The sequence below is a fragment of the Mesorhizobium sp. genome, from assembly GCF_004962245.1.
Taxonomy (GTDB): domain Bacteria; phylum Pseudomonadota; class Alphaproteobacteria; order Rhizobiales; family Rhizobiaceae; genus Mesorhizobium.
This window is the reverse complement of sequence record NZ_SUHQ01000028.1, coordinates 55397-106470: the sequence shown is the minus strand read 5'-3', so window position 1 is coordinate 106470 and position 51074 is coordinate 55397. Positions and strand designations below refer to the sequence as shown.

Genomic DNA, 51074 nt, shown 5'->3' with positions numbered 1-51074 from the left:
AAACCACCCATCAGCCGCCTCGGCTTCGATCGGGACAACCTGCTGAGGCACCACATCTAGCTAGGGCTTCCTTCACTCATCGGGCTGCGCCATGATTTTGCGCAGCGTGTCGGCAATGAGACTGGCCGGCGTGTCGAAGTCCAGGCCTCGGACGAATTTGCCCTGAGGATCCATAATGTAGATGTAAGTACTATGGTCGACGACGTAGTCTTCGGCGCCCGCTTCAGTTTTGTGGCGCGCGCTATAGGCGCCATATCCCTGGGCAACCGCGGCGATCTGTTGCGGACTGCCGGTGAGTCCGACGATCCTTGGATCGATCGCTCCGGTGTATTTCCCCATCACTTCAGGCGTGTCGCGTTCAGGATCGACGGTGATGAAGATCGGTTGCAGTTTGGCGGCGTCGGGGCCGAGTTCCTCAATCGCCACGGCGATTTCGGACAGTGTCGCCGGACAGACGTCGGGACAAGAAGTATAGCCGAAGAAAACCAGCAGCCATTTGCCGCGATAAGTCTCATCGGTGACCGTCGTTCCGTCCGGCGCCGTGAGCGTGAATGAGCCGCCGACCGTCACAGGCGTGTCAGCCCGCGCCAGCAGGGGGCAGATCGACAGGGCCGCTGCGAATATGATGGAGAAGAGGGTATGCGGACCGTAGGCCCAGGGGCGGAGGAGTCCATGCCGTCGCTTCATCAAGTACCTCCGGCACCTCAAGAATGACGTTCCAGGTTCCCGAGTACGACGTTTCGATCGTAGCAACTTCGGCTGGCACTGATCTTATCTTATTTTGTTGCTGACTGACTAGGCTGGACGTGGTAACTTCCTCCGCTAAATATTTCCTCATAGGTGGCCCCTCACGAAGGAGGCGGCTTCGATGAAGATTGTTGAGCTGATCAGCGGGCTAGCGGCGATCACTTTCGTTGCGACGCTGTCAGCGCCTGCGCAAGCCTACGAAGCGGGTCCGGTCACGGGAGGCGGAACGATCGAGGGTACGATCGTCTACCGCGGCGACGTGCCGACAACAAAGATCATCCCCACCAAGGATGTCGAGGTGTGCGGGGGTACCCGCGAGGAGCCGCTGATCGAGGTCGGAAGCGATCAGGCCGTGCTGAACGCGGCAGTCTACCTGGTCGACGTGGCCAAGGGAAAGGCCTGGCCGGAGCCCGGCAAGCCGCCGGAGATCGACAACATCAAATGCCGTTTTGAGCCCGCGGTTCAGGTGATCCCGGCCGGTTCGCTGGAGGTCGTCAACGGCGACCCAGTGCTCCACAACACCCATGGCTACTATGGCAAGCGCACCGCCTTCAACCTGGCGCTGCCCAACAAGGGACAGCGCATACCCGTCGAACTGAAGCGCGCCGGCACTGTCCGCATCGACTGCGACGCGCACGGCTGGATGGAAGGCTGGGTCTACGTGGTGGACAATCCCTACTACGCGATCACCGGCGCCGATGGCAAGTTCAGCATCCCCGATGTGCCACCTGGCAACTACACGCTCGTGGCGATCCACCCCTTCACCGGCCCCATCGAACAGCCCGTAACAGTAGCGGAGAATCAGCCTACCAGCCTGACGATTGAACTGAAAAAATAAGAAAATGGGCGACCCACTGACCCAACAGGGTCGCGTTCCTATGAAAAGACCGACGCTTTAAGAAACGGTCTGCACTGAGGAGGAACCCTGATGTCTGACGAGCTTGACCGCATTCGGCGCGAAATGCATGCGGTGCTGCAGCAGCCTGGTGTACGCCCCGACGACTCGCTCCAAATCACCCGTCGCACCTTCATTCACAGATCGCTGCTGTTCGGCGCCGCTTCCGTCGGCCAGACCTTCGCGTGGTGGCCGTTGCTCAACACGATCGACGTCGCTCACGCCGCCGAAGCGCCCTTCAAATTTGCCTGGATTTCGGACACCCATCTCTACGAGAAATCCCTCAACACGCGCTTCGTCGACAAGGTAGTGCGCGCCGTGCAAGAGGTCCAGGCCATGGATCCGCCGGCCGACTTCCTGATCTTCGGCGGCGACCTGGCCCAGCTCGGAAAGATCGAGGAACTCGAGCTTGGCGTCGATCTCCTCAAGGATCTGACGATCAAGAAATACTACATCCCGGGCGAGCACGACTGGTATCTGGATATGGGCAAGAAGTGGGGCGAGCTGTTCGGCCAGCCCAACTGGACCTTCGACCACAAGGGCGTGCGCTTCATCGGGCTCGATACGGTCAGCCGGGGACCGGACTACTGGACAGTGAAGAAGATGACGCCAGAGGAGCGCATGGGCCATATGGCGACCCTCGACGGCACGGTCGCCGGCGCGTGGGCCGGCGTCGGCCGCGACCAGCTCGACTGGATGCAGAAGATACTCGCCGACTGGGATAAGTCCAAACCGATCGTCATCTTCAGCCATAATCCGCTCTACGAGTATTACCCGCCCTGGAACTTCTGGGTGCGCGACTGGCGCGAAGTGAATGAGGTGCTGAAACCTTATACCAAGGTCACCAACATCCACGGTCACGTCCACCAGGTGCTCTACAACGAGATCGGCAGCATGCGCTCGATCGGCATGCTGGCGACCTCCTGGCCGTGGCCCTATGCCCCGGAAGGCGTGCCCAAGCTGACCAAGCCGATGATCCGGGCCGACCCCGGCGATCACTTCGATGGGGTCGGTTGGGAAACCGTGAACGTCAACGCCGAAGACAAGGTCGACGTCGAGTACATCATGTGGGGCCGCAAGGAGGTGTTCGTTCAGTCAGACCCGGATTCCTCGTTGAGTCAGCCCGAGAAGTTGCGACCGCGAATGGCCGACAATATGTGGCCATACTAAGGGAGGAATGGCTATGACAATCAGAGCGACATTTCTCGGCACGTTGTGCCGTCCGTCCTTCGTCGTAGCGATTGCGGCGGTCGCCATCTTCGTCGGCCCCACCAGTGCCCACAAGGCACCGCACACACCGGAGCAGTTGAAACAATACGAAGACGTGCTCATGGAGGAGGTCAGGAAGGGCGACCTCTTGTTCCACGGCGATGCGGCGACCGCCAAACAGATGGGCGTCGTCCTCTCCACCACGGGAATGGCCTGCGCAATGTGCCATCCCATGGCCTCGGACACCCACCCGCAGTCCTACCCGAAGTTCCAGGTGGAAACGAGCAAATTCGCGACGCTGCGCGACATGATCAACTGGTGCATCGAGAAGCCTAACCAGGGCGAAAAGATCGAGATCGATTCGGAAGCGATGAAGGCCTTGGAAGCATACATCGCCTGGTCGAACTCCGGCTCGGTGTTGGTCCCCGGCAAGCATTAGTTCTTTTCGGCTTGGAGCGGGCTGCATAGCGAAGATTGCGCGGGAAGATATCTGAAACCGGCCGCCGGCATCGGGGGTTCTTGATGCCGGTAACGTTTGGAGTTGAGTCCTGAAGATGCGCGCGGTTCAAGTGCGCGTGATGGGAGAGGCGCGCCGTGGCAGAGACATTGCGTGGCAGATTCGCCGGCATCGACCTTGATGAGCTGGTCGACTGGCCGGTGGTGCGAACTTGGCTTTATTGGGGCATGTTCTGGCTCCTGGTCACACCGTCGATCGGCGTGGCGCTGTCGGGCCTCTTCAATTATCCCGATTATCTCGGCACCACCCTGGGACTGACCTTCGGCAGGTTGCGGCCGGTCCACGTCAACGGCGTCATCTTTGGCGCCTTTTCCTCCCTCTTCATCGGCGAATGCTATTACCTGGTGCCGCGCCTTTGTGGTGTGCGGGTGCCCTGGCCGCGATGGGGCGTACCGCTGGCCTGGCTGTGGAATGTCTCCGTGGCGGCGGCGCTCATCTCGTTGCCGTTCGGCACAAACCACGGCCTCGAAGCGGGCGAGTTCCCGCTCTTCGCGAAAATCCCGATCTTCCTCGTTGTCGCCGCGGCGACCGCACAGTTCCTGATCACCATCGCCCGACGTCTCGAACCACCACTCTATGTCGCACTCTGGTATCTGATCGGGGCTTTCGTCTGGACGACGATGAATCTCGTACTGGGCATCATCCTGCCCTACACGATTTCTGGCATAAACAGCGCGGCCTTCCACGGCCTCTACCTCCACTACATCGTTGGATTGTGGATCACGCCGGCGGGTTACGTGCTGATCTACAATTTTTTGCCGATCAGCGTGGGCAATCCGATCTATGGCCACAAGCTCTCGCTTGTCGGCTTCTGGTCCCTCGCCCTGTTCTATCCCTTTGTCGGCATCCATCATTATCTTTACAGCCCGATCGCCGATTGGGCCGAGACGATCGCGATCGTCACTTCCATGCTGCTGATCATTCCGGTTTGGACGGTGCTGGTGAACTTCTTCGGCACGGTGATGGGCCGCTGGGACGCCTTCGGCAAGAATCTCCCGGCGAAATTCCTCATCATGGGCTCGCTGATGTATCTGGTCGGGTGCTTTCAGGGCTCGACGGAAGCCTTGCGTTCGATCCAGCAGCCGACCCATTTCACCGATTTCGTCATCTCGCACTCGCACCTCACTGTGTTCGGGACGTTCGTGGTCTGGGCAATGGGCGGCCTGGTCTATGTCTGGCCACGGGCCTGTGGGCGCGAGCTTTGGTCGTTTACGATGGGCAATTGGGCATTCTGGCTGATTACCGTCGGTATCTCCACCATGGGCCTGGTGCTGACCGCCGCTGGGCTGCAGCAAGGCTTCCAGTGGATGGCCGGCACCGAGTGGCTCGACACGGTGATCTCGATGCGGCCCTATTGGCTGGTGCGGACTGTTGCCGGCGTCAGCATGGATATCGGGATGACGCTTCTCGTCATCAATATGATGATGACGGCGCTGACCCGGCCCGCCGAAGCGGCGGAAGGTGCGGCATTCGGCGCGGCCCCGGTTCCGGCTGGCGGGGCGGGGCGATGAGTGCGCGGTTTGTTATCCTGGTGGCCGGCATTTTTTGCTTCTTCGCCGCCCTCATCACCCAGGGTTTCCTGCCATTTTTCGAACCCTCGGCGCGAACCAACCGGGTTACTGCCGTGGTCCGCACCGATTTCGGCCAGCTCAAATGGATGATGACCGAGGCCACTGATTACACGCCGCTGCAACAGCTCGGTCGCGACGTGTATCTGCGCGAAGGTTGCTGGTATTGCCATTCCCAGTACGTGCGCCCGGTGACCGGCGAGACACGCCGCTGGGGTCCTGTGACGGAGTCAGGCGAATTCGCCTACGACGTGCCGCATCTGTTCGGCACGCGGCGCATCGGACCCGATCTGATGCGGGTCGGACTTAAGTTCAGCGACGAGTGGCATCTTGCCCATTTCTGGAATCCGCGCATGCTCTCCCCGGATTCGATCATGGCGCCGTATCGGGGACTGTTCGACGAGCCCGAGCAGCCGGTCAAGATCGTCGACGACGGAGCCGGCAATCGTACGCTGGAGAGGACGCCGGTTTCCGAGGGGCTGTTCGACTTCGCGAGCAAGGAGCAGATCAAGCTCACGCCCAATGCCGACGGGCTGCTGTTCGTGCCGATGCAGGCGCGCGGCAAGGCCCCAGTCATTGTGATACCGAACGAGGAGTACAAAGGCGACGCGGTCAAGATCGCCGCAGAGACGAAAGACCTGGAAGCCCTGATCGCTTATATCCAGAAGCTCGGCATGGATCGCGGCAAATGGCGCGATCTTTTTGAACCACAGCAGCTTGAAGTCACCGAAGTGACATTCCCGCGTTCGAGCGAATGGATCGCCCATGGCCGGGAGGTCTATGAGCGGCGATGCCTCGGTTGCCACGGCGTGAATGGCGACGGCAATGGACCTGCCGCCACCTTCCTTCACAAGCAGCGCCCGCGAAGCTTCGCGGCGGCTGTGTTCAAGTTCCGACTGACCAAGGAGCCGCTGCCGACTGACGGTGACCTCTTGCGCACGATCACCCGCGGGGTACGCGGCACGGCGATGCCGGCCTGGTATGAACTGCCTCTCACGGATCGGCTCGCCGTCATCCAGTACATTAAATACGAGTTGGCGGTGGACCGTTCCGATCCGGCCCAGCCTTATGCATTTTTCATCGAAGAGCCACCCGGCCCTCCTCTCTACATCGCAAAGCCGCCCACCGTTTCCCAAGCAATCCTCGAGCGCGGCAAGGAAGTGTGGCAGATCGCGAAATGCTGGGAGTGCCATGGTCAAGGCGGAAAGGGCGATGGCCAGAAGGCTGCCGGGCTGAAGGACGATCTCGGCTTCTCCATCGTGCCTGCGGACCTCACCAGCGGCCAGTTCAAGTCAGGCTCGGCGGTCGAGGATATCTTCCGGACCATGACGACCGGCTTGAGCGGCACGCCCATGCCCTCCTATCGGGACTCGTTGCCCGAGGAGGACCGCTGGGCGCTCTCGTACTACGTCCTCGCACTTTCCGCCTATAAAGACCCGCTCACATTGCAGCCGCTGACGATCAGCGACACGGATCGCGCGGCGCTTAATGATCTGACGCTGGAGGCGGCTTCTCCGGACAAGGCCTATGTTCCGGGCAGGGTGCCGGCGCAGAACACTTCTGAACTCGGCGAAGGTAACGGCGGATCGGTGACCGAGAAACAAAATGCTGCCGAAGGAGGCTGAGTTATGCTCGGATTTGAGGTCACCGGACCCTACGTGAGCGCGTTGCTTATGAGCCTCGGTGCGCTCTGTGTCTTTATTTGGGGCGTGCTTTCAGGCGCCTTCCACGGCGCCGATGAAGCGGCCACCAGATTCTACGAAAGGGAAGCGGAGAATGACAACGCCAAGCACACCGCAAAGTGACGGTCCGTCTCACGGTTCGGACCCCGACCACGAGATGGAGGAGTACGCCGGTGGCACCGTCCAGTCGCGACACGGGTATATCCCGATATGGCTGCTGGTCGTCTACGCGGTTCTTTTCGTCTGGGGTCTCTACTACGCCTACCTTTATTGGGGCGGGGTCGGGCCGGGAAGGATTGGTTAGACAGCACGGTCGCGCACGCCGACGAGTTGAGAGAAGGAGCAGGAGATGCTCATAGCTAAGATCGTAATGGGTTTGGCGATTCTGAATCTTTTCCTGCTGCTCTCCGCGCTCGCCATGAACGTTGCCCTTGTTTATTTCGGCTGACCAGGAGGAGGCGTATGCTTGCAGATACCGTTTTCTCGTTCGCAAATGCAAGTCCGTACCAAACGATCGCCTTGGTCGGCGGCGCGATAGCGCACATCGCCTTCTTCGTGTGGGTGGCTTACCTCGTGCGCCATTAGCGGCGCAGAGCAACACTTCTCGTTGAACGTGCGGCGCGTCGACAGGAGGTCTGCCAATGACCTATTTCCTCGTGATCTTCGCCGCTGGGTTCGCGGGCAGCTTTCACTGCATCGGCATGTGCGGCGGCTTTGCTTGCGCGCTGGGCCGTGATCAGCGCGGGGGAGGCGCAACCGTTGCGCGCCACCTGCTCTACAATACCGGCCGATTGACAACCTACTGCTTCCTCGGCGGGCTCGCGGGCGGGCTCGGTCAAGTCATCTGCACCACGCAAGGTTCGATGGCGCCGCCGCTCTTGAACGGCTCCCTCGACATCGCCCAGCGAATTCTCGCGATTGTCGCTGGCCTGCTCATGATTGCCATGGCATTGCAGTTCTTCGGCTTGCTGCAGGTCTTTCACCGGCTTGCGATCGGATTCGGCGGCAGTACGTTTGCCATGTCTCTACGCAGCCTGCTGACGGCCCGGAGCAGCGCTGCGCCGCTCGCCTTTGGCGTGTTCAACGGCTTCCTGCCATGCCCCCTGGTCTATGCCTTCGCCGCCCAGGCGGCGAGCACCGCCGGAGCGGTTCCCGGCTTTCTCGTCATGGCGTCGTTCGGACTGGGAACCTTTCCGGCGATGTTGATGATGGGCGGCGTCGGCCGGATACTCGGGCCAGCCTGGCGGCGGCGCGGCGTGCGGCTGGCCGGCGGCTTTATTCTTTTGCTCGGCCTCATCACGCTTGGCCGTGGTCTCCTGCCCTCGGACGCGCATATCGGCCATGCCTGGCTGGGAGGACTTCCCGCATGACAGCGCATGGCGATATCCTCTGCAGCCATTGCTCGCTGCCCGTCGGCCCGCGCCCGATGGAGCGCAGGCTCAACGGTGAGGCTTGCGCGTTCTGCTGCTACGGCTGTTGCATCGCCTTTCAGGTGAAGAGCGGCAGACACGAAGAGTGGGAGGCCGCCTGGCTTCTGATCCAGCTCGGCGTGGGCGGCTTTCTCTCCATGAATATCATGATGTTCAGCCTCCTCCTCTATTCGGATGCATTCGCCGGCGTCGATGCGGGCGTGCTGCCGTGGATTCACCTTTTGCTCTGGATCTTCGCGACGCCGGCGGTGGTGATTCTCGGCGGACCCTATCTGCGCGACATGTGGCTCAATGGCATACAGGGACGCGTGACGTCGTCGGCGCTCATCGTGCTTGGCGTCGCTGCCGCCTATCTTTATTCGGCATTTGCCGTGTTCGAGGGCAGCACGCATGTCTATTTCGACACCGCCGTGATGGTGCTGATGCTGTTCACCGTTGGCCGCTATCTCGAGGCCGTTGGCCGCGCCAGGGCGGCGCGCGACCTCGAACCTCTCTTGGCCGCCGAAAGCGAGAACGCAACCGTGGTCGATGGCGCGGCAGAGATCCGCCGTCCGGTGCGGGAGGTGACGGCCGGCACGCTGGTGCGGGTCCGGCCAGGCGAGCGCATTCCGGTCGACGGCGTGGTTGTCGAGGGGGAATCGAACGCCGATGAAGCCGTGATCACCGGGGAAAGCCGGCAAGTGACAAAGGGCGCCGGCTGTACGGTGATTGCCGGCAGTATCAATATCGACGGCCCGCTCCTGATCCAGAGCAGCGGTGACGGAACCGCAACGCGCTGGGCACAGATTTGCCGGTCGGTGCGCGAGGCGCTCAGCCGTCGCAGTCCAACCCAGCGCCTTGCCGATCGCGTCGTTGGCGTGTCCGTGCCGCTTGTCCTCACCCTCGGCGCGCTGACGTTCGTTTACTGGGCGCAGTCGTTGCCGTTCGATCGGGCGTTGCTGATTGGCCTCTCGGTACTGGTGGTTGCCTGTCCGTGCGCCGTCGGCCTCGCCGCTCCAATGGCAACCTCGCTCGGCATCGGCCGGCTGGCGCGACACGGCTGCCTCGTCCGCACCCCCGGCGTGCTCGAGACTCTCGCACATGTGCGGTTACTCGCCTTCGACAAGACCGGCACTTTGACGACGGGCAAAGCGCGTCTCGTCGGCATCGACCGTGACGAGGTCGACAGCGAGAACGTGCTGGCACGCGCCGCCGGTCTGGAGCGCCAGTCCGAGCATGGTTTGGCGCGAGCCATCGCGGCGGCAGCCGCTGCGCGCGGCATCACGCCGCTCGCGACCCGTGATGTCCGGACGGTTCCCGGCCGTGGCATCCGCGGCAGCGCCGAAGGCCGGCCCGTGGCGGCCGGGAGCAGCAGTTTGATGAATGATTTGGGCTGGTCGCTCCCGCCAACGCTGGCCGAGCCTGCGCGGTCGAGGGAGGCGAGCGGTCATTCGGTGGTTTATGTCGGTTGGGGAGAGCGGGTTCATGCTGTGCTGTCGCTTGACGATTCGCCGCTTCCCGAGGCGCAGGCGACGATCACAGCGCTGCGTGAGCGTGGGCTCAACGTGACGCTGTTGACCGGCGACCTGGCGCCGGTTGCTGAGCGGATCGCGGCCATGGTCGGGATCAAGGCGGTGCAAGCGGGTCTTTCGCCGGAAGCCAAACGGGCGGCCCTCGATCGGCTCCGCCACGACTATGATGTGGTGGCGATGGTCGGCGATGGCCTCAACGACGGCCCGGTCCTGGCGGCGGCGGATGTCGGTATCGCCGTCGGTTCCGCCACCGATCTTGCCCGCGAGACCGCGGCGCTCGTGCTGCCTGCGGACGGATTGTGGATGCTGCCCTGGGTCGTCGACGTGGCCCGCGCGGTTCGCAGGACCATCTTGACCAACCTTATGTGGGCTTTCGGTTACAATCTCGTCGCCCTGACTTTCGCAGCATTCGGACTTCTGCAGCCAATCCTTGCAGCGGCGGTCATGGCCGGCTCGAGCATCCTCGTGGTGGTGAATTCGCTGCGGCTGGAGCGGCTTCCCGATCCTGTTCCATCGCTGATCCCCGAGCAACGATCCGGCGCTGAGGCAGAGAGCGCCCGGCGTGACGTGGGCGTTTCAATGCTGGTCGGCCCGGGGATCGAGCGGAGCTGAGCCTCGCCTTCAGCCAAACACATCCTGCGTGAAGGCGTCGTACCAGCCTTCCGCCGCGCGCGCCGCTTTGCGGCGGATATCAGCGCCTTCCTCGACCTTGCTGACGAAGTTGAGGACCCTCTTGAGCTTGCCGTCGACTGGTTGGAAGCTTATGGCGTTGCTGAACGCATCGTCGGGGGCGAGATAGGTGTAGCAGGTGTTGAACAAATGCGCCGGGAAACGCTCTGATCCGGCGAGATCGGCCGCAATGGCGAAGGCGCAGGCTTTGGCCTGGCTGTTGGCGCAGAAGGCGGATTTCGGCATATCCCCACCGATGATCGCGTCGCCGACCAGGTGGATGCCGGGCTGCAGTGCCGATTCGAAGGTGACTGGATCGACCGGACACCAGCCCGACTGGTCGGTGAGCCCGGCCTGCTGCGCCAGGCGCCCGGCCATTTGCGCCGGGACGACATTGGCGACCGCGGCCTTGAATGTTGCGCCCGCGGTGATCACAGATCGGGTCTTCGGATCGACAGCCGTGACCCCGCCGGTAAACTGGGCGGGCAGCCATTCGATCATTCCCGGATAGTGGCGGTTCCAGGCGTCCTGGAACACGTCCTGCGCGTTGAACTTGTCCTTCGCATCGAGGATCAGAATTTTGGCCTTGGGTTTGCTGTTCTGGAAATAGGATGCGACGAGCGAAGCGCGCTCATAGGGGGCGGGTGGACAGCGAAACGGATCCGGCGGAACGACGATGAGGAACAGGCCGCCGTCCTCCATGCTTTCCAGTTGCCGGCGCAGCAGCTTGCTTTGCGGTCCTGCATTCCAGGCGTGCGGCATGATCTCCATCGCCGCATCGTCATAGCCCTCAAGCGCCCGGTCCCTGAATGCGATGCCCGGCGCAACAACGAGACGGTCATAGCTGAGCTTCGAGCCGTTGTTCAGCGCAACGGTATTCGCCGCCGGGTCAATCGCCGCGGCGGACTCATGAATGACGGTGATGCCGTATTGCCTTGCCAGCGCTTCATAACCATGGCCGAGCGATTCGAACGGGCGTAGCCCGGCGAGATAGAGATTGCTGAAAAAGCAGGTCGTGTAGCTCTGCCGCGGTTCGACCAGGGTCACGTCGACGGCCGTGGCGCTGGAGGCGAGATATTTGGCGACCGTTGCGCCGCCGATGCCGCCGCCGATCACGACGACGCGCGCCTTGGCTTGGCCCCGCGCCTTCCGCGGGCTGAGCGCCGTCAACAACCCTGCTCCGGTCAGGCAGCCGAACTCGCGACGCGTCCAGGATTTCATGACGGGTTACTTTCCCTGCGCCGCGACATAGCGCGCGACGCTCGCGATCTCCTCGTCGCTGAGCGAAAGTGCGATAGCGTGCATAATGTGATTTGGACGCTCGCTCGCCCGGTAGGCAAGCAGGGCGCTCTTGAGCCTTTCCTCACCAAGGCCAATGATGCTGGGAATGCCTGTGCCGCCGCCATCGAGGCGATGGCAAGACGCACAGGTCGCGGCGAGTTGAGCGCCCTGATCGGGCTCCGCCGCCGCGCCGGATTGGCTAACGAGCAGCACGAGGCCTGCGGCGATCGCAGGGCGCATGCTGAACACCCGTGAGGTTCGGAGTTTTCCGGTCACGCTCCTGCCCAATTCTTCACATCACAATTCGCGCAGCTCAATTGCGCCGCCGCCTCAACCGACCGTAAGCTGGTGCGACAACGCATAGACGGCACCGCCATCTTCTTCCCAGATGAAATCGAGCCGGCCGCTCTCCGTCGCCAACAGGGAAAATTCAAAGAACGGGTTTGCTGAGATCGCTTCGTGAAGATCAACACTGAACACCACGGAGTTGTTGTAGCGGCAGACAAACTTATTGATGATCCTGCGCGGGATCACATTGCCTTGATCATCATGGCGCAGGCCAGTTTCCATCCCATGGCTGATGATGGTCTTGACCTGAAAAACCTCTCCCTTCGCGGCAGCGCTCGGCACGATCACGCGTGGTGTCGGGGTGGTCACTGTCTTTCTCCGATCTCAGGCACAGCCATCTGTGGCGACACGGACCCAAGTCGTGGTCATCAGCAAATTGCCGTCATTCATTTCGGCGACAGCGACGACATGTTGCGGTTTGGCAAGGCGGATGCGTGTCGACACGCGGGGCAGACTGCGTTGCGGGACGAATCGGAAACTGACCACTTCGACGATCGGGTTTTGCGGCGCGAACACGCGGATTTGCCTCACATGGTCGGCCTCGGTCATCGGGCTTTCGATATCGAGACTCATCGGCACGGTGTAACCGGTCGGGAACTCCGCCGGCATCATCAGGCGAAGGCGATCTGATCTCGTGGCCGTCCGTCCGGTGAGCTGTTTGACGAGATCCAACGCCTCATCGTTCGCACGCGCGCTCCCTGGCGAGAAGAGCGCGGCCCCGGCAAACCCCGCACTTGCGGCGAGCAACACATCGCGGCGCGTCAAGCTCATCGTCCTGGTCTCCAAACCCTGCCACCTCTTTAGGCCACTCCAAGAACACATCGGCGGCGGCAGGCGGCGCACTCGGACACATCAGTGCGGCAGCTTCTACAAAATTTAGCACCAACAACCGCTGGGAGCAATCTCGCGGAAGTGCCCATGGACGCCCTTGAAACCAATGCATTCTGTTCAACAACGATATTCAACGTGCACGATGGAGTTTGCGGCGGGCCGAAGACCAATAGAAGCATTGGAAGTTTCTGCTCGACCGCTTCCGGCGAGAGATATTCTCGCTGCCATCGGCCTGCTCGGCACAAGTGGCGATCAGCGGAACGACCAGTTGTTGCTAACTTCGTCCTGATAGCGGACGGGCCGCTTTCGGCCCAGGGGTGCCAGTCAGCAATGCGCCCGATCTCGGTCGTTTAGGCCGTGGCTGCGTCCGCCAAAAGCGGACATCACCAGTGACCACGCGGGCAACGCCTTCGCACCAAGAGCCGCCGTTCCTGCGCAGCCCGCTTCGAGGATTGGAAGTCACGCAAGCCGTTGAACGGCCATCGGACGTTGGCCAGCCCTCACTCCGTCGCTTGCCGGATCCCGGCGGGCGCCAGTATCCGCTTGATGGTGTCAATCATGATCTCAGGAAGATCAATCTTGCCGACAACGTCGACGATCGGAAGGGCCCTCCCGCCCATAAACTTGGCGAGCCGTGCGTCGCGCAGGAGATAGAACTGCGCGTTGGCCTTGCGATCGAAGTCCGCTTGAGCGACGGCGAACTGCCCTCCTACCCACACAATCTCCCCGCGATAAACGCGCGATCGCCCCCAGGAACGCAGAAGGGTCGACCAAGCTATCCATCAGCGCCTTCACTGCGGCACCGCCCTGTACTCAACTCACCCAGAAGTCGGGCAATGCTTCGGCGAGGCTCGCGACATGTACTGACAGTCGCTCGAGGCTTTCGAGCCTGTCTTCCTTGCCCTGGGTCAGCCACGGATGCAGCGCAGCAAGTCGGGTAGCCGCGAACTCAAACCACGGCTCCGCTTCCGGCTTGTTGAGGAGATCGGCAATCCAGAGCGTAATCGCCGCTGTGAGGTCCGACGACTGCATGAGGTCCGAGGCCTCCGGATGGCCGTCAACGTAGAGGTCGAGTAGTGGACGACTCCCGTTGCTCCCGGCAAAGAGTGTGTGGAACAGCTTGGCGCTCGCCGCGTCGACCTTGGCCTTGTCCATACCTTCGCGACGCCGTGCGATGGCCAGGAGCAGGGCAGCAGTTCGAATATCGGCCGCAAGCCGCGCCGGCGGTCGGCTCTCAAGGAACGCCATCGAGGACATGGACGTCACCGCCTTGTCGATCAACCGGCCGAGCTTCTGGACCTGAGTGGGCTCGAGCGGCTTTGAGGGAGCCGGCGGCTCCTTTGGCTCGGGCGGATCCCCATCCGGGTCCTCGGGCGGATCGTTCGGGTCCTTGGCGTGACGCGTGCTCCCGCCTACCCTGAAGTAGTCGTTCATCAAGGTCCATTCGTCGGTCGTGAAGTAGCCGCCGCCCGACACCGGCGCGCAGCTCCGCCGACCAAACCCGTCCGAGAAGACGTCGTCTAGGTTGTATTCAACCGCCGGACCGGCCGTCTTTCTGCTTCCCTTACCGGTCCAGGGAACCGGGCTGTTGTAGTGCTCGACAACGAGCGTGAAGATGTCGATGAGGCCGTCCGAGCTGATCGGCCCTTCCTTGCCACCAAGCTTCGCCTGAACGTTGAGTTCCGGCCGTCCGATCCGGAGCTCTGCCTCGTGGTCAATCCACATTGGTGCACTGCGAGCCGAGCCCGCAGCGGTGTCGATCTCCACCCATAGACGGGATCCAGGATCAGAGACGTCTACCAAGTATGCGCCCCCTTCGCCAGCGACCGCCACCAACGTGTCCGTGTTCAACACCACCCTGGTCTGGGACGGTACAACGGCTCCGGCGAAGGCGCAGAGAACAGTCATCACGCCACCTTCTCCGTGCCGGCCTTCGTCGTGACGCTCGGCATGCTGTCGATGGCGCGTGGTGCGACGCTGCTCTATTCGAATGGCCGGCCGATCCCAAATTTGAGTCCCGCCTTTCGTTGGCTCGGCCAGGGTTTTGTCGCGGGGATTCCGGTGTCCGTCATCGTCTTCGCGATCGTCTTTATAGCCGCCTGGGTGACGCTGCGCTTCACGGTCTATGGGCGTTGGGTCTATGCGGTCGGCGGCAATGTGAAGAGTGCCAAGACGAGTGGCATCCCGACCCGCACCGTCACCTTCTCGGTCTATCTGCTGATGGGCGCGCTCGCTGGTCTCGCCGGCCTGATCCTGACCGCGCGCACCACCTCGGCGCTACCGCAGGCAGGCCTTGGCTATGAGCTCGACGCGATCGCGGCGGTCGTGATCGGTGGCACGAGCCTCACCGGCGGCATCGGCTCCGTCGTCTACACGCTGATCGGCGCGCTGATCATCGGCGTGATCTCGAACGGCCTCGATCTGATGGGTGTGTCGTCCTACTACCAGCAGATCATCAAGGGCGCGATCATCGTGGTCGCCGTCCTGATCGACCGTTCCAGAAACATGAATCCATGAGGATCCGCACGTAAGCGCGTGCGGCAATGAAGAGCCATGATTAAGGGAGGAACCCAAATGGCACTGAAGACGATTACCCGCCGAACCGGCCTGGCCATGCTGGCCGGTGTCGGTCTCGCATTCATGAACCTCGGTCCGGCCTTCGCGGCGGACCCAGTTCGCATCGCGGCGGTGGTGCAGAGCTTGGACACCGAGTTCAACGTGCTCTGGGCGAACGCCGCCAACAACCATCCGCTCGTCAAGGATGGCAGCGTCAAGCTCACCGTCCTCGACGGCCGCATGGACGCGCTGACGCAGTCGAACCAGTTCGATACGGCGATCAGCGAGAAATATGACGCGATCATCTTCGTGCCAGTCGATATCGATGCCGGTAACGACCCGGTCCAGCGCGCCAAGGATGCCGGTGTGACGGTGATCGGCTCGAATACGCTGATCTCGAATACGTCACTCTACAATGCCTATATCTCGTCAAACGATGTCGAGGCCGGCAAGCTGCTCGCCAAGTCCGTGTTCGACAAGATGGGCGGCAAGGGCAATGTCGTGATCGTCGAGGGCATGATCGGCCAGTCCGCTCAGGTCCAGCGTCTCGAAGGCATCCAGGCGACCTTGAAGGATTATCCCGACATCAAGGTCCTTGAGCAGAAGACCGCCAACTGGTCGCGTGCGGAAGCTTTGACGCTGGTCGAGAACTGGCTCACGGCGCATCCGGGCGAGATCCACGGCGTCATCGGCGAAAATGATGAGGAAGCGATCGGCGCTCTCGAAGCGATCAAGGCTCACGGCCTCGATCCGAAGAAGATCCCGGTTGCCGGCGTCGACGGCGTGACGGATGCGCTTCTCGCGGTCCAGCGCGGCGAGATGATGTCGACACTGCAGGATGCCGACGCGCAGGCGCAAGGCGCGATCGACCTTGCGATTGCCTCGAAGCAGCCCGACTACAAGCCGCAGGCCAAGGTTTGGGACGTCAATGGCGGCGAGCTCGCCTGGGAGGGGCGGCAAGTCGCAGCATTATTCCGTGCCGTGGGTTCCAGTTACTGGCGAGAACGTTGAAGCGCTTCTTTCGATGCGCAAGTCCCAGTAATCCAAAACGCAGTAATTAAAGACAATGCAATCAAAGAGTACGATACAGTTCGTATGTGTAAACTGGAATGGGGAGACGGCCGTGCCGTCTCCCTGTTCATCGGCTGTGAAGCTGATAGTCCTGCTTCAGATTTAATCGAGTCCCAGACTATGGCAACGCCCCAATCCGTCCGCTACCTGAACGAGATCCGAGCGCTCAACGCGCTCTTTCGAAGCGGCGGGATGAGCCGGGCGGATCTTGCGCGCGTGTTCGGGCTCAACCGTTCGACGACCGGCAATATCATCAGCAATCTTATGACCGATAGGCTCGTCATGGAACGGCCCGACGTGCCGCGTGGCGACAACGCGGCGAAGACCGGCCGGCCCGGCATCCATATCGAGATCGATCCCGCCGGTGCGACCTTCCTGGGCGCTGAGATCGGCGTCGATCGTCTCACGGTCGTGGCGATCGACATGGCCGCGCATGAGATCCGGCGCTTATCGACCCCGTTCCCGATTTTCGAGCAGTCGCCCGAGGCGGGCATCGACCGGATCGCCAGCATGATCGGCGAAGTGATCGAATCCTTACCCGAAGCGACGCGCACTCGCGGGCTCTGCGTCACCCTGCCGGCTCTCCTTGATGCCGACGGCAACGTCATTAACGCACTCATCATTGGCTGGCGCGACGTCAAGCTGAAAGCAATGATCGCCGAAAGGCTGAAGCAGCGCTTTTCGAAGCCCGACCTACCGATCTCGATCGAGAACGACGCCAATGCCTTCGCCATTGCCGAGACCTACCGAGACACGACCCATCGCTCCGAGACGGTCGCATTCATGCTGATCGAAAATGGCGCCGGTGGCGGTATCGTCATCGGCGGGCGCCTCTTCCGTGGCTCGACCGGGCTCGCCGCCGAGTTCGGCCAGATTGTCGTCGGCGGTAAGGGCTTCTTCGCCGGGCGTCATAAGCCTGGGCATCTCGAAAGTTATATTGGCAAGGACGCCGTCCTCGCGCGCTATCACGCGAACGGCGCCGACGCTTCAGCCGATCTCGACCATCTGCTTGCGGCGCTCGATCGTGGCGATCCGATCGCCGAGAAAACGGCCGAGGAATGGGGAAGCGCCCTTGCGAGTGGCCTGATCCAGCTCGCGAGCATCCTCAATCCCGGCATGGTCATTCTCGGCGGCACCGTGGCGCCGCTCTATCGCCATGTCGCGTCCGAGGTCGAGGCGGCGATGCGACGCGAATTCCTGGATGGATTTCCTTTGCCGAAGATCGAAATTTCGACGCTCGGTCTCGAAGGGCCGGCGCTCGGCGGCGCGCTCATCATGCATCAGCGCATGTTTTCCATCGACGAGAGCGCGATCTACGCGAGCGAGCAGCCGATCACATTGTTTCAGACCTAGCGGAGCGGCTCGTCGATGGTCGGACAGCCGAAGCGCTGTCTGGATCTCGCGCCAGAAAGGATTATCGGATGATTGAAGGAAAGATCTTGACCATCGGTGAGATCCTGGTCGAGATCATGGCGACCACGCTTGGGCGCGGTTTCCTGGAGCTGCAGCCGCTGATCGGCCCGTTTCCGAGCGGCGCGCCGGCGATCTTCATCGATCAGGTCGGCAAGCTCGGCCATCCAGCCGCGATCGTCTCGGCGGTTGGCGACGATGACTTCGGCGTCTTGAACCTCGAAAGGCTGAAGCGCGACGGCGTCGATATTTCGGCCGTCGCTATCCACCCGGGCGCCGCGACGGGAAGCGCCTTCGTCCGTTACCGGCCTGATGGCGGCCGAGATTTCGTCTTCAACATGCGCGACAGCGCCGCCGGCCGGATCGTCGCTACCCCGGAGGCGCGCGCCGTCCTGGCCGAGGCCGGGCATCTCCATGTCATGGGATCGGGCCTGCCCGTGCCGGCTGTTTTTGCCATGATCCGGGACGCGATCCCGGCGATCAAGGCGCGCGGTGGCACCGTCTCGTTCGATCCCAACATCCGGGTGGAAATGCTCCGCGACCCGGCGGGCAAGGCTGCATTCCAGACAGTGCTTGCGGCCACGGATATCTTCCTCCCGTCCGGCGAGGAATTGTCGCTTTTCTCAGGTGCATCGGACGAGGAAAGCGCGATCGCTGCACTTCTTGAGACCGGTGTGAACGAGATCGTCCTGAAGCGCGGGGCGGCAGGCGCCAGCCATTTCGACCGCAACGGCGCGACTCACATGCCCGGCTTCGTCGTCGAGGAAATCGATCCGACCGGGGCAGGAGACTCGTTTGGCGCGACCTTCCTGGTGGCGAGGCGGCTCGGCAAATCCATCCCCGATGCGCTCCGCTACGCGAATGCCGCCGGAGCGCGCACGGTGACGGTCAAGGGGCCGATGGAGGGCACGTCGAGCTTCGCCGATCTCGACAGCTTCATCGCCGGCGCCATTATCAAAGGAACCGCATGATGACAACTTTTCTGACGGAACTCGCGCCGGCGCGGCGCATCGGGGAGAAGCGCGCAATCACGTCCGTCTGCTCCGCCCACCGCACGGTGATCCGCGCCGCGCTTCGGCAGGGCAAGCGCCTTGGCCAGCCGGTCCTGATCGAGGCCACGTGCAATCAGGTCAATCAGGACGGCGGTTATACCGGTATGACGCCGGCCGATTTCCGTGCCTTCGTCGAAAAGATCGCGGCGGCGGAGGGCTTTCCCGCTGACCGTCTGATCCTCGGCGGCGATCATCTCGGGCCTAATCCCTGGCGGAAACTGCCGGCCGAGGAAGCGCTCGCGAAGGCCGAGGCTATGATGGCGGGATATGTCGCTGCTGGCTTCTCAAAAATCCATCTCGACGCGAGCATGGGCTGCGCCGGCGAACCCGAGGCGCTCGATGACGAGACCACGGCCCATCGGGCAGCACGGCTCGCTGCCGTCGCGGAGCGCGTGGCCAGGGACGCGGGGGTGCCGCCGCCGCTCTACATCATCGGCACGGAGGTGCCGACGCCGGGTGGTGCGGTGCACGCGCTCGACCATCTGACACCGACTTGCGCCGCCGCGGCGCGCGAGACGATCGCGACGCATCGGCGGATCTTTGCTCAGGAGGGCTTGCAGGCGGCTTTCGACCGGGCGATCGGGATCGTCGTGCAGCCGGGCGTCGAGTTCGGCCATGAGAATGTCGTGTGGTACGCGCCGGAGCGCGCTCGCGATCTGGTGGCGGTACTCGATCAGGAGTCGCAATTCATCTTCGAGGCGCATTCGACCGACTACCAGCCGCCGGATCGGCTGGCGAAGCTCGTCTCGGACGGGTTCGCGATCCTGAAAGTCGGGCCTGGGCTCACCTTCGCCCTCAGGCAGGCGCTCTACGGCCTCGATTGCATCGCGGCGGAGCTCGATCCATCCTATGGCGGCCGCGCGCTGGCGATGGCGATGGATTCCCTGATGCTGACCGAACCGGAGTTCTGGCAGAGCTATTATCCCGGATCCGCCGCTGAGCAGCACGTCCTTCTCCATTACAGCTACAGCGACCGCATCCGCTACTACTGGCCGCATGACAAGGCGGAGCGCGCGGTTGGCAAGCTGATGGAGACCCTGGCGAGCAGACCCATTCCCGAGACCCTGATCGCCCAATTCCTGCCGCTTGCCGAAGACGTGGTGCGCAGCGGTGCGCTTCCGCCGACCGCCTCCGCCCTCATCGACTACGGCATCGAACGGGTGCTCAACGATTACGCCCAAGCCTGCCGCTAGAGCTAGGAGCCGAATTCGCGTCTTTCCTTTGCGTATTTGACGAGGGCGAGGAAGCGGTAGAGGCCGTGCATGAACTTGCCGTAGGGCATTGTGATGAAAAGGCTGAAGACGACGCCGAGATGGATGGCGAGAAGTAGGCCCATGGCGGGCGTGGCGCGCAGGACGAGGAGCAGCAGGCCGGTGAGGCTGGTGAGCAGCAGCATGACCAGCAAGGCGATGTCCATGCCGAGCCTTGGTCTGTCCGTGGTACCGATTCAGCAGATACAGGCCCAGTCCCAGCGGGAAGGTGATGTAGCCGTAACGCTGACGCCTGGCGGCCCTCGCTTCGAGTCGGAAGTGCTCGCCGAGTATGGCCTCGGCCTGGTACTGCCTGGCGAGGTGGAACTGCGCCGCACTTATTGGCTCAATATTTCTCTCGAAATGGTCCGCGTGCCCCGCGTCCGCGCCGTGTCCAGCTTTTTGCGCAAGCTGGCCGAAGAGTTCGATTTCTGTTGAACGCGCCTCCGCTAGGCCTTTTTGTCCTGCTTTTTTGCACCCGCTTCGGAGCGCACCCTTCCATTAAGCCTCGCGCAATCTTTGCAGTCTATTCTGCTTGTCGACGGTCGGGGGAAACATGAAGCGCAAGCCGATTCTGCTTTTTGGCTTTCCGGCTCTCATCCTTCTGATTCTCGCAGGGGAGCGAGCAGCGACGTTCCTGCTGGGAACCTATCCGGCCAGCCCCGCCATGTGGTGGATCTGGCTTGAACTGCGCCCTTTGTCGACCATGTTCTGGGAGCAGGTCGACTTCTATCTGGGCGGTTCAATGGTCCTTGATGCCGTCATCGTGACCGCCGCATCGATCGTCTGCTGGATGGCTTGCCGGGCGAGAAAGTCGGCCGCGTTCTTCCTTGCCAACCACGTCGCCCTGCTTTTCGCCGCGCTGATGATCGCGTCCAGCAGTCATTCTGAGACAGCGAGCACGATTGCGGCGTTCACCACGCCCAGCGGCCTTCCGTTTTCGCTGATGCTCGATTTCACATGGCGGAACAGCCTGGTGCTGCTTCTGGGCACCGCAGCCTGCGCCTACTGTCATGTTGCGTTTCTCGGCGAAGCACGACAGCGTTACGAAGCGCTCACCGTACAGCTTATTGCCCTGCAACGGGATCTCTAGGATCCGGGGGGCACGCCGTGGTTTCCACGAAATAGGCCTTCACGTATCCGTCCAGGCTGACTGACGGCAACGGATAGTAGGTGACCGGACACCATTGCCGCTTTCGATCGGCCCCGGTCGGCCGGCATGAGCCCGTGGCCACGATGATGCCGTTGTGATCGGGAGCGATTGCGCCCGCCGCCCTGGAGAGGTGGCTTGGCCGCGATCGGATATAGAGCACGTCCCAAAAATCGACATTGACGACATGGTAGCAGGTCGCAGCCGTCGCGCTCCCGATCGGTGTCAACAAGATGACGGCAGCTCCGAATGCAGCTGAACGCAAAACCGTTCTCTCGATGCCTGTCGCTTCTAGTTGATCTTCTTGTAATGAACCTTGCCGTCAGGCTGCACTATGCGCTGGTAGGAGGAGTTTGGGGCAGGGGGCAGCGCTGCCGCGACCCTCCTTTTGGGTTGACGTGGCACATCGACGACACCGGGTTCGGTCGCTGCTTCGAGATCGGTGGATGCTTCCGCCATGGTGGTCGTGACCACGGAAGGCTCCATCACGTTCGCCATGTCGTCGTCGCTGTCCAGGGGCAGGTTCTGTTCAAGCCGGGCAATGCTGCCTTTGACTTCGTTGAAGCTGCCCTGCAGTTGACTGTCCAGTTTTTCAAACCGGCTTTGAAAGCCGTTGTTGACCGTATCGAGCCGGGCTGCGATCCGTTGCTCGAACGATCCGAGCCGTTCCAGCCGCCCTTCGACAAAGCGCAGATCGCTGATGCCGCGGTAGAGATAGACCGCGGCCGTTATGTTCACCGCCGTGATCAGCAAGGCGCCGGCGGTGATAACGCCGATCAGCCTTGCATTGCTCGGTTTGCCTGCGACAGCTTGCTCTCCAGTGTGGGTCGCCGGCCCAACGTCGATTGCGGGCATGTCCGGATCGCTGATCATCGTCATTGGACCACCACCTTTGCGCCGACAGAGACGCGCTTGAAGAGATCGATCACATCGGTGTTGGTAAGACGGAAACATCCCGATGTTCCGTCGAAGCCGATGCCCTTGGGATCGTTGGTGCCGTGGATGCGGTAGAGCGTGTCGCGCCCGTCCCGCAGCAGATAGAGTGCCCTGGCGCCGAGTGGATTGTAGGGACCGGCGGGCACCATTTCCGGCAGTTCCGGCTGGCGGGCGCGCATTTCCCTGGGTGGGCGCCATTCCGGCCATTCCGTTTTCGCCCCCACCTTGACGATGCCAGTCCAGCCAAAGCCGTCGCGTCCGACGCTGATCTGGTAGCGCAGCGCCTCGCCCTGCCGGGTCACCAGATAGAGCGCCTTCTCGTCCTTGCGGATGATGATCGTGCCGGGCTGTTCCGTGGTTTGGAGAGCAACCGTCTTGCGCAGGCTGGGGCCCATCGCCGGCAGCGGCGGCCGGTCCGACAGCGCGGATCTGGCATGGGCGAAATCCCAGGCCGACATCCCCAACGCCAAGCTCATGATGCAGGCGCCTGCAAGCCTCGGAACGAACCGATATCTACCGGACTGAATCATCGAGCCGCTCTTTGAACATCCGCTTCAGGTCCTTGTTGAAGCGCGCCCGCCCATCCACTTCGGAAGGCAGGATGGCCCGGTTCAGCGCGTCGGTCAGCAGTGCATTGTCCAGGCTGACCGACTTGATGTGCGGCGCCTTGAAGATCTTCTCGAGCTCGCTGCGCGAGAAGTGGTTGCCGAACCATTTGCGCTTGTGCTTGTTGGCGACCAGCGTGATGCTCACCGAATTGCCGCGCAGCTCGCGGATCTTCTTGTAGAGCCGCTTGCCCTGCCGCAGCGAGGCGACGTTGAGCTCGAAGACGATGAAGATCTCGTCGCTCGTCGAAAGCACGGAATCCTGCCAGGGGGTTTCGATATTCGGCAGGTCGATGACGATGTCGTCGAACCGGTAGGCGACGAGGTCCAGCAGCCGGAACACGAAATCGGCGCCCTGCGGCTCGAACGGCAGTTGCGGCCTCTCGAATGAATAGAGCGTCAGGCCGGACGGACGCGAAAGCTTGATGACGTCCATCAGTTCGACGTCGAGCCTTTCCGGCTGGCCGATAATGCCGGCCAGGTCGAACTGGTTGAACAGGTTGAGATAGGCACCGCAATTGGCGCTCTGGAAATCGAGGTCGACGAGGCAGGTCGAAGCCGCACGTTCGGTGGATTTCGACGCCAGGAACTCCGCCGCCGACAGAGCGAGCGTCGTGGCGCCGGCGCCGCCGCTGGCGCTGATGAAAGTGAGGATGCGGCTCTTGGTGCCGTGGTTGCCGGTGTCGTGGAAGGTGACCGCGTTCAGCAGTTCCTTGGCGTCGAGCGGCTTGTGCAGCCAGTCCGAAGCGTTCATGCGAACCAGGATGCGCGTCTGTTCCGAGGTCAATTCGCCGGAGACAGCGATCAGCGGCACGGTCGCCCACAAGGCGCGCGCCTCGACAATGCCGGGCTTACCGAGCAGCTCGCCATTGGCCAGGTCGAGGATGACGATGCCCGGACGCGTGTCGGCGGGCGGGCCTTTGAGAAAGTCGTCTGTCTCCGAAATCCTGACATCGTAGATGGCCAGCGCGTCGAGCCGCGTCGCCACCTCGCGCTTGAACTGCGGATCCGAGGAGAAGAGGGCGACCTGCTTTCGTTTGGTCGGCAGAACCTTGGTGTTGATGGCGTTCATGGGGATGTACTCTTCAGGTCTTCGCCCGTAACCGTGCTCAGCATGGAGGGCATGGCGAGGTTTCCGAATCCGAGCAGGCCACCGAGGAAGAAGAACTGGAAGGTCCGGTTCTGAAGACTGACGGTGATTGTCGGCACCGGTCCGCCCAGCCGGGTCTGGTAGCCCAGGCCGGTGGCGGAATAGGTGATGACGACGTTGTCGCGCCTGAGGCCAGGAAAGAAATGACACATTCCAGGCCGCGTGGTGAGTCGCTGGGCTGGGGTGATTATCGGACAGGCGTCGTCATTGGTGTTTGTCGTATCGCCGCGGAAGACGCGGCTGAAATTGACTGCATTGAATGAGCCGCCATTGGTGCAGGCCCCTGTGCCAGCAGTATAAGTGCAGGCGAATGGTCCGTAGGCCGCAGCAATGACCGGAGCGCCCGGTGTCGTCGTCGGCGCGGCTGTAGCTAGCGCGGTGGCAACCGGATCGGAAATCGAGGCCAGACGTGCACCTAACTGGACGGCCTTGGTGGCGGCGTTCCACTGATAGAGGGCATAGCCGAAATCGACGAAACCGAGGACAAGGGTAAACAGCAGTGTAGATACGATGGCCATCTCCACAATCGTTGCGCCGTCTTCCGATTTTGCGAAACGCCTGATCATGATCAGAACCGGATCAACCGCTCCTCGTGAAAGCCATTTAGTGTCATGGGCCCGATGCCGACCAGCGACAGCATTCCGATGCCACTATAGGCCAACGTCCCTGCTGCCCTGACGATGCAGACCTGTGCGGTGGTAGAGCGATATTGGGTGACACCTGCGACCACGGCGTCATGGCACGAACCTGAGGCGGCAATGGTCACCGTCACATTCGCCTTCTGCCAGCCGGCGATGCGCGCACTCCCTGTCCCCGCGGCGTTGCCGAACACCGCGATGTTGCTGGCGATATCGGCGCAGTCGATCGTCAGCCCGGCCTTGGTGTACATTTGGCTGTTGCAGCGCGCGGCAAAGCGCGCCGCGTCCGACAGGCCGGCCTCCATCAGCAGCTTTTTGTGGATCAGATTGCCGAACTCGAACACGCCCGCCGACAAGACCAGCATCAGTGGCGCGATCAGCGCCATTTCGACGAGAGCCGTGCCGCGCTGTTCGCGTCGAAATCTGTGGAGGTGATGGTACAGCGCTCCGATCATCACCATCACCGGTAAAGCTGAGCTTCGTCGCGGAGGAAATTGTCGAGCGTGCCCTGGCCGGCTCCGCCGGTTACGTCGACCAGTTCGACCATCACCGACGCATCTTCCGACGCCGAGGGAACAGGCTCAGTGAGGAAGAAGCTGCCGAAGGCTTCGACCGGCAGATTGGTGCTATGGCCGGACAGGCCGTTGCCCGCAGCTTCGAGTGCATTGCAGTTCAGGATAGCGCCATAAAGCAACCGGCGATCGACTGTCGTGACAGGCGGCTGGCAAGCTGCGGGCGGCGTTCCGATCTCTCCACCGGTCGACGCGGTGCCCACCAACCCGGCCGATATCTCGTAACGGTAGACCTCATAGCGCGTCGGTTTGGTCGTGTCCCATGACGCTGGATAGGCAGCCGAACCGAAGTTGGTGCTCCAATAGCCGGAGAAGTTCCAATCTCCGTCGCCCATCCTGCCGCCCAGATACGGGGTTGTCGCATCGCGCGGAAGGCCCATCGTTCCGGCTTCGGTGAATGAAAGTTTGTTCATGGAAGGGCATTGATTGGCGCTGCCTGTGGTCTGTATCGCCCCTTTTCGGACATTGGCGGCGGGACCGTACTCTGGGCTGTTGAAGTGGTTGCCGCTGGCTCCAATCCCGAAACGAACGTTGAAGGCGTCTTGCACCGGGCCGGCATTCTGCCCGGTCTTCGTCGTTACGTTCGCGGAATTGTAGCAGCCTATTGGTGTCGACGTTGCGATCGTCTGGGCCAGTGCTTGAGCACCATTTCCCACATTTGGCGGAGGCTCGAGGAAGCCGAAGTTGCCCGGACCGGCCGCGGCCCCGTTTCCGACCTTCCTCAGTTCGATCAGCCGGCGACGCACGGCCGGATCGGAAACGGCCTGCTCAAGCGTATAACCCCCGGCATTGTTTGTCCCGTTCACCATCTCATAGGGGTTGCACATGAAGACCGGTGTAAAATCGCACACACCGGAGGTGAACCCCGCGACGGCGACCGCCCCGACATTGAAGCTGTCGCTGGTGCCGGACGTCACAAATGAGGCAGGAAAGATCGCGGCAAACCCTTGGGGGACGACTGTCACCTGGATGAACCGCGTTTCCGCCTCTCCGACAGCTTGGTTGGCATCTGCAAGATAATTGGCCTGATTGGCGGTTGTAATCTTGGTTCCGTCGTTGGTAGGGATCGCTTTGAGGAAGCACCAGGAAATGTTGCCAGCACTGTTGCAGGGCTGCGTGCCTCCCGGCTGACCGGAGGCCAGAGTGAACCTGCCTGCCGTGGAGAAATTGCTTTCATTGTCTACGAGCGTCGCCATGGCGCGTTCGGCTCGCGCCCAGGAACCGCTCGTCCCGTCCAGTTCGGCGGCCGCCGCAAGCGCAAACGCATCCGCGCCTTTCTGCAAATCATTATGCAGATTGTTGACCCGGCTCATATCGATCGCCAGCAGGGAAAAGCCGATGATTGCCGGCAGCGTGACGCTGACCAGTATCAGCGCTATTCCCCTTTGATCGTGCCAGAACGCGCGAATGATCCGCAGCATGGCCTTACTGTTAGCTCCCCTGACGCCAGGATCCCTCATTTTCCCTGACGCTGACCCGCATTCCTCTGCTCAATCCCCGGTGTTGCCGACATTGACCGTGATGGACGGCGGTGGCGGCGGTGGCGGTGGAAATTTGTAACTCTGGGCAACAGCGGCAGCGCGCGCGCCGTCGCCTTCGATCGCAGTGTTCCTCGACGCGGGATTGAGCGGATCGACCGTCTGCAGAAGCGAGTTGTATTTCTGCGTATCGCCCGCGGCCAGTGTCATCGTGTCGTAGCGGTTGAGATAGTCGGCGCAGCCAGTCAGCGGGCCGGCGCACAAGAGCAGGAGCAAGGTTCTATTTCTTGACATAGAGCATCTTGTCCTTTGATTTCAGGTCCAGCATGTGGCCATAGGGGCCGACGACGCCTTCGCCCAGTTCATATTTGCGAACCATGTCCTTGGTCACTTCCAACTGACCCAGTACGAAGAATTCCGGGTCGTTGGCTGGCCGTGTCTTGTCGAACGGCGTCGCCAGCTGTTCGCCTGGTTTCACCGGCCGCACGATACGCGGCGTCACGATCACAACCAGTTCGGTTTCTTCCTTCTGGTTGCTCGAATTTCGGAACAGCGTCCCGACGATCGGCACCTGGCCGAGCCATGGCACCTGCCTCTGGATCTTGGTGTTCTTGCTGGACAGAAGCCCGCCGACCGCGAAGCTCTGGCCGTCGCGCAGTTCGACGACGGTCGCCAGCTTGCGGTTGGTGAAGATCGGGTCGCCGGCGCTGGTGAAACCGGTCAGGTCGCTCACTTCCGGCGCCAGCCTGATGTTGATCTTGTCGTCGTCGAGCACGACCGGCGTGAACAGCAGATTGACGCCGAACTGCTTGTATTCGATCACGACCTCGTCATCGACAAGGCGGCGGATAGGCACTTCGCCGCCGGCATTGAAGCTGGCAACCTCACCGGAAAGAGTGGTGAGGTTGGGTTCGGCAAGGGTGCGCACCACGCCCTTGGCCTCAAGAGCCTCGATGATCACGTCGACCTTGACGTTGCTGTCGATGACGCGGGCGATCAGCGCCGCGAACGGGTTGGTGTTCGACAGGATGCCGCTCACCAGGTTGCCCGGCCCCAGCACCAGATCGTCTTCGTCGACAGCGGCTATGCCCGTTCCGGTGCGGGTTGTGCCGCTGCCGTTGGTGCTCCTGATTGAGACGCCAAGATCACGGCCGGCATTGCGCTTGGCTTCGAGCACCCGCACTTCCAGGTTTACCTGCTGGCTGTCGTCGACGGTCACGGCGTTTATGATCGCGTCGGGCCCGTATTGCTGGGCAACCTGCATGATCGCCGCCAGTGTGGCGCCGTCCTTGACATGGCCGCCAAGCCTGACCTTGCCGTTGATCGAGCCGATATCGATGCGCGACCTGGGCGCCACCTGCCGGATCGCTTGCGCCATGTCGCTCACGTCGACGCCAACCTCGATCTGGATCACGCCAAGGGAGCGCTTGTCTTCTGAAAAGAGGTTGACGGTGGTGGTGCCGGCGGTCTTGCCGATGACATAGAGCGTCCGGTCCGTCATTGGCTGGGCGTCGGCGATCTTCTCGTCGCCGACGACGATGTCACCCAGAGTGGCGTTCACCTGGACCGTCACCGACTGCGACATGGGCAGGAAAATACGGTGAACGCTGGGGTTCGATACGTCGATCCGGCGGTCGGCTGCATGAGCCGCGGAGCTTAGAGGCAGTAATGCAAAACAGGCCAGTGCGGCTGCCGCCATCAGTCCCCAGAACATACGCATCTACGCTACCCCCCTTATGCCGGCTGATTCGGACGCCCTTATTCTTAAGCTTATCTTAATCGCCGGTATTATTTTTGTCGCGGCACGTCGTATGTTTCGAACTTCACACCCCGATAGACGCTGACTGTCGCTCGAGCCGGCGGCTCCGGCTGCACATATTTGACCACTTCCTTGACGACTTCCCGCATTTCAGGCGCCGGCGCCACGGCCGGCTTTACCTTGCCCAGTTCGTCAAGGCGGCTTCCCACCTTCTCCACTGCCTGGGTCAGCCCGGCGATCTTGTCCTCGGCGCGCTTGCGCTCGGCCGCGGCCTCAGCCTCGGCGGCAGCCTGCCTGGCGAGTTCGGCCTGCTTGGCGGCGACGTCGGCCGGCGTGTCGCCGGTCAGGTCCGAAAGCGTCACACGTTCGGTCGTCTCGCCCTCGCTGGCGGCTGCCTGGCGAAGCGCCAGCGACAACTGGCCGGCGCCGGCGGCCAGTGTAAGCTTCTGCGCGTCCCTGGTGCTGGCCTCGAGCGTCACCGACTTCACCACCGTCGGGCTCTCCTTGCTCTCGTCGGCGACCTGGTCGACGGCGAGCACCTTCATGCTCTGCAGCAGCACGTCGACAAAACTCTTGTCCAGGCCGCCATCGCCGCGCACTGTGCGCGTCAGCAGCACGTCGACACGATCGCCCGGAAAGACAAATCCGGCGACGCCAAGCACGTCATTGACGCGGATGGATACTGCCTTCATGCCTTCGCCGAGCACCGCCGAAAGCGTGGCGCGCTGGCCGGGGCCTGTGATCCTGGTTGCGAGAACCGGCTCGTTGATCCCGATCGTCTGCAGTGCCTGCTTCGTGCCGTCGCCGGCCAAAGCCTCTTTTGTTGTCCTGAAGGCACCGGCCGGAACCGCGCCCGCCGGCCACGCAATTTCGCGCAGCTTGTCTGATGTCAGCGTGTCGCCGAACTTCAGTGCGACGGCAGCCACAACGACCGTATCGCGCTGGACATTATCCCCCTTCGCCATGGCGCTGCGCTGGCTGGCCAGCCAGATATTGGCGAGCACCACCGCCACAACGCCGAACACGCCGGCGAGCACGATCATGATGACAGTATTTACGCGCATTGCCCCAAGCCCCAAGCCTACATTGCGGAAATTCGTCCACTGCGATCGGATTCAGGCCCGGATCTAATGGTCCGGGCCTGAGCATTATCAGTCGATTAGGAACCGACGCCAGTCGCGGCATTGCAGGTGCCAACACTCGTGCCGTCGAGCGCGGTGCACAGACCGGTGAATCGACCCGTGACCCAGCCGCCGATCGCAATGACCGTCAGGACAACGGCGACCGCGATGATGCCGAGAAGGATGGAATATTCGACCATGGCAGCGCCGTTTTCGTCGTCGCGGAACTGCCGGGTCATCGTCATGAGCTTCTTCATGCCAATTTCTCCCTTTGGAGGTTTGAACCCGACGAGACGAGCCAAGGATGAAATCCATACCCAAGCATCCCCCGTCATCTCGATCTAAATCCCGAAGAAAACCAGAGTCAAATGGGTTTAACGGTTCTTTAACTTTCCTATACCTGATTCAGCAAGAATATTCCCGCTCCTTCGCCAATCCAAGACATTGATTCGGCTGATTTTTGTGCCCCTCTTAACCATTCGTTCACAATTTGGCCGTGATATGGCGAAAGTGGGGCCGCATTAGCAATAAGGCATATTGCTTTATATCTAAGGGATTAGATGCGTTCCATGACGCCTTTGTGGCAAAAAAGGCGCTTTCATCGAAAAGCGAGTCACCGTTTTCCGTTAGGACAGTGCCGCTGACCAAATAAACGTCACGTTTTCCGACACTTGATCTTAACTATGTCTGAAGTATTAATCGCATGGGTGCGCGGTCGGCGCTTGTGCCTTCCGTGGTTAACGATTAGTTTCAGCGTGGGGATTAAACGGGGGGCGAAGCGTCATGTTGGGCCGATTCACCAAGGGGCCAGGCGAACCGCGGATCGAGCCAAAGCTTGAGCCGATTGCGGCATTGCCTGTAGCGCCGGCGCTTTCCCCCGCTGCCGACATCGAAGCGCATGGCGACGATTTCCTGACGCTCAAGGTAGAGCTCCACCGCCACCTGATCGACCGGTTCAATCTTGCCGCGCTTGAAACCGCGTCCAAGGATGAAATCCTGAACGAAATCCGGCCGATCGTGCGCGAGTTCGTGCGCGGCCGCAACGTGCCGCTGAACGCCCGCGAGCTTGACCGGCTGACCAGCGAGACAGCCGACGAGATGCTGGGGCTAGGGCCGATCGAGCCGCTGCTCAAGGATGACTCCATCACCGACATATTGATCAATACTCACAAGCGCGTCTTCATCGAGCGGCGCGGCGTGATCGAGGAGACGGCGATCCGCTTCCGCGACGAGCCGCATCTGCTCCGTGTCATCAACAAGATCGTTTCGGCCATCGGCAGGCGCGTCGACGAATCGGCGCCGATGGTGGATGCGCGCCTGGAGGACGGTTCGCGCGTCAACATCGCGGTGCGGCCGATCTCGGTGGACGGCCCGCTGGTGTCGATCCGCAAATTCTCCAAGAATCCCTATTCGCTCGAGCGCTTGATGGCGTTCAATTCCATCCGCCAGCCGATGATCGATCTGCTGCGGATCGCGGTGCAGGCGCGCAAGTCGATCCTAGTTTCAGGCGGCACCGGCAGCGGCAAGACGACCTTGCTCAACGCGCTGTCGAGCTACATCCCGGCCAGGGAGCGCCTGATCACCATAGAAGACGCGGCGGAACTGCAATTGCAGCAGCCGCATGTCGGCCGGCTGGAGACGCGGCCGCCCAATGTCGAGGGCAAAGGCGAGGTCCGTCAGCGCGAACTGCTGAAGAATGCGCTGCGCATGCGGCCCGATCGCATCATCGTTGGCGAGGTGCGCGGCGAGGAGGCCTTCGACATGCTGCAGGCGATGAATACCGGCCATGAAGGCTCGATGACCACCATCCATGCCAACACGCCCCGCGATGCAATATCGCGGCTTGAGCAGATGGTTGGAATGGCCGGCATGCCGATGACCCACGAGTCCATTCGGGCGCAGATTGCATCGGCCATTGATATCATCGTGCAGACTCAACGTCTTTCGGACGGCGGAAGGCGGGTCGTCTCCATATCGGAACTGACTGGGATGGAAGGCAACGTCGTCCAGCTCCAGGAAATCTATAATTTCGTTCGTCGCGAGGTGACACCGGAAGGCAAGATCATCGGCGAGTTTCGGGCCACCGGCGTCCGCCCGCGCTTTGCCCCGGAGGCGGCGACGCTTGGCCATCAATTTGCCAAGGATGCATTCAATCCGCAGGTCGCGCTCTGATGCTAACCGGTCAAACCCTGCTTTATTTCGTCTATGTGCTTGGAGCCGCTTCGGTAATCCTAGCTGGCGAAGCTTTCTATCTCTCCTTCGCTAATCGTCGGTCGCGGCTTGGCGCGATCAACCGTCGGCTGAGGCGGCTGACTGATGACGCTCCGGCCGAACAGACCTTGCAAGGGTTGCTGCGCGAACGCGGGCTGACGGACTCGGGCGACTTTCTCTTTGGCCTGATCGGGCTGAACAGGCTCTATACCCAGTCCGGCATTACGGGAAACCCGCTGACTTTCGCCGCGAAGTTCCTCCTGGCGGGTTTGGCGCTGGCGTCGCTGCTGTGGTTCTTTTTGGGCTTTTCGACCCTGGTGTCGCTCGTTGTTCTTCTGGTGATTGGATTTGTGCTGCCGCTTCTCATTCTCCGGCGTGCACGGAGCAGGCGAATCCAGAAATTCGCAAAGCAACTCCCGGATGCGCTGGATATGATCGTCCGTTCCTTGCGCGCCGGACATCCAGCGTCGGTGGCCGTGGGACTCGTCGCGCGCGAAATGCCCGATCCGCTCGGCACCGAATTCGGCATTGTTTCCGACGAAATTACCTTTGGTCTCAGCATGGAACAAGCCGTGCGAAAGCTGTCGCAACGTGTAGGCTTCGAGGGCCTTCATCTGTTGTCGGTGTCGCTGTCGATCCAGGCCAAGACCGGCGGCAATCTGACCGGAATCCTGTCAAATCTTTCATCGGTGCTGCGCGAAAGGCAAAAACTCAGGATGAAGATCAGGGCGCTTTCGGCCGAGGGCCGTGTATCGGCATGGATCATCTCGCTGTTCCCGATCGTGATGTTCCTGATACTCCAGCTTGTTGCCCCGGCTTACTACGGCACCGTCTGGGGCGATCCGATCATCCTTCCTGTGTTCCTGATTTTCGGAACATGGGCGCTGTTAGGTGATTTCATCATGTATCGAATGGTCAATTTCGACTTCTGACAGGGCGAGACATAATCTTGTTTTCGACTATTCAGGATCTTAGCGTTCTGGTCTCCATTGCGGTCTTTGTGGCGGCGGTGGCCCTGTTCCTGTTCGGCTCCCTCGTCTTTTTGCCAGCGCTGCAGACGCGAAAGCTGGTCGCTCAAAGCCTGATGGCCGAAGGTATCGCCAATCGCCGTTCGCTCGTTGGACAGGAACAGCTTGCCAGGATCTCAGCGCAGCGGCCAGTGGACGCATATTTTCGATCGATCGAAAAGGAGCGGGACCAGCCCAGCGCCTTGGACGCGAAGCTCTTCCGCGCAGGCTTTTATCAATCGAGCGCTCCGCTCATTTACACCTTGTCGCGGCTAGCTGCGGTCTGTGTCGGCTTTCTGGCCGCCTATGCGCTCCTGATCCGTGTGCTCCCGCCTTCCTTGCCCGGCTTCATAGGCTTTGCCGGAGCTGGCTTGTTCGGGCTCGCCTGCCTCGTGGTTCCAAGCGTCATGCTCGATCGCTTCGAGAAAGGACAAAAGCAGGTCTACCGTCGCGGTTTTCCCGATTTCATGGACATGATGATAACCTGTGCCGACGCCGGTATGAGTCTGGAGGCTGCGGTCGAGCGCGTGAGCCAGGAACTGGCCGGCACCCACAAATGGCTAGGCATTCAACTGTCGATCATGACGCTGCAATTGCGGGCTGGCAAGCCGTTGCGCGAAGCACTGCGCGAACTCGCCGACCGCGTCGGCCTTGACGAGGCGCGGGCTTTGGCAGTGCTGTTTCGGCAATCGGAAGAACTCGGCACTAGTCTGACCGATGCTTTGCGCGTCTATAGTGACGAGATGCGCAGCCAGAGAATTCTGAGTGCCGAGGAGCGTGCCAATTCGCTGCCGGTCAAAATGATGATTCCGTTGGGGCTGTGCATCTTCCCAGTGGTGATGATGATCCTCATGTTGCCGGTGATTATTCGAATGAGGGGCGTTTTCTTCTAGGCAGGTATATGCTTTGGTCGAAATACAGAGTCGGAGGGCTCTTGGGGGACAAAATGATGCGGCCAATGCGCCTTGCAGCCATAGCCAGTCTGCTGGTTGTCATGCTTTCCGGCTGCCAGACGGCTGATAGCAACGGCGTCGTCCGTACCAACGAGCCATCGAAAGGCGACGTTACAGCCTTTGGCGATGCCTTCGACGGGCTGAAGACGGTCAGCGACGTCGAATACTATGCCTCGGACCAGGCTGTTGCCGAAGCCAAGAACCAGTTCCGAGCGGAAAACTACGGCAATGCCGGCGCTCTGTTCTACAAGGCGACGCAACTGGCGCCCAATGATGGTGTGGCCTGGTTGGGTCTGGCCGCCTGCAGCGATCGCATCCGCCGCTTCGACCTCGCGGACCGAGCCTACGCCCGAGCCTTCCGGCTGATCGGCGGGACGCCCGAATATTACAACAATGTCGGCTATTCCTATCTGCTGCGCGGCAAGCTGCAGGACGCACGGAGCAACTTCCTCAAGGCCTATGAGCTGGCGCCCAACGATCCGACCGTGGCCAACAATCTGAAGCTCCTGTCGTCCAGCGTGAAGAATCTCGAGCGGTAGAGCGCCAGCATGTTGTATGCGTCGCTGTTGCTGAAGGCGCTTGCAATCCCTCTGCTTGCGAGGATCGCTTGGCTCGACTTCACCACCCAGAAAATATCCAATCAGAACGTGCTGCTGCTGCTTTGCCTGGGTTTGGGCTCGCTGCAACTCCTGTCGGTTCAATCCGGGTCGTGGTGGGACATGGGCCTGAGCGCGCTTGCCGGCCTTTTGTTGTTTGTTGCGCTCTTCCCGTTCTGGGCCCTGCGCAAGGTCGGGGCCGGCGATGTCAAGTTGATGGCGGCGGTGCCGTTTCTGATCGGCGGCAGCGGCCTTCTGGTGTTTTCCATGCTGCTGCTGGTCTTCGCGCTGGCCACGGCGTTGATCGTGAAAAATCCGTTCATGCTGCCAGCGGGCGCCTTCCGCCTCTATGTCCAGCACCTGGACCGCAAAGGCGTTGTGCCGTTTGGCGTGCCGATCTCGCTCGCGGCGATCTGCACGATTGCGTTTCAGATTTACGTCGCCTTGATGTCCCAGCCCGGCCCTGCAATCTGACCAGACCGAAATTGCCGCAACGGCTTTGGCTGTGGGTCTCGCAGGTCGCAGATACCGTTTTACGTTAGCAGTTCGAAAACGATGATCGTGTAGAGAGACGGGGTCGGTGGTTAAACGAACCTTCCCAGGAGGGCATAGATTTGGCACTTCATCTTTCAGCGGATGCTCCGGCCGCCGTAGCGGCGGCGCCACAAAAGTATCTTTTTGGCCCGATCACCGACTTTTTCCTGCTTGGCGGGAGCGCGTTTCTGATCTTGCCGATCCTGTTTCTTGTGCCTCTCAAGTACGAAGGTGTTGTGGCGGCAGCAACGCTCTTGCTGGCCCATCTGATAAACCATCCGCACTTTGCCCACTCGTATCAAATTTTCTATCGTAATTTTGGGCGGAAGGTGCGCGGCGACGGATATGACAAGAACCTCCAGGTCCGTTACATCTTTGCGGGCATTGTCGTCCCGCTGATCATGGGCGGTTTTTTTGCTTACGGTTCAATAGCGGGGGATGCCCGCCTGCTGGGATACGCAGGCAATGCGATGGCGTTTTTTGTGGGCTGGCACTATGTCAAGCAAGGCTACGGCATGCTGATGGTGGATGCCGTGTTGAAGCGCAAGTTCTTCAATGAGCAAGACAAGAAAGTGCTGCTGTTCAACGGCTATGCCGTATGGCTGTTCGCATGGCTTCAGACAAACGCGGTGATCACCGAAAGGCGTTTCTGGGGCTTGGATTACTACACATTTGCCGCCCCTTCATGGGTCACCAACATTGCTGCATTGGCCGCCGCTGCTTCCACGGCGGCCACGGCTGTGATGTTGATCAATCGCTGGCGCAAGCATGGTGGTACGCTACCGTACAACGGAGTCGTCGCGTATGCCGTGAGCCTGTACGCCTGGATTCTATTTGTGAAAATAAACCCGCTCTGGCTGCTTGTGGTGCCGGCGCTCCATTCGTTGCAGTACCTGGCGGTGGTCTGGCGTTATCAGACCAATGTCGAGCGCGACCGTTCAGATGCTGTTGCGGCCCCCGAATTCAAGATCCTCTCCATTGTTGGCCCGATGTATAGGCTGCGGGTGCTGGGATTTATCATCATTGGCGGACTTCTTGGAATTCTCGGTTTCTGGCTCGTCCCGATCGCGTTGTCTGCTTTGGTTCCCTACAACAAAGAAGTGCTCGGCTCGTCGCTGTTCCTCTTCATAGCGTGGATATTCATCAACGTGCACCACTACTTTCTGGATAACGTCATGTGGCGGCGAGGTAATCCAGAGGTGTCAAAATATCTGTTCCGCTAATGCATGTCGCGGCAATCTAGTGGTGGCCACCCCGCAAGGCTCGGGCAAGTCTCGGCCCAAAACGTCTTGGCCCCGCTATGGGTGACCTGTGTGCATCCCGGATAGACCTGCGCTTCTAAAAATCGACGCGGGGCGTGTCTGGTATCTGGTGCTCGAACAAGAGCCAGAACGGCGATCCCCGGGTTTCGGCATACCAGCGTTCGAAACCCGCCAGGGCCTCGGGGATGGCGTTGGCGGATTCCTCCTCGTCCGGAGCCCGGAATATGGCCAGCACAACCTGACCGAAACGCGCGATCACCTCCGAACGCGCCTCGCTGTCGGAATTCCAGCCGAGTCGCGTGCGCAGCGTGGCGAAGGCGCTGGCGACGGCTATCTCCTCGCTTTCGGCCGATGCCATGGCCTCGGCGATCGCCTGCATGAGATTGAGCCGCCTGAAGGCGAAGGCGCGCTCTTGCTCGAGCGCCGCGGTCCGGACCGCAGCGTCCCGCCGGAAGTGGCTTTCGGCGACCTTGGCGGCCTCGGCCGCTGTCCTGAGCTCAACGAGAAAGCGGGTTGTCACCGTCATCGCGCCTTTGCGAGAGTGGCGGAAGAGAGTGGGAGTCGAACCCACCAAGGACCGGCTCGCGGCCCCTCCCGGATTTGAAGTCCGGACGCCCCACCGGGGACGATGCTCCTCCAGAAGCTTCCGCTATTGCCGGCTCATTATCGGCCGGTGAGCGAAACAGATCCCGTCGATGCCTGTTGACGAGCCGCAGGTCGCCGCGTCGCAGCGTGACGCCATGCCTATCGAGAAATTCAAGGATCTGGATGGCAACCTTGCGTCCGCTGCCTGCACGATCGCGAAACTGGGCGGCATTAAACCGCCCGCTCGGCTCGGCCGCTGTCAGATCGTCGACGATTTCGACAATCTCGGCCAGTGCCGCGTGCAGAAAGAAACGATCATGGGCGACTTCGTACACTTTCCCGATGCGGCCGGTCAGTTTCAGGATCCGGCGGATTTCCGTTTCCGGCTTCGCCAACGTGCCGGCGATATCGCGGACTCGCGGCGGATGATATCGCGTCGAGCCGCCGATGAGCCGCTCGATTTGCAGCCACATCGCCTCGTCCTGCGATGTCAGACGGACTTCATGGCCAGGCAGCCGCACCCAGGCGCCGTCAAGGGCAAGCTTGCCGTCGCGCGCCAGGATTCGCAGAGCCGCCGCAAACATCGGCGCCGGAAATCTGGGATCGAGCTGAAGGCGCAATCTCTCCATGCCGATGCCCGGCAAATCCGGATTGTCTGCATGAAAAGTCTTCAAATTCGCGGCCAGGCCGAGTCTGAATTGCATCCAGCGCGCCGGCGAAAGCACGAACAGCGTTTTCCTGACGGGAATGCAGATCAGTCCAAGGTCGTCGACCAGCCTCTGCGTCTCGTTGCTGCCGAACGCCCGGTCGCGGGCGAAAGAGCCAAGGTCAAGGTAATGGGGCGGCGCGTCGAGCAGTGCGGTGACAGCCGCCTCGGGGTCCGGGACAGCATATGCTTCGAGTTGGACAAGCCGTTGCGGCGTGCGGCGCTTCCGGCTCGGCGCCCTCAGATCGATCAGGCGTCCGCCGCCGATGGTCCGCTGCGCCGACGTGTCGCGCACCACATAGGCGTCGCCTGCGGCAGCGGCGATGGGATTGTCCAGCACCAATTGAACCTTGGCGACGCCGCCGGGCCTGACCGGCTCGTCACCGAGAAGCACGATCCTTGCGCCAACCTCGGCCGCAGCGTGGTGGAGGCGTACGGGAAACCACTGGCCGATCGGCTTGGGCTCTCCTGGCAAGACGCGCAGCCCTGCGTCGATCCGGTCCGCCGGCGCGTGAAGTTCCGGGTCGAGTATGACGTCGCCGCGCCGGATCGCCTCCTTGCCGATGCCTTCACCGGCCAGGTTGAGCGCGCAGCGGTCTCCCGCCCATCCACGCTCAGCCGGCCGGTTCTGGGCGTGGATCGAGCGGACACGCGCCGCCAGGCCCGACGGGCTGACGACAACGTGGTCGCCGATACCGACCGAACCTGAAAGGACCGTGCCGGTCACGACAGTGCCGGTGCCGTGCAGCGTGAAGCATCGGTCGACCGCCAATCTGAAGCGGCCAGAGGATACGCGGCCGACAAAGCGCGACGCCTCCTCGAACAAGTGGTTGCGAAGATCATCGATGCCTCGGCCAGTGATAGCCGAGGCCGGGATTATTTCGGCCTCGGCAAGGGCGGTATGCGCCAGCGCGGCGCGGATATCCGCCTGAACGGCGGCGGATCGTGCGGGCGCGATCAGATCAGATTTTGCCAGGACGACCGCGCCACGCCTGACACCGAGCAGATCGATGATTGCCAGATGTTCGCGCGTCTGCGGCATGACGCCGTCGTCTGCGGCAATGACCAACAGCACGAAATCGATGCCGCTGGCGCCGGCAAGCATCGTGTGCACGAACCGTTCGTGCCCCGGGACATCGATGAAGCCGATGACGTCGTCGCTCGGCGCCGGCAGGTAGGCAAAGCCGAGGTCGATGGTCATGCCGCGCGTCTTTTCCTCCTGCAGGCGGTCGGTGTCGACGCCGGTCAGCGCGCGCACCAGCGCGGTCTTGCCGTGGTCGACATGACCCGCCGTGCCGACGATCATGATCCGCCTCCCGTCAATGATGCCGCGGCACGACGCTCGGCCTCGGCGGTCTCGTCAGGGCTGAGGGCGGCACGCGCGGCCGGCAGATACCGTTCGGCGAGCGCGCTGCCTGCTGCGCTCGCACGCAGGAGCCAGGCATACCCCTCGACCCCGTCGGCCGCCGCACCCGCTCCAAGATGGCAGGCGGCGCCGAGCATGGCCTGTCCGTCAGCGTCCCCGCGCAAGGCGGCACTGCGCCACCAGCGGACGGCCTCGGCGGGATCGCGCGGTACGCCGAGCGCATTGTGATGGATCATGCCGAGCCGCGTCATGGCCGACGCTATTCCCTGCTCGGCGGCGGCAGCCGCCCAGCGCCGCGCCGCTGCGGGATCAGGCTCTACCACCTCGCCTTCGAGCAGCATCCAGCTCAGCATGTCCTGCGCCGGTCCGTCGCCCTGTTCCGCGGCTGCTCGGTAGAGCTCGGCTGCGCGGCCGTAGTCCGGCGCAACGCCCTCGCCACGGAAATAGAGCGACGCCAGGTTCCGCTGCCCAACGGCGTCGCCGGCCTCGGCGGAGAGCGCCAGCCAGCGGAAGGCGAGATCGCGGTTGGGCTCGACGCCAAATCCTTCCGCGAAGCAGGCGCCGATATTGTTCTGCGCACGCGCGACCCCGGCATGAGCCAGCGGCTCCCATATGCCCAAGGCCGCCGCATAGTCACCGCGACTGGCCGCCTCCAAGGCCTCTGCCAGGCGTTCGGCTACCGGCACGTCGGCCGGCCGGGGCACGTCGGCCGGCCGGTGCATTTCGGCCGACCGGCGCGCGAGGCTCTCAAACCAGCGCATCGGCCCCTCCCGGATCGAAGCCGGCGAGGTTTGCACGGAAGCCCGCTTCGTCGTCGAGGCAGCGCAGATCGAGCACAAGCGCCCGGTTCTCGATGCGCCCGATCACAGGAACGCGCAGCCGGCGCAATGCCGCCGCGAGCGCTTCCAGCGCCTTCCCGCCGCCGGACTTCACCCGCAGAGCAAGACCGGCGCTGGATATCGTCTCAAGCGGCAGGGCTCCCGACCCGACCTGGCTGCGGCATTCCACTGTCTCCACGACGAAAGCCTCACCCAGAGCATCGGCAACCATGGGCGCAAGGCGCTCTGCCTGGGCCGCAATCTCGGCCGAGGGGCGCGCCAGCAGCCTCAGCGTCGGCAGCCGCTCAGCCAGGCGATCGGGGTCACGGTAGAGCTTCAACGTCGCCTCGAGCGCGGCGAGCCGAAGCTTGTCGACCCGGAGCGCCCGCTTCATCGGATTAAGGCTGATCGCGGCGAGCAGAGCTTTGCTGCCGACGATGAAGCCCGCCTGGGGGCCGCCGAGCAGCTTGTCGCCGGAAAAGGTGACCAGATCCGCGCCGTCGGCAATCGCCTCGCGAACGGTTGGCTCATGCTTGAGGCCATAGGCGGCAAGATCGAAAAGTGTGCCGGAGCCGAGGTCGTGGACAAGGGGCACGCCCCGCGCCTTGGCGATGGAAGCCAGTTCGCGCGCGCCCACCTCGGCCGTGAACCCCTCGACGCGGTAGTTCGAGGTGTGCACCTTGAGGACCAGCCCGGTCTCCTGGCCGATCGCCGCGACATAGTCCTTCGGATGCGTGCGGTTGGTGGTTCCGACCTCGACCACCTTGGCGCCGGCGCGGGCCATGATCTCGGGCATCCTGAACGAGCCGCCGATCTCGATCAACTCGCCGCGCGAGACGATCGCCTCGCGATCGAGCGCCAGCGTGTTGAGGACAAGAAGGACAGCCGCCGCATTGTTGTTGACCACGGTTGCGTCTTCCGCTCCCGTCAGTTCGCAAACGAGCGAACGCAGATGATCGTCCCGCTCGCCGCGCTTTCCGGTGTCGAGATCGAATTCGAGAGCGACCGCTTCGCGCATTGCAGCGCGCACCGCCTCGATCGCCTCCTCGGCGAGCGGCGCGCGGCCGAGATTGGTGTGCAGCACCGTGCCGGTCAGGTTGAAGACCGGACGCAGGGAAGGGCGCTCGGCCGCCTTGAGCTGCCCCACGGCGTCGGCGGCGACATCGCTGGGCTGCGGCACTGCGGCTCCGCCACGGCAGGCTTCCCGCGCCGCGGCAAGTGCCGCGCGGACAGCCGCCGTCGCGAGTTGCCGGCCAAAGCGCTGGATCGCCGTGGATCCAAGCGGCGTCTGCAGTACCTGATCGACCGATGGAAGATCACGCAAGCGACGTGCGGGCAAAGCGGTCATCGCGTCCTCAATAGCCGATAAGGAATGGGTTGAACGATCCGCGGCGGTAGCCGCTCTCACGGACGAGCAGGTCCAGGCCGAGCGTCGCCACGTCGTCGGCAACCGGATCGAGGGCGGGATCCTTGTGCTGATGCAGGATTTTCACATAGCAGCCGCATGAATCGCAGGTCTCGGCCTTCACAGTGCCGGATCCCCCTTCGACTTCCAGATAGCCAATCCCCTTGGTCGAGCCGCACAGGGTGCATTTGATGCGCACATAGTTCCAGAGCGTCCCGCAGAGCGAGCATGCACAGAACCTTGCCCCGTGGGAGCCATGCCAACCGACGATCATCGAGGACACCGGCGGCCCGCCGCAGACAGGACATGCGCCGTCACCTACCGGGACCAGCGTGGCGGCGTCGAGGCAAGCGGCAAGACGCGCGAAATGAAGCTGCAGCGCCGCTGCGACATAAACATGCTCGGCCAATGCGTCAGCCGCGATTGCATCGGCGAGCACGTTGCGCACCATGGCATCGCGCTCCGGAGGCGCGGCCAGCTTCAGTCGGTCGAGCGCATCCGCCGCGGCCTGAGGCTTCTCGATGGCCGAAGCCGCCAGCATCAGGCGGTCGAGCGTCTCGAAGAGCGTCCCAGGGGCGAACCTGTCACGATCGAGCGGAGGCATCCCGAAAGCGTGCGCCCGTTCACGCACCTCCGTTTCCGGCAGATCCGGAGCGGACAGGCCGTCCTGTATGCCGTGCTGGACATCGGCGAGAGCAGCGAGGAAGCGGAGATAAGGACCGAGTTCATGGGTTTCGGCCAGTGCATTCAGCCTCTGGGCGCGGCGAGCGAACAGACGCGTCGGATCAGGCAGGCGGACGAAAGGCGGCGCCGAGACTTCACCGATGGCGGTGGGATCGATATCCGACGGAACGATCTGCCTTGGCATATTCACCTCACGAACCACACGGGCCACGTGGTTGGCTGATTAACCCCGCTCATTCGGCGGGCTTCGATCCCGATCTTCCGCCCGGTTTCGTAACAAGTTCCCGCAACCATTTGCGATGATGCCGCCAGGCCCAGCCACCCGTCACCGAACCGCGCGTCATGGCGGGAATCGTGCCTCGCACCCAGAACGCCGAATAGAAATGGATGATCCAGACGCCGATTATCGCAACGGCCGCGATGGCATGAATGAGGAGCGCTACCCGCTGTTGACCGATCGTCGTGTAGGCGGAGAAATACTGATCCCAGACGACCAGGCCACTCGATATCAGGATGACGATCAGGACTGACATTGCCCAGAACACGAATTTCTGGCCGGCATTATACTTGCCGACTTCCGGCGCATTCTCCTCGTGATTGGCCAGCACGTCGCGAAAGCGCGTGAGCCAGGCCCGGTCTTCGCGCTTCCATAGGTTCGCCTTCCAGAACCGGATGAAAAGCCCGAAGAAGCTGAAGAAGAGAAGGACGCCGATCCATGGATGTATGAAGCGGGTGAACTGGCCGCCACCGAACAGCCCGGACAGAAAGAACAGGCTCGGGTGAAACAGCGCGAGGCCGGACAGGGCAAGCAGGATCAGGCTCGCCGCCGTGATCCAGTGGTTGATCCGCGCGCCCACCGTGTACCGGTCCACCGTGACGGGCTTGCCCGGATGTACTTTACCAGGTTCGACATCATGCGCTGTCATGGCCGTCATTCCGCACTAGCCGTTCGGCATTCTCCTCATCCGTGTCCGAAACCCTGTTCGGCCCCATGACCAGATGGTGGAGCAGGCCGACACCGGCCGCGACCCCAAGCACGGTCAGGCCGGCATATTTGGTGATGCCCTTCCACGCTTCCACGAGAGGACTGATCCTCGGCTCCTTCGGCAGGCCGGAATAGAGCTCGGGCTGATCCGCATGGTGCAGCACGTACATCACGTGCGTTCCGCCGACACCTGGCGGATCGTAGAGGCCGGCATTCGCATAGCCGCGCGCCTTCAGGTCGGTAATGCGGCCCTCGGCATGCTGCTTCATCTCTTCCTTTGTGCCGAAGACGATCGCCTGGGTCGGGCAGGCCTTGGCGCAGGCAGGGCCTTGGCCGACGGCGACGCGGTCCGAGCAGAGCGTGCATTTGTAGGCCGTATGGTCGACGCGGGAAATGCGCGGGATGTTGAATGGACACCCCTTGATACAGTAGCCGCAGCCGATGCAGTTCTCATGGACGAAGTCGACAATGCCATTGGAATATTGAACGATAGCACCAGGCGCCGGACAGGCTTTGAGGCAGCCCGGATCTTCGCAGTGCATGCAGCCGTCCTTGCGGATCAGCCATTCGAGGTTGTTCGTCTCCGGGTTCTCCCATTCGCTGAAGCGCATGAGCGTGAACATGTCCGGCGTCAGGTCGGGCGGATTCTCATAGACGCCGGCATTGACGCCGACCGCCGGATGCGTGTCGTTCCACTCGATGCAGGCTGTCTGGCAGGCCTTGCAGCCGATGCATTTCGAGACGTCGATGAGCTTGGCCACCTCCGCCAGCCGCTCGGCCGGCGCAGATACCGTTGAGGCGGAACGGCGGACGAGGTCTTTGTCCGAGAAGCGGGGCGTCACGTCCGTTACCGAAGGATTGGCAATTGGAGGAAACATCTGCCGCCTCCCTATGCCACCGGCCCGGAAACGGGCTCGATATTGACCAGAAACGCCTTGTATTCGGGCGTCTCGATGTTGGCGTCGCCGACATAGGGCGTCAGCATGTTCGGGCCGAAGCCCTTCTTTGCCGCTCCGGTGAAGCCCCAGTGCAGCGGAATGCCGACGATGTGGACGGTCTTGCCGTCACAGGTCAGCGGCTTGATCCGCTTGGTGACCACCGCCTTCGCCGTGACCGAGCCGCGCTTGGACCAAACGCGTACCCAACCGCCTCTGGCGATACCCTTTTCGGCCGCCAGCTGTTCCGATATCTCCACGAAGAACTCCGGCTGCATCACGGCGTTGACGATGACGTGCTTGGTCCAGAAGTGGAAATGCTCGGTCAGTCGGTAGGAGGTCGCCGCATAGGGGAACTCCGCCGAGGCCGCCTCGGCGAACTGCTTGAAATCCCCTTCGAATACCCGCGCTGCCGGGTTGCCCCGGACGTTGGGCGCGACCGGATTGACGATGGGCGATTCGAACGGCTCGTAATGCGCCGGGAACGGTCCGTCCCGCATCATGCCCCGGGTGAAGAGGCGCGACACGCCTTCCGGATTCATGATGAAGGGGCCGACCTCGCCGGGCTTCGCTGTCGGCGCGATGTCGGGGACGTCATAACCCGACCATTTCGCACCGTCCCATTCGATCACCTTGCGGTCGGGGTCCCAGGCCTTCCCGTTCAGGTCGGCCGAAGCCCTATTGTAGAGGATGCGGCGATTGGCCGGCCACGAGAACGCCCATTTCAGGTAGGCGCCTGTCTCGTCGGGATCGTCAGTGTCCCGGCGGGCCATGTTGTTGCCTTTCTCGTTGAAGCAGCCGGAATAGATCCAGCAGCCGCAGGATGTGGAGCCGTCGTCGCGCAGCGCGGCGAAGCCCGGCAACAGTTTCCCGGCCTCGGCAAGCACCTTGGTCGGGTCGGTCGTGTCCGTCACCGTCGCGAGCGCCCGGCCATTGATCTCCTGGGCGATTTCCTCGGCCATCGGATCGCCCGGATCGGCATAGGGCCAATGGAGATTGACGATCGGATCGGGGAAGGCGCCGCCTTCCTTGCGATAGAGTTCCTTCAGGCGCAGATGTATCTGCGCCATGATCCAGGTGTCGCGCTTGGCCTCGCCCGGCGGTGTGCCGCCGGCCCAGTGCCACTGCAGCCAGCGCCCCGAATTGGTGAGCGAGCCGTCGTCTTCGGCAAAGCACGTCGACGGCAGTTCGATCACTTCTGTCTGGATCGCCGACGGATCGACGTCGTTGTGCGCGCCGTGGTTCTCCCAGAACCGCGCCGTCTCGGTAGCCAATGGATCCATGACGACCAGGAGCTTGAGCTTGGAGAGCGAGGCCGTGATCTTCTGCTTGTTGGGGAATGATTGCAGCGGGTTGAAGCCTTGGCAGAGATACAGGTTCATCTTGCCCTGGTGCATCATCTCGAAGGCGCGCAGCACGTCGTAACCGGGCACGTCGAGCTTCGGCAGGTAGTCATAGGCGAAGTCGTTTTCCGGCGTTGCCGCCGAGCCGTACATGGCCTTCTGGAAACTGACGAAGAACTTCCTATAGTTCTGCCAGTAGCTCATCTGGTTCGGCCTGAGCGGCTTGAAACCGCGCGTCGACATATAGGCGGTGAGGTCCGGTTCCTTCTCGTTGGGCAGCGTCAGATAGCCGGGGAGGAGGTTGGACATCAGTCCGACATCGGTCAGCCCCTGAATGTTGGAGTGGCCGCGCAGCGCGTTCATGCCGCCACCGCGAATGCCGATATTGCCCAAAATGAGCTGCAGCATCGCCATGGCGCGGATGTTCTGCGAGCCCTTCGAGTGCTGCGTCCAGCCGAGCGCGTACATCGAGGTCATCGCCTTGGTCGGCGACGAGCACTCCGCCACCATCTCGGCCACCTTCAGGAACGTGTCCTTCGGCGTGCCGCAGATGCGCTCGACCATTTCCGGCGTATAGACCGCGACATGGTTCTTCAGCAGGTTCCAGACGCAGCGAGGATTTGCCAGCGTATCATCGACGACGGCAAAACCGTCGTCACCGATCTCGTAGTCCCAGCTCGACTTGTCATAGTCGCGCTTCGCCTCGTCGTAGCCGGAAAACAGGCCATCCTGGTAAGTGAAACCCTCCTTGACGACATAGCCGGCGTTGGTGAACGCCTTCACATACTCCCACTGCACCTTGTCGTTTTCGATGCAATAGTTGATCAGCCCGAGCAGGAACGCGATGTCCGTGCCTTGACGGATTGGTGCATAGAGATCGGACACCGAGGCCGAGCGCGTAAAGCGCGGATCGACGACGATGAGCTTGGCGCCACGGTTGGCCTTCGCCTCGGTGACCCATTTGAAGCCGCAAGGGTGGGCCTCGGCGGCATTGCCGCCCATGATCACGACGAGATCGGTGTTCCTGATATCGGTCCAGGAATTCGTCATTGCTCCGCGGCCGAATGTTGGGGCGAGACTCGCCACCGTCGGGCCGTGTCAGACACGCGCCTGATTGTCGAACACCAGCATGCCCGTGCTGCGGACCACCTTGTAGGTCTCGAACGCGGTTTCATTGGTCGTCGCCGAGGCGGCGAGGAAGCCGGTGGTAATCCATCGGTTGACCGTCACGCCGTCATTGTTCGTCGCGACGAAGTTCTGGTCGCGATCGTCCTTCATCAGGCGGGCGATGCGGTCGAGCGCGTCTTCCCACGTTGTCGGCTCGAACTTGTCCGCTCCGGGCTTGCGGATCATCGGCTGTTGCAAGCGGGTCGGGGCCTTGACGAAGCCGAGCAGGGCCGAGCCCTTGGGGCACAAAGTGCCGCGATTGGTCGGATGGTCGGTATCGCCCTCGATATGGGTGATCTCGGCCTGTTCGCCCTTCCTGAGATCACCCTTTGAATAGAGGATAACACCGCACGCCACTGAGCAATATGGACAGGTGTTGCGTGTTTCGGTGGTGTTGGCGAGCTTGAAGGATCGTATCGCCGCAGCATGTGCCGCTTCTATATCGCCGAAGCCGAGAGCTCCAAGCGTAGTACCGGCGAGACCCGCGCCTGCCGTCTGCAGGAACGCGCGCCGTGACAGTTCGATGTTCATTTGAACGTCCTCCCGAAGCGGATGCTCCGAAGGGCATCCCGAACCAAGGGTACGAATGCATTTTGATCCAAAACAGGACAATGTCAAACAAAGCGAAGTGTGCGTTGCACCGGGGACGTCCGACTGCTCTGCATTTCATACCGAATTATAGTTGATGTATTTACTCATGTTTAGCATGAGGGCGTGCGATTGACGCTTGCCCGAAACTAATCTTACAGTGCTGCGTGGTGTTGGAAACGGCTCCCGCGTGCCGGGGCGCTTTTCGGACGACGGCCGACGGTGGCGCAAGCGCGCGCTCCGGTGCTGCGCATGTGTCCCGCTTTTCTCCTCTCGCCAACCGTCTTCGGACCGCTCTCACCGTTTCCGCGTCTGATCTCTCCGTTCCGTCCAATCGATGCTCGAACGATCGCCAGCGTGCGGCCAGAGCCAATTCCGCTCGGTATCTCGCTCGGTGCCAATCCAAGGAGGCTTGCCATGGCAATCGCCCTCTCGCCTGAAGTCGCCGACGCTCCTGTGCTTCGCCTGACCAGCCTTGCGCATGGCGGCGGCTGTGGCTGCAAGCTGGCGCCGTCCGTCCTTCAGCAGCTTCTCGCGGACCAGGTTGAGGCCAACCCCTTTCGCCAGCTTCTTGTCGGCACCGAGACCGGAGACGATGCCGCCGTCTGGCAGCTCGACGACGACACCTGTGTCATCGCCACCACCGATTTCTTCATGCCCATGGTGGACGATCCGTATGATTTCGGCCGGATCGCCGCGACCAACGCGATCTCCGATGTCTATGCGATGGGCGGCCGGCCGATCATGGCGCTGGCCATTCTCGGTATGCCGCTCGACAAGATGCCGACGCATATGGTCCGAGACATTCTGAAGGGCGGCCGGGCAGTTTGCGCCACGGCCGGAATCCCGGTCGCCGGCGGCCACTCGATCGACTCGCCGGAGCCGATCTACGGCCTTGCCGTGATCGGCACATGCCGGCCCGAAGACATCAGGCGCAATTCGGGTGCGAGGCCGGGAGACGCCTTGATCCTGACGAAGGCGCTCGGCGTCGGCATCTATTCCGCAGCCATCAAGAAGCAGGCGCTCTCGCCCGGCGGCTATGCCGAGATGATCGCCTCGACCACCCTGCTCAACCGGATCGGATCGGAGCTCGCGCAGGATGAGAGCGTCCATGCGATTACCGACGTGACCGGTTTCGGCCTGCTCGGACATGCTCTCGAGATGGCGCGCGGCTCAGGCTGCGCTCTCGTCATCCGTGATCGCGACGTTCCGCTCTTTTCCGAAGCCGCGCTGCTGGCGGAGCAAGGCTTCGTCACCGGCGCGTCCCGGCGCAATTGGGCAAGCTATGGCGATGCGGTGCTCCTGCCCGCCGATATGCCGGAATGGCGGCGCCATCTTCTCACCGATCCACAGACTTCGGGCGGACTGCTTGTCGCCTGCGCGCGCGACAAAGCGGCGGCCCTGGTCGAAAAGATTGTCGCGGACGGTTACGCATCGGCCCGCGTAATCGGCGGTGTCGGGCCCGGCGCGCCTACAATAACAGTCCAGGCATGAAGCCGTTAAAGCGCGTCGCATCTGAAGCGATCGATGCGACGCGTGGCGCGCCTTTCGATGGAATCCAATTTGACGCCGAAACGTGTAATGTGGCGTCCGCAAGGAGGAAGGCGTCGTGACGGATATGTCGGGCAGGAAGACACCGATCGCCACGGCACTGGCTGCGGTATCGCGCGGCACGGAGGTCACGGTCCGCTGCGAGAACACACCCAGTGGAATATGGCCGAGCGATCGCCAGAAGGGCATGGCGTCGACGTTGAAGATCGCCGCATTCGCTCAATGATGCGCTGGCACCTTGCTCATGGACGGCACCTCGATCTTGGCGCGAAATCGCTGCTGATGGGGATTTTGAACGTTACGCCGGACAGTTTTTCCGACGGGGGAGAATTCGACCGGCCGGAGCGGGCGCTCCAGCAGGCCCGGCGCATGATCGGCGAGGGCGCGGCGATCATCGATGTCGGCGGCGAGTCCACCCGGCCCGGCGCCGTCGCCGTTTCGGCGCGGGAGGAGCAATCGCGCATCCTCCCGGTCATCGAGGCGCTGTCGTCCGATGGCGGCAGCCTCGTTTCGGTCGACACCTACCGGGCCGAGACGGCGCGGCTGGCGGTCGCCGCGGGTGCGCATATCGTCAACGACGTGCATGGCCTGCAGCGTGAACCCGACATCGCGCATGTCGCGGCGGAAACCGGCGCCGGCCTCGTCATCATGCACACCGGGCGCGGCCGCGAAAAACTGGCGGATGTGATCGCCGACCAGTTCCTGTTCCTGAACAGATCGCTGGAGATCGCGCGCGACGCCGGCATCCCGGACGACCGGATCGTGCTGGACCCGGGCTTCGCTTTCGCCAAGGACGGAGAGGAAAACCTCGAGCTCATGGCTCGCTTCGATGAGCTGCGCGCTCTCGGTTTTCCATTGCTCGTCGGCACCTCACGCAAGCGTCTTGCCCGTCACCTGGTCGGCGAAGGTGACGAGGGGCGGGACGTCGGCACGGCGGCAACCAGCGTCATCCTGCGGTTGAAGGGCGCTTCGATCTTTCGCGTGCACAATGTCGCGGTCAATCGCGATGCACTGGCTTTCGCCGACGCGGTGCGCGAGCGCGAGACCATGGAATAGAAGAGCGCGTCAGGCGGGCTCGGTCACGACGCCGATCCGCCGGTAGACGAATTGTTCGTCCTTCGAGGGATCTGCTGCAGCACGCTGGGCTTCGTCGATCAGCATCGCCATGCGCGCATGGATCGGCGATTTCTCGCAAGCCGGGTCCGTCGCGGCGGCATCGCCGGCGATCGCCATCGCCTGGCAGCGGCAGCCGCCCCAGTCGATTTCACGCCGTTCGCAGCTGCGGCAGGGCTGCTGCATCCAGTCCGTGCCGCGAAAGGCATTGAATGCCGGTGAATCTATCCAGATCTCGGCCAGGCTGCGTGGTCCAAAACGCTCGAAGCTGAGCGACGGGATGGTCTGTGCGGCATGGCATGGCAGCACGGTGCCGTCCGGCGTCACCATGAAGGCGTCGCGCGCCCAGCCGCCCATGCACGGCTTGGGATAGATGGCGAAATAATCCGGCGGGACGAAATCGATGTTCATGATGCCGGTCAGCCGTTCGCGCGCCGCCGCGACGATCTCCGCCTGCCGGTCGACCGCGGCACGCTCGGGCATCAGTTGATCGCGATTGGTCAGCGCCCAGCCGGCATACTGCACGTTGGCAATCTCGAGCCGCTCCGCGCCCAGCGAAAGGGCGAGATCGATGAATTCCGGCACTTCCTCGATGTTGTGGCGATGAATCGGCGCGTTGATGGTCAGCGGCAGGCCGGCCGCGCGCGCGCGGCGTGCCGTCTCCAGCTTCTTTTCGTGGCCGCCTTTGTGGTTGCCGATGCGGTCGGTGGTCGCCGGCCGTGCGCCTTGAAAGCTCAGTTGCAGATGGTCGAGCCCGGCTTCGGCAAACGCCTCGATGCGACCTTCGGCAATGCCGACGCCGGCGGTGATCAAATTGGTGTAGACGCCGCGCGCCGAAAGCCCGGCGATCAATTGCTCGAGGTCGCGGCGCAGCGTCGGCTCACCGCCGGACAGATGCACCTGGAGAATGCCGAGATCGGCGGCCTGCGAGAACAGGTCGAGCCAGGTCTGCGTATCGAGTTCGCGATTGGCTTTCAGCAATTCGAGCGGATTGGAGCAATAAGGGCATTGCAGCGGGCAGCGATGCGTCAGTTCCGCCAGCATGCCGATCGGAGGGAGAAGGGGCTCGCTCATAGCTTGACCAAAAGCTTGTCCGACCATTCCTGCAGAAAGGCAATGACGTCGGCCGCCACGGCCTCCTGTTCAGCGTCATACTCCACGGCAAGGCCGGCAATGATGTGGCCGACCGTGGATCGTCCATCGCAGCGGCGCAATATGTCGAGACTGATGTCGTTCGGCCAGAACACCTTTTCCGGCGAAAGCACGGCGAATGCCTGCCGCACGGGGTCGTACTGCAGGCGCACGTGCTTCGGCAGGGACGGCACCGACCGCGGCGACACCAGGGATCTTTCGCGCAGCGCCATCATCGGGCTGCCTCTGGATGAAAGGCGCCCGGCGGGATGTTTCCCGGCTCACCATAGGCGTGTTGGAGCGCATCGAGCATGGCCCACAGTATATCGCATTTGAACACCAATGCATCGATTGCCTGCTGCTGGCGTTCCGCCGTGTCGGCATGGCTAAGCACGTAGGCGAGGGCGAAGTCGGCGTCGCGCGAGGCCTGCTCGGGTCGTCGCTTGAAATAAGCCAGCGTATCCTCGGTGATGTAATCATATTTGGCCAGCATCGCCGGCACCCGCTCGCCGATGATGACCGGCGAGAACATCTCGGTCAGCGACGACGCGACCGCCTCGAACAGCGTCCGGTTCGTGCAGAAGGAGAGATAAGCGCCGACCGCGAAACGCGTCGCCGGCAGCGCCAGCCTTTCGCTCTTCACCGCATCGGCATCGAGACCGAGCGAGGTCGCCAGATGCAGCCAGCGCGCGATACCG

The 51074-nt window shown here is 62.2% G+C and carries 52 protein-coding genes, 1 tRNA gene and 3 pseudogenes (1 of these 56 cut by a window edge); 26 read left to right on the top strand and 30 right to left on the bottom strand.

Annotated features, from left to right (window positions below; all coding sequences use genetic code 11):
* Positions 1–72: 72 nt before the first annotated feature.
* The gene (locus tag E5X88_RS25970; RefSeq protein WP_292166303.1) at positions 73–570 is read right to left on the bottom strand and encodes an SCO family protein; all 498 of its coding nucleotides are present in this window, start codon (positions 568–570) and stop codon (positions 73–75) included.
* 298 nt (positions 571–868) lie between these two features.
* Here E5X88_RS25970 and E5X88_RS25965 point away from each other — a divergent pair, with 298 nt between their 5' ends.
* The 10 genes from E5X88_RS25965 (at position 869) to E5X88_RS25920 (ending at position 10171) form a co-directional block, all read left to right on the top strand.
* Positions 869–1585: a carboxypeptidase regulatory-like domain-containing protein gene (locus E5X88_RS25965; protein WP_292166301.1), complete on the top strand. Its 717-nt coding sequence runs from the start codon at positions 869–871 to the stop codon at positions 1583–1585.
* Positions 1586–1675: 90 nt separating this feature from the next.
* Positions 1676–2812 carry a metallophosphoesterase gene (locus tag E5X88_RS25960; RefSeq protein ID WP_292166299.1) on the top strand — a complete coding sequence of 379 codons (1137 nt, stop codon included), beginning with the start codon at positions 1676–1678 and terminating at the stop codon, positions 2810–2812.
* A gap of 13 nt (positions 2813–2825) precedes the next feature.
* The gene (locus tag E5X88_RS25955) at positions 2826–3290 is read left to right on the top strand and encodes a hypothetical protein (RefSeq protein ID WP_292166298.1); all 465 of its coding nucleotides are present in this window, start codon (positions 2826–2828) and stop codon (positions 3288–3290) included.
* 155 nt (positions 3291–3445) lie between these two features.
* Positions 3446–4879, top strand: coding sequence for a cbb3-type cytochrome c oxidase subunit I (locus E5X88_RS25950; protein WP_292166296.1), 1434 nt, complete (start codon positions 3446–3448; stop codon positions 4877–4879).
* Positions 4876–6561, top strand: a complete 1686-nt coding sequence (locus E5X88_RS25945) for a cbb3-type cytochrome c oxidase subunit II (RefSeq protein ID WP_292166294.1) — start codon at positions 4876–4878, stop codon at positions 6559–6561. Before E5X88_RS25950 ends, E5X88_RS25945 begins: the two co-directional genes overlap by 4 nt.
* A gap of 3 nt (positions 6562–6564) precedes the next feature.
* Complete coding sequence (locus E5X88_RS25940; protein ID WP_189502422.1) at positions 6565–6741, top strand: hypothetical protein; 177 nt, start codon at positions 6565–6567, stop codon at positions 6739–6741.
* A complete protein-coding gene (locus E5X88_RS25935; RefSeq protein WP_127857033.1) occupies positions 6713–6922 on the top strand; it encodes a hypothetical protein in 210 nt (69 codons plus the stop codon). Before E5X88_RS25940 ends, E5X88_RS25935 begins: the two co-directional genes overlap by 29 nt.
* 158 nt (positions 6923–7080) lie before the next feature.
* The gene (locus E5X88_RS25930; protein WP_292166291.1) at positions 7081–7203 is read left to right on the top strand and encodes a hypothetical protein; all 123 of its coding nucleotides are present in this window, start codon (positions 7081–7083) and stop codon (positions 7201–7203) included.
* A gap of 56 nt (positions 7204–7259) precedes the next feature.
* Positions 7260–7988: a sulfite exporter TauE/SafE family protein gene (locus E5X88_RS25925; RefSeq protein WP_292166289.1), complete on the top strand. Its 729-nt coding sequence runs from the start codon at positions 7260–7262 to the stop codon at positions 7986–7988.
* Positions 7989–8044: 56 nt separating this feature from the next.
* Entirely contained in the window at positions 8045–10171 is a 2127-nt protein-coding gene (locus tag E5X88_RS25920) for a cation-translocating P-type ATPase (protein WP_366929975.1), read from the top strand.
* 9 nt (positions 10172–10180) lie between these two features.
* Here E5X88_RS25920 and E5X88_RS25915 read toward each other — a convergent pair whose 3' ends face one another.
* The 6 genes from E5X88_RS25915 to E5X88_RS25890 form a co-directional block, all read right to left on the bottom strand.
* Entirely contained in the window at positions 10181–11449 is a 1269-nt protein-coding gene (locus tag E5X88_RS25915) for an NAD(P)/FAD-dependent oxidoreductase (RefSeq protein ID WP_292166287.1), read from the bottom strand.
* 6 nt (positions 11450–11455) lie between these two features.
* The gene (locus tag E5X88_RS25910; RefSeq protein WP_292166285.1) at positions 11456–11749 is read right to left on the bottom strand and encodes a c-type cytochrome; all 294 of its coding nucleotides are present in this window, start codon (positions 11747–11749) and stop codon (positions 11456–11458) included.
* A 90-nt stretch (positions 11750–11839) separates the two neighbouring features.
* Positions 11840–12166: a thiosulfate oxidation carrier complex protein SoxZ gene (soxZ, locus tag E5X88_RS25905; protein ID WP_292166283.1), complete on the bottom strand. Its 327-nt coding sequence runs from the start codon at positions 12164–12166 to the stop codon at positions 11840–11842.
* A 15-nt stretch (positions 12167–12181) separates the two neighbouring features.
* On the bottom strand, positions 12182–12628 hold the full coding sequence (locus E5X88_RS25900) for a thiosulfate oxidation carrier protein SoxY (protein ID WP_292166282.1): 447 nt from the start codon (positions 12626–12628) through the stop codon (positions 12182–12184).
* A 560-nt stretch (positions 12629–13188) separates the two neighbouring features.
* Entirely contained in the window at positions 13189–13407 is a 219-nt protein-coding gene (locus E5X88_RS25895) for a hypothetical protein (RefSeq protein ID WP_292166281.1), read from the bottom strand.
* Positions 13408–13501: 94 nt separating this feature from the next.
* The gene (locus E5X88_RS25890) at positions 13502–14455 is read right to left on the bottom strand and encodes a hypothetical protein (protein WP_292166279.1); all 954 of its coding nucleotides are present in this window, start codon (positions 14453–14455) and stop codon (positions 13502–13504) included.
* Between the two features lie 147 nt (positions 14456–14602).
* Between E5X88_RS25890 and E5X88_RS25885 the strand changes: the two are divergent.
* The 5 genes and pseudogenes from E5X88_RS25885 to E5X88_RS25865 form a co-directional block, all read left to right on the top strand.
* Positions 14603–15205 (top strand): annotated as a pseudogene (locus tag E5X88_RS25885) (ABC transporter permease); the annotation flags it as partial.
* A gap of 57 nt (positions 15206–15262) precedes the next feature.
* Positions 15263–16255: a substrate-binding domain-containing protein gene (locus tag E5X88_RS25880; protein ID WP_292166275.1), complete on the top strand. Its 993-nt coding sequence runs from the start codon at positions 15263–15265 to the stop codon at positions 16253–16255.
* 180 nt (positions 16256–16435) lie between these two features.
* Complete coding sequence (locus E5X88_RS25875; RefSeq protein ID WP_292166273.1) at positions 16436–17668, top strand: ROK family transcriptional regulator; 1233 nt, start codon at positions 16436–16438, stop codon at positions 17666–17668.
* A gap of 68 nt (positions 17669–17736) precedes the next feature.
* Positions 17737–18696, top strand: coding sequence for a sugar kinase (locus E5X88_RS25870; RefSeq protein WP_292166272.1), 960 nt, complete (start codon positions 17737–17739; stop codon positions 18694–18696).
* Entirely contained in the window at positions 18693–19970 is a 1278-nt protein-coding gene (locus E5X88_RS25865) for a D-tagatose-bisphosphate aldolase, class II, non-catalytic subunit (RefSeq protein ID WP_292166270.1), read from the top strand. Before E5X88_RS25870 ends, E5X88_RS25865 begins: the two co-directional genes overlap by 4 nt.
* Positions 19971–19972: 2 nt before the next feature.
* On the opposite strand, the pseudogene tcuB reads toward E5X88_RS25865, so the two are convergent.
* Positions 19973–20203 (bottom strand): annotated as a pseudogene (gene tcuB, locus E5X88_RS25860) (tricarballylate utilization protein TcuB); the annotation flags it as partial.
* On the opposite strand from tcuB, the gene E5X88_RS25855 reads away from it, so the two are divergent.
* Together E5X88_RS25855 and E5X88_RS25850 are read left to right on the top strand one after the other, a co-directional pair.
* Positions 20172–20465 carry a hypothetical protein gene (locus E5X88_RS25855; protein ID WP_292166269.1) on the top strand — a complete coding sequence of 98 codons (294 nt, stop codon included), beginning with the start codon at positions 20172–20174 and terminating at the stop codon, positions 20463–20465. The pseudogene tcuB and the gene E5X88_RS25855 sit on opposite strands and share 32 nt — an antisense overlap.
* A gap of 118 nt (positions 20466–20583) precedes the next feature.
* Positions 20584–21120 carry a hypothetical protein gene (locus tag E5X88_RS25850; protein ID WP_292166267.1) on the top strand — a complete coding sequence of 179 codons (537 nt, stop codon included), beginning with the start codon at positions 20584–20586 and terminating at the stop codon, positions 21118–21120.
* Positions 21121–21468: 348 nt separating this feature from the next.
* Here the strand turns inward: E5X88_RS25850 and E5X88_RS25845 are convergent, their stop codons facing one another.
* The 10 genes from E5X88_RS25845 to E5X88_RS25800 all read right to left on the bottom strand — a co-directional run bounded on the left by E5X88_RS25845 (position 21469) and on the right by E5X88_RS25800 (position 29693).
* Positions 21469–22056, bottom strand: coding sequence for a hypothetical protein (locus E5X88_RS25845; protein WP_292166265.1), 588 nt, complete (start codon positions 22054–22056; stop codon positions 21469–21471).
* Complete coding sequence (locus E5X88_RS25840; RefSeq protein ID WP_292166263.1) at positions 22053–22589, bottom strand: L,D-transpeptidase; 537 nt, start codon at positions 22587–22589, stop codon at positions 22053–22055. The genes E5X88_RS25845 and E5X88_RS25840 overlap by 4 nt, the downstream gene beginning before the upstream one ends.
* Before the next feature lie 37 nt (positions 22590–22626).
* A complete protein-coding gene (locus tag E5X88_RS25835) occupies positions 22627–23790 on the bottom strand; it encodes an AAA family ATPase (protein WP_292166261.1) in 1164 nt (387 codons plus the stop codon).
* Positions 23787–24434, bottom strand: coding sequence for a TadE/TadG family type IV pilus assembly protein (locus E5X88_RS25830; protein ID WP_292166259.1), 648 nt, complete (start codon positions 24432–24434; stop codon positions 23787–23789). The genes E5X88_RS25835 and E5X88_RS25830 overlap by 4 nt, the downstream gene beginning before the upstream one ends.
* A 2-nt stretch (positions 24435–24436) precedes the next feature.
* A complete protein-coding gene (locus E5X88_RS25825; protein ID WP_292166257.1) occupies positions 24437–24961 on the bottom strand; it encodes a TadE/TadG family type IV pilus assembly protein in 525 nt (174 codons plus the stop codon).
* Between the two features lie 5 nt (positions 24962–24966).
* A complete protein-coding gene (locus E5X88_RS25820; protein WP_292166256.1) occupies positions 24967–26499 on the bottom strand; it encodes a pilus assembly protein TadG-related protein in 1533 nt (510 codons plus the stop codon).
* Positions 26500–26568: 69 nt separating this feature from the next.
* The gene (locus tag E5X88_RS25815) at positions 26569–26850 is read right to left on the bottom strand and encodes a hypothetical protein (protein WP_292166254.1); all 282 of its coding nucleotides are present in this window, start codon (positions 26848–26850) and stop codon (positions 26569–26571) included.
* Positions 26837–28276, bottom strand: coding sequence for a type II and III secretion system protein family protein (locus E5X88_RS25810; protein WP_292166252.1), 1440 nt, complete (start codon positions 28274–28276; stop codon positions 26837–26839). Before E5X88_RS25810 ends, E5X88_RS25815 begins: the two co-directional genes overlap by 14 nt.
* 68 nt (positions 28277–28344) lie before the next feature.
* A complete protein-coding gene (gene cpaB, locus E5X88_RS25805) occupies positions 28345–29379 on the bottom strand; it encodes a Flp pilus assembly protein CpaB (protein ID WP_292166250.1) in 1035 nt (344 codons plus the stop codon).
* 95 nt (positions 29380–29474) lie between these two features.
* Entirely contained in the window at positions 29475–29693 is a 219-nt protein-coding gene (locus E5X88_RS25800) for a Flp family type IVb pilin (protein WP_126043513.1), read from the bottom strand.
* A gap of 526 nt (positions 29694–30219) precedes the next feature.
* Here E5X88_RS25800 and E5X88_RS25795 point away from each other — a divergent pair.
* The 6 genes from E5X88_RS25795 to E5X88_RS25770 all read left to right on the top strand — a co-directional run bounded on the left by E5X88_RS25795 (position 30220) and on the right by E5X88_RS25770 (position 35960).
* Positions 30220–31608, top strand: coding sequence for a CpaF family protein (locus E5X88_RS25795; RefSeq protein ID WP_292166248.1), 1389 nt, complete (start codon positions 30220–30222; stop codon positions 31606–31608).
* Between the two features lie 176 nt (positions 31609–31784).
* Entirely contained in the window at positions 31785–32579 is a 795-nt protein-coding gene (locus E5X88_RS25790; protein WP_292166247.1) for a type II secretion system F family protein, read from the top strand.
* A gap of 17 nt (positions 32580–32596) precedes the next feature.
* Complete coding sequence (locus E5X88_RS25785) at positions 32597–33547, top strand: type II secretion system F family protein (RefSeq protein ID WP_292166246.1); 951 nt, start codon at positions 32597–32599, stop codon at positions 33545–33547.
* Between the two features lie 56 nt (positions 33548–33603).
* Positions 33604–34146, top strand: a complete 543-nt coding sequence (locus tag E5X88_RS25780) for a tetratricopeptide repeat protein (RefSeq protein WP_292166314.1) — start codon at positions 33604–33606, stop codon at positions 34144–34146.
* A 9-nt stretch (positions 34147–34155) separates the two neighbouring features.
* Positions 34156–34677: a prepilin peptidase gene (locus E5X88_RS25775; RefSeq protein WP_292166244.1), complete on the top strand. Its 522-nt coding sequence runs from the start codon at positions 34156–34158 to the stop codon at positions 34675–34677.
* 140 nt (positions 34678–34817) lie between these two features.
* On the top strand, positions 34818–35960 hold the full coding sequence (locus E5X88_RS25770) for a hypothetical protein (protein ID WP_292166243.1): 1143 nt from the start codon (positions 34818–34820) through the stop codon (positions 35958–35960).
* Between the two features lie 115 nt (positions 35961–36075).
* Here the strand turns inward: E5X88_RS25770 and E5X88_RS25765 are convergent, their stop codons facing one another.
* The 9 genes and pseudogenes from E5X88_RS25765 to fdnG form a co-directional block, all read right to left on the bottom strand.
* Positions 36076–36525 (bottom strand): hypothetical protein, encoded by a 450-nt coding sequence (locus E5X88_RS25765; RefSeq protein WP_292166242.1) that lies wholly within the window; start codon positions 36523–36525, stop codon positions 36076–36078.
* A gap of 16 nt (positions 36526–36541) precedes the next feature.
* Positions 36542–36637 (bottom strand) — tRNA-Sec (locus tag E5X88_RS25760).
* 129 nt (positions 36638–36766) lie between these two features.
* Positions 36767–38596: pseudogene (gene selB, locus E5X88_RS25755) on the bottom strand (selenocysteine-specific translation elongation factor); the annotation flags it as partial.
* Positions 38593–39378, bottom strand: coding sequence for a tetratricopeptide repeat protein (locus E5X88_RS25750; RefSeq protein ID WP_292166309.1), 786 nt, complete (start codon positions 39376–39378; stop codon positions 38593–38595). The gene E5X88_RS25750 and the pseudogene selB, both read right to left, overlap by 4 nt.
* A gap of 25 nt (positions 39379–39403) precedes the next feature.
* Positions 39404–40822, bottom strand: coding sequence for an L-seryl-tRNA(Sec) selenium transferase (selA, locus tag E5X88_RS25745; protein ID WP_292166241.1), 1419 nt, complete (start codon positions 40820–40822; stop codon positions 39404–39406).
* A 7-nt stretch (positions 40823–40829) separates the two neighbouring features.
* On the bottom strand, positions 40830–41747 hold the full coding sequence (fdhE, locus tag E5X88_RS25740) for a formate dehydrogenase accessory protein FdhE (protein WP_292166239.1): 918 nt from the start codon (positions 41745–41747) through the stop codon (positions 40830–40832).
* A 49-nt stretch (positions 41748–41796) separates the two neighbouring features.
* Complete coding sequence (locus E5X88_RS25735; RefSeq protein WP_292166238.1) at positions 41797–42489, bottom strand: formate dehydrogenase subunit gamma; 693 nt, start codon at positions 42487–42489, stop codon at positions 41797–41799.
* Positions 42476–43426 (bottom strand): formate dehydrogenase subunit beta, encoded by a 951-nt coding sequence (gene fdxH / locus E5X88_RS25730; RefSeq protein ID WP_292166237.1) that lies wholly within the window; start codon positions 43424–43426, stop codon positions 42476–42478. The genes E5X88_RS25735 and fdxH overlap by 14 nt, the downstream gene beginning before the upstream one ends.
* Before the next feature lie 11 nt (positions 43427–43437).
* A complete protein-coding gene (fdnG, locus tag E5X88_RS25725; RefSeq protein WP_292166236.1) occupies positions 43438–46524 on the bottom strand; it encodes a formate dehydrogenase-N subunit alpha in 3087 nt (1028 codons plus the stop codon).
* Between the two features lie 474 nt (positions 46525–46998).
* Between fdnG and selD the strand changes: the two genes are divergently transcribed.
* The 3 genes from selD (at position 46999) to folP (ending at position 49188) form a co-directional block, all read left to right on the top strand.
* Positions 46999–48075: a selenide, water dikinase SelD gene (gene selD / locus E5X88_RS25720; RefSeq protein ID WP_292166234.1), complete on the top strand. Its 1077-nt coding sequence runs from the start codon at positions 46999–47001 to the stop codon at positions 48073–48075.
* 115 nt (positions 48076–48190) lie between these two features.
* The gene (locus E5X88_RS25715) at positions 48191–48358 is read left to right on the top strand and encodes a hypothetical protein (RefSeq protein WP_292166233.1); all 168 of its coding nucleotides are present in this window, start codon (positions 48191–48193) and stop codon (positions 48356–48358) included.
* Positions 48355–49188 (top strand): dihydropteroate synthase, encoded by an 834-nt coding sequence (gene folP / locus E5X88_RS25710; RefSeq protein WP_292166232.1) that lies wholly within the window; start codon positions 48355–48357, stop codon positions 49186–49188. Before E5X88_RS25715 ends, folP begins: the two co-directional genes overlap by 4 nt.
* Before the next feature lie 9 nt (positions 49189–49197).
* Here folP and pqqE read toward each other — a convergent pair whose 3' ends face one another.
* The 3 genes in view from pqqE to pqqC are tightly spaced (each overlapping or abutting the next) and all read right to left on the bottom strand, a layout consistent with a single transcriptional unit that may run on beyond the window.
* Positions 49198–50319, bottom strand: a complete 1122-nt coding sequence (pqqE, locus tag E5X88_RS25705) for a pyrroloquinoline quinone biosynthesis protein PqqE (RefSeq protein WP_292166231.1) — start codon at positions 50317–50319, stop codon at positions 49198–49200.
* On the bottom strand, positions 50316–50612 hold the full coding sequence (gene pqqD, locus E5X88_RS25700) for a pyrroloquinoline quinone biosynthesis peptide chaperone PqqD (protein ID WP_292166230.1): 297 nt from the start codon (positions 50610–50612) through the stop codon (positions 50316–50318). The genes pqqE and pqqD overlap by 4 nt, the downstream gene beginning before the upstream one ends.
* Positions 50609–51074, bottom strand: partial view of a pyrroloquinoline-quinone synthase PqqC gene (pqqC, locus tag E5X88_RS25695; RefSeq protein WP_292166229.1) — the 3' portion only. 293 nt of this gene lie beyond the right edge of the window; 466 of the gene's 759 nt are visible here — the last part of the coding sequence; the start codon falls outside the window, past its right edge; the stop codon is at positions 50609–50611. Before pqqC ends, pqqD begins: the two co-directional genes overlap by 4 nt.

Excerpts from the sequence above, each read along its gene's own strand:
- E5X88_RS25965 (WP_292166301.1), top strand. The coding sequence starts at position 869 with ATGAAGATTGTTGAGCTGATCAGCGGGCTAGCGGCGATCACTTTCGTT.
- E5X88_RS25960 (WP_292166299.1), top strand. The coding sequence starts at position 1,676 with ATGTCTGACGAGCTTGACCGCATTCGGCGCGAAATGCATGCGGTGCTG.
- E5X88_RS25955 (WP_292166298.1), top strand. The coding sequence starts at position 2,826 with ATGACAATCAGAGCGACATTTCTCGGCACGTTGTGCCGTCCGTCCTTC.
- E5X88_RS25945 (WP_292166294.1), top strand. The coding sequence starts at position 4,876 with ATGAGTGCGCGGTTTGTTATCCTGGTGGCCGGCATTTTTTGCTTCTTC.
- E5X88_RS25940 (WP_189502422.1), top strand. The coding sequence starts at position 6,565 with ATGCTCGGATTTGAGGTCACCGGACCCTACGTGAGCGCGTTGCTTATG.
- E5X88_RS25935 (WP_127857033.1), top strand. The coding sequence starts at position 6,713 with ATGACAACGCCAAGCACACCGCAAAGTGACGGTCCGTCTCACGGTTCG.
- E5X88_RS25930 (WP_292166291.1), top strand. The coding sequence starts at position 7,081 with ATGCTTGCAGATACCGTTTTCTCGTTCGCAAATGCAAGTCCGTACCAA.
- E5X88_RS25925 (WP_292166289.1), top strand. The coding sequence starts at position 7,260 with ATGACCTATTTCCTCGTGATCTTCGCCGCTGGGTTCGCGGGCAGCTTT.
- E5X88_RS25920 (WP_366929975.1), top strand. The coding sequence starts at position 8,045 with ATGGAGCGCAGGCTCAACGGTGAGGCTTGCGCGTTCTGCTGCTACGGC.
- E5X88_RS25915 (WP_292166287.1), bottom strand. The coding sequence starts at position 11,449 with ATGAAATCCTGGACGCGTCGCGAGTTCGGCTGCCTGACCGGAGCAGGG.
- E5X88_RS25910 (WP_292166285.1), bottom strand. The coding sequence starts at position 11,749 with ATGCGCCCTGCGATCGCCGCAGGCCTCGTGCTGCTCGTTAGCCAATCC.
- E5X88_RS25900 (WP_292166282.1), bottom strand. The coding sequence starts at position 12,628 with ATGAGCTTGACGCGCCGCGATGTGTTGCTCGCCGCAAGTGCGGGGTTT.
- E5X88_RS25880 (WP_292166275.1), top strand. The coding sequence starts at position 15,263 with ATGGCACTGAAGACGATTACCCGCCGAACCGGCCTGGCCATGCTGGCC.
- E5X88_RS25875 (WP_292166273.1), top strand. The coding sequence starts at position 16,436 with ATGGCAACGCCCCAATCCGTCCGCTACCTGAACGAGATCCGAGCGCTC.
- E5X88_RS25870 (WP_292166272.1), top strand. The coding sequence starts at position 17,737 with ATGATTGAAGGAAAGATCTTGACCATCGGTGAGATCCTGGTCGAGATC.
- E5X88_RS25865 (WP_292166270.1), top strand. The coding sequence starts at position 18,693 with ATGATGACAACTTTTCTGACGGAACTCGCGCCGGCGCGGCGCATCGGG.
- E5X88_RS25855 (WP_292166269.1), top strand. The coding sequence starts at position 20,172 with ATGACCAGCAAGGCGATGTCCATGCCGAGCCTTGGTCTGTCCGTGGTA.
- E5X88_RS25850 (WP_292166267.1), top strand. The coding sequence starts at position 20,584 with ATGAAGCGCAAGCCGATTCTGCTTTTTGGCTTTCCGGCTCTCATCCTT.
- E5X88_RS25845 (WP_292166265.1), bottom strand. The coding sequence starts at position 22,056 with ATGACGATGATCAGCGATCCGGACATGCCCGCAATCGACGTTGGGCCG.
- E5X88_RS25840 (WP_292166263.1), bottom strand. The coding sequence starts at position 22,589 with ATGAGCTTGGCGTTGGGGATGTCGGCCTGGGATTTCGCCCATGCCAGA.
- E5X88_RS25835 (WP_292166261.1), bottom strand. The coding sequence starts at position 23,790 with ATGAACGCCATCAACACCAAGGTTCTGCCGACCAAACGAAAGCAGGTC.
- E5X88_RS25830 (WP_292166259.1), bottom strand. The coding sequence starts at position 24,434 with ATGATCAGGCGTTTCGCAAAATCGGAAGACGGCGCAACGATTGTGGAG.
- E5X88_RS25825 (WP_292166257.1), bottom strand. The coding sequence starts at position 24,961 with ATGATCGGAGCGCTGTACCATCACCTCCACAGATTTCGACGCGAACAG.
- E5X88_RS25820 (WP_292166256.1), bottom strand. The coding sequence starts at position 26,499 with ATGCTGCGGATCATTCGCGCGTTCTGGCACGATCAAAGGGGAATAGCG.
- E5X88_RS25815 (WP_292166254.1), bottom strand. The coding sequence starts at position 26,850 with ATGTCAAGAAATAGAACCTTGCTCCTGCTCTTGTGCGCCGGCCCGCTG.
- E5X88_RS25810 (WP_292166252.1), bottom strand. The coding sequence starts at position 28,276 with ATGCGTATGTTCTGGGGACTGATGGCGGCAGCCGCACTGGCCTGTTTT.
- cpaB (WP_292166250.1), bottom strand. The coding sequence starts at position 29,379 with ATGCGCGTAAATACTGTCATCATGATCGTGCTCGCCGGCGTGTTCGGC.
- E5X88_RS25800 (WP_126043513.1), bottom strand. The coding sequence starts at position 29,693 with ATGAAGAAGCTCATGACGATGACCCGGCAGTTCCGCGACGACGAAAAC.
- E5X88_RS25795 (WP_292166248.1), top strand. The coding sequence starts at position 30,220 with ATGTTGGGCCGATTCACCAAGGGGCCAGGCGAACCGCGGATCGAGCCA.
- E5X88_RS25780 (WP_292166314.1), top strand. The coding sequence starts at position 33,604 with ATGCGGCCAATGCGCCTTGCAGCCATAGCCAGTCTGCTGGTTGTCATG.
- E5X88_RS25775 (WP_292166244.1), top strand. The coding sequence starts at position 34,156 with ATGTTGTATGCGTCGCTGTTGCTGAAGGCGCTTGCAATCCCTCTGCTT.
- E5X88_RS25765 (WP_292166242.1), bottom strand. The coding sequence starts at position 36,525 with ATGACGGTGACAACCCGCTTTCTCGTTGAGCTCAGGACAGCGGCCGAG.
- E5X88_RS25750 (WP_292166309.1), bottom strand. The coding sequence starts at position 39,378 with ATGCACCGGCCGGCCGACGTGCCCCGGCCGGCCGACGTGCCGGTAGCC.
- selA (WP_292166241.1), bottom strand. The coding sequence starts at position 40,822 with ATGACCGCTTTGCCCGCACGTCGCTTGCGTGATCTTCCATCGGTCGAT.
- fdhE (WP_292166239.1), bottom strand. The coding sequence starts at position 41,747 with ATGCCAAGGCAGATCGTTCCGTCGGATATCGATCCCACCGCCATCGGT.
- E5X88_RS25735 (WP_292166238.1), bottom strand. The coding sequence starts at position 42,489 with ATGACAGCGCATGATGTCGAACCTGGTAAAGTACATCCGGGCAAGCCC.
- fdxH (WP_292166237.1), bottom strand. The coding sequence starts at position 43,426 with ATGTTTCCTCCAATTGCCAATCCTTCGGTAACGGACGTGACGCCCCGC.
- selD (WP_292166234.1), top strand. The coding sequence starts at position 46,999 with ATGGCAATCGCCCTCTCGCCTGAAGTCGCCGACGCTCCTGTGCTTCGC.
- folP (WP_292166232.1), top strand. The coding sequence starts at position 48,355 with ATGATGCGCTGGCACCTTGCTCATGGACGGCACCTCGATCTTGGCGCG.
- pqqE (WP_292166231.1), bottom strand. The coding sequence starts at position 50,319 with ATGAGCGAGCCCCTTCTCCCTCCGATCGGCATGCTGGCGGAACTGACG.
- pqqD (WP_292166230.1), bottom strand. The coding sequence starts at position 50,612 with ATGATGGCGCTGCGCGAAAGATCCCTGGTGTCGCCGCGGTCGGTGCCG.